Genomic DNA, 56,021 nt, shown 5'->3' on the forward strand with positions numbered 1-56,021 from the left:
GTGCAGGTCACGGTAGGCCCAGGCGCTGCGCACTTCCCGGTACAGCTCATCGGGTACGAAGCCGCTGCCCAAGGCCATGCTGACCAGATGTTGCACCAGCACATCCAAAGGCTTATGAGGCGACTCACGAGGTTCGATGCGCCGCTGGGTCACCGCATCCCGAGCGGCGACGGCTTCGATCAACTCCAGGCTGTGGGTCGGCACCAGGGTGATCCGCGAGGTTCGTCCCGGTGCGTGACCTGAGCGCCCGGCACGTTGCATCAGCCGCGCCACACCCTTGGCCGAGCCGATCTGCAATACCCGCTCGACGGGCAGGAAATCCACACCCAGGTCCAGGCTGGACGTACACACCACCGCCTTGAGTTGACCGTCCTTGAGCGCACGCTCGACCCAGTCCCGGGTATCGCGGGACAGCGAGCTGTGGTGCAGCGCGATCAGTCCGGCCCAGTCAGGGCGCGCTTCAAGGAGCGCCTGATACCAGATTTCGGCTTGCGCCCGGGTGTTGGTAAAGACCAGGCAACTGTTGCTGGCGTCGATTTGCGCGATGACCTGGGGCAGCATTTTCAGGCCGATGTGGCCGGCCCACGGAAAACGTTCGAGGGCAGGGGGCAGCAGCGTATCGACCCGCAGCGTTTTGTCATTGGCCCCTTGGATGCTGATACCGTTGCCTCGGGGGATCAACACCTGCTCGGCGTGGGCCTGATTACCCAGGGTGGCGGACACGCCCCAGACGATGAGTTCGGGGTACCAGTGCCGCAGCCGCGCCAACGCCAGTTGCAACTGCACGCCTCGCTTGTTGCCCAGCAGTTCATGCCATTCGTCCACTACGACCATGCGCAACGTTGCCGTTGCTGTTTGCGCATCGCTGCGGGCAAGCATCAGGGTCAGGCTCTCGGGGGTGGTGATCAGTGCCGTGGGCAGGCGCCGGCCTTGGCGGGCCCGTTCGCTGGCACTGGTATCGCCGGTGCGCAGGCCTACGCTCCAGGGAATCTGCAGATCCGCCAGCGGCGCTTCGAGGGCTTTGCCAGTGTCGGCGGCCAATGCACGCATTGGCGTGATCCACAGGACGGTCAGCGGTTCGACCGCAGGTTTGCGTTTGCGCGGCTTATCCGGGGGCGGGGCGGTACGGGCGAAACGGTTGAGGGCGGCAAACCACAGCGCGTAGGTTTTGCCCGCTCCGGTGTTGGCGTGCAGCAACCCCGATTCCCCACGCTTGACTGCCGCCCAGACCTGTTTCTGGAAGGCAAACGGCTTCCAGCCGCGGGCGCTGAACCATTGGTTTGCGAAGTTGTTGGATGTCGCCATGCCTGCCGCGTGCGCCCTGGAAGTCTTCTTTCAAGGACCACGGCGGCAGGGGAAAGGTTTAAATAGGCGGATGGAGTTACCGCAGATTGCTCTGCAAAACCCTGTGGCGAGGGGATAAATCCCCTCGCCACACGTTTTTCACGCTGTTCTGGTATAGGGTTCTATTTCAGGTTGCCGCTGAGGAACTGCTTCAGCCGCTCGCTGTTCGGATTGCCCAGCACATCTTCCGGCGCGCCTTCTTCTTCGACCAGGCCTTTGTGCAGGAACAGCACCTGGTTCGACACCTTGCGGGCGAAGCTCATTTCGTGGGTCACCATGATCATGGTCCGGCCTTCTTCAGCCAGCCCCTGGATGACCTTCAACACTTCCCCCACCAATTCGGGGTCCAGGGCCGAGGTCGGTTCGTCGAACAGCATCACCTCCGGTTCCATCGCCAGGGCGCGGGCGATGGCCACGCGTTGTTGCTGGCCGCCGGACAGGAACGCAGGATACTGCTCGGCCACGCGCGCCGGTAGTCCGACCTTGTCCAGGTAGCGATGGGCTCGCTCGTCGGCTTCCTGCTTGCTGATGCCCAACACCCGGCGTGGCGCCATGGTGATATTTTCCAGCACGGTCATGTGGCTCCACAGGTTGAAGTGCTGGAACACCATGGCCAAGCGTGTACGGATGCGTTGCAATTCGTCGGCGTCGGCCACATGCATGCCATGGTGGTCCTTGATCATCTGGACCGGTTTGCCGTCCAGGCTCATGGCGCCGTCGTTGGGTTGTTCCAGGAAGTTGATGCAGCGCAGGAAGGTACTCTTGCCCGAGCCGCTGGCGCCGATCAGGCTGATGACGTCGCCGGTCTTGGCCTTGAGCGAAACGCCCTTGAGCACCTCATGTTCGCCGTAGCTTTTATGCAGGCCTTCGATGGTCAGTTTGTACATGGAACAGGCATCCTCAAGGCGAAAGTAGGTAGCCGCTGCGGTAGGCTTCGGCGCCGGCGACATGGGCGATGACCATGCCAGCGGTGGCCATGCGACGCAGCGAGCGGGCGTACATCAGCCCGGCATTGCAGCAATGAATGGGGGTGACGGTGTCGTTGACCGGGTCGATGATTTCCGCCACCAATTGACCGGCCTCCAGATACTCGCCAGGCAAGGCGGCATAGACCAGTAACCCGCCCACGGGGGTCGCCACCGGCTCGACGCCTGCCAGCGGCGTGGCTGGATAAGGCAATTCGGGCAGAGGCATCGGTTCGCCTTCGATGGCGCCGTAGCGGATCAGGTATTCGATCAGGGCCTGGCAGTCGAGGCTCGCCAGCCCATGGTTGACGTCGCCCTGGCCGCGCAATTCGACGGTGACCGAAAAACTGCCCAGGGGAATCTCGAAGCGTTCGCCGAAGCGCTCCTTGAGCTGCCACCAGAGCAGGGTGAAGCATTCATCGAACGACTGGCCGCCCGAGTCGGTTGCCAGCAGGCTGGCCTCGGCGCCTATGTAGCGGGCCAGCGGTTCGACCTGGGGCCAGGCTTCCGGCGTGGTATAGAGGTGCGCCACGGCTTCGAAATCGCAGTGCAGGTCCAGCACCATGTCGGCGTCGCAGGCCAGCCGTTGCAGGGTCAGGCGTTGGGATTGCAGTTGTGTGGCAGCGGTCTGCCGGGCAAGGGCATCGCGCAGGCTGGTGCGGATCAGCATCAGGTTGTGCTGGGGGTCATGGGTGAGCAGGTCTTCGATCTCGTTGCCGACTTCCTCGCTCAGGTCGACGAAGCGACGATTGAAGTTTTGCCCGCTCTCCAATTCGTAGCGACCCAATGGCACATCCATCAGCACTTGTTCGAGGCCGATGGGGTTGGCCACGGGCACCAGTACGATTTCGTGTCGCAGGTGGCCAGACGCCTCGAGCGCCGCCAGGCGTTGTTTGAGATGCCAGGCCACCAGCATGCCGGGTAGCTCATCGGCATGCAGGGAGGACTGGATGTAGATCTTACCGACGGCTTTTTCCGGGCCGAAGTGAAAACTGTGGATCTTGCGTGCGGTCCCCGGCAGCGGGGCCAGCAGGTCATGGATCTGGTGGCGCATTTGCTTGTGTGTCCTGGACTAATGAGTCGGCCCGAGAAAGGCCAGCCAGCGGCGCTCGGCGAGGCGGAAGAGGCCTACCAGTGCGAAGGTGACGGTCAGGTAGATCAACGCGGCGATCCCGAACGATTGGAACGTCAGGAAGGTGGCCGAGTTGGCATCCCGGGCCACTTTCAGCACGTCTGGAACGGTAGCGGTGAATGCCACGGTCGTCGAGTGCAGCATCAGGATCACTTCGTTGCTGTAGTAAGGCAGCGAGCGCCGCAGTGCCGACGGCATGATCACATAGGCATACAACTTCCAGCCGGTCAGGCCGTAGGCCTTCGCTGCTTCGACTTCGCCGTGGTTCATGCTGCGGATCGCCCCGGCAAAGATTTCCGTGGTATAGGCGCAGGTGTTCAGGGCGAAGGCCAGGATCGTGCAGTTCATCGCATCGCGAAAGAAACTGTCGAGCAGGGGTTGGGCGCGCACCGCCGCGATGCTGTAGATACCGGTGTAGCAGATCAACAGCTGGATATAGAGTGGTGTGCCGCGGAACAGGTAGGTATAGAACTGCACAGGCCAGCGCACGGAGCGCTTGGGCGAAACCCGGGCGATGGACAGCGGGATCGAGACCAGGAAGCCAATCAGCAACGAAGCGCTGAGCAGCCACAGGGTCATCGCCAGGCCCGTGACGTTGACGCCGTCGCTGTAGAGAAACGGCCGCCAGTACTCTTGCAGGAGTTCTATCATCGCACTGCCTCCCGTGTTCCGGCGGCGTAGCGGCGTTCAAGCCTGCGCAGAATGAAGTTGGACGCGCTGGTAATCAGCAGGTAGATCAGCGCCGCCAGCACCAGGAAGTAGAACAGTTGATAGGTGCTCTTGCCCGCATCCTGGGCCGCCTTGACCAGATCGGCCAGGCCGATGATCGATACCAGCGCGGTGGCCTTGAGCATCACCATCCAGTTGTTGCCGATCCCCGGCAGGGCAAAGCGCATCATTTGCGGAAACACCACGAAGCGGAAGCGCTGGCCGCGCTTGAGGCCATAAGCGGTGGCGGCTTCGATCTGGCCCCTCGGCACCGCGAGGATCGCGCCGCGAAAGGTCTCGGTGAAGTACGCGCCATAGATGAAGCCCAGGGTAATCACTCCGGCGCCGAACGGGTCGATCTCGATGTAATCCCATTCCAGGAAGTCGGTAAGAGAGGTCAGCCAGGTTTGCAGGCTGTAGAAAATCAACAGCATCAGCACCAGGTCCGGCACGCCGCGAATCAGCGTGGTGTAGAGCTGGGCCGGGATTCGCAGCAGTTTGACCGGGGACAGCTTGGCGCTGGCGCCCAGCAGGCCGAGCAAGACGCTCAATAATAGCGACAGGGCCGCCAGTTTGATGGTCATCCAGGTGCCTTGCATCAGCAGCGGGCCAAAGCCCTTCAGGCTGAAGGCGGAGAGCCCCAGATTTTGTAAGAGTTGTTCGAGCATGAAAGAGGCCTTTGGCAGTCGAAAAGCGCCCATCCGTGATCGGATGGGCGCTGCGCATTATTTGCCGCTGTACAGATTCAGATCGCCAAAGTGTTTCTTCTGGATTTCGGCGTATTTGCCGTCGTCGTGTAACGCTTTGATACCTTTATCCAAAAGTGCCTTCAGGTCTTTGTTACCTTTCTTGATACCGACGGCGGTCTTGGAAGGCAGCAGTTCGCTGTCCACCGGCTTGCTGACTTCATAGTCGGCGCCCTGAGGGGACTTCAGGAAACCCAGCTCGGCTTGCAGCATGTCCTGGATCGACGCGTCGAGACGGCCGGAAACCAGGTCGGCATAGACCTGATCCTGGTTGGCATAGGCCTGGGTCTTGACGCCGGCCTTGTCCAGTACTGCCTTGGCGTAGGCTTCCTGGATGGTGCCCTGTTCGTAACCGACGGTTTTGCCTTTGAGCGAGGCGAGGTCGGTGCTCAGGCCAGAGCCTTTCTTGAATACGAGGGAGGTCGGGCCGGAGAACAGTTCGTTGGAGAAGTCGATGACTTTCTCGCGGGCCGGAGTCACGGTCATGGACGAGATGACACCGTCGAACTTGTTGGCCTTGAGGCCTGGGATCATGCCGTCGAAATCACTTTCGACCCACTTGCATTTGACCTTCAGTTCTTCGCAGATCGCATTGCCCAAGTCGATATCGAAACCTACCAGGCTGCCATCGGCTGCCTTGGATTCGAATGGAGCATAGGACGGGTCGACACCAAAACGCAGTTCCTTGTATTCCTTGGCCGTGGCGGCGCCGGCGGCCATGCACAATGCCAGTGCAGAAAGGGTCAGCAGTGCTTTTTTCATTATCGAGTCCCTAAAACCATGATGAGCGCTTGTGGCGCATGAAGTTTTGTTACCGGTGCAGGTAAGAACGGTAAGACGGCATAAAGGTAGCAATTTCCGAACCACAGTGCCGAACAAGTGTTTTAAAAAGCTTCGGCGACAGGCAGTGGAACGTGTTGGTGCGCGAAGCGAAGCGTACATCAAAAGGCGCACCGCAGTGGTGCTCCGCAGGGTCGGCAAGAAGCATGTTCTGTGGCGAGGGGATTTATCCCCGCTGGGCTGCGCAGCAGCCCCTTGGCTCTGTCTGACACACCACAGTGGCTGAAGTTTTTTGGGGCCGCTTCGCAGCCCAACGGGGATAAATCCCCTCGCCACAATTGATAGTGCAGCCACAGAGAGGTTATTTCAGCAGGTCCTGGAGCGTTGCCAGGGTATCGGCGTCTTCGACGGTCTTGTCCTGGCGCCAGCGCAGCATCCTTGGAAATCGCACCGCAATCCCGCTCTTGTGGCGCCTGGACAAGGCAATGCCTTCGAAGCCCAACTCGAAAACCAGGGTGGGCGTGACACTGCTTACCGGACCGAACTTCTCCACGGTGGTCTTGCGCACGATGCTGTCGACCTGGCGCATTTGCTCATCGGTCAGCCCCGAATAGGCCTTGGCGAACGGCACCAGGTTGCGCTCGCGGCTGCCCGGCGGGTTGTCCCATACGGCGAAGGTGTAGTCGCTGTACAGACTGGCCCGGCGACCGTGACCGCGTTGAGCGTAGATCAACACAGCGTCGACGCTGAACGGGTCGATTTTCCATTTCCACCACACTCCCATGTCCTTGGTCCGACCGACGCCATACAGGGCGTTGCACGCTTTGAGCATCATGCCCTCGACGCCGAGGCTACGGGACGCTTCACGCTGGCGGGCGAGGTCGAGCCAGTCCTGGCCGGTGACGATCGGCGACGGCAGCAGAACCGGGCTCTGGGAATCTGCAATCAGCGCCTCCAACTGCTCACGGCGCTCGGCCTGGGTATGGCTGCGCCAATCCTCTCCTTGCCATTCCAGCAAATCGTAGGCCATCACCACCACGGGGGCCTCTTCGAGGATTTTCTTGCTCAGGGTCTTGCGACCAATGCGCTGTTGCAACAGGGCGAACGGTTGTACGGCCGGTTGCAGCGGCGCATCCGCATCGAAGGCATCCCCGGTCACCGGTCGCGAGGTTTTCCAGACCACGATTTCGCCGTCGATCACCGTACCGTCGGGCAGCAGCGATGTCAGGGTGTGCAATTCAGGGAAGCGTTCGGTTACCAGCTCTTCGCCTCGGGACCAGACCCACAACTGGCCGTCGCGCTTGATCACCTGGGAGCGGATGCCATCCCATTTCCATTCCACTTGCCAATTGCTGGGCGGCCCCAGTAGCGCGTCGAACTGCTCTGCGGGGGCGGACAAGGCATGGGCCAGGAAAAACGGATACGGCTGGCCGCCACGTTGGGCATGTTCATCCTCGGATTCGGCGGCGATCAATTTGAGGTAACTGTCAGCCGTCGGGCGATGGGACAGGTCGGTGTAACCCACCAGGCGCTGGGCGACCCGTTTGCTGTCCAGCCTGGCCATTCCGGCCAGGGCCCGGGTCACCAGCAGCTTGGAGACTCCGACACGGAAGCTGCCGGTGATGAGCTTGATGCAGAGCATCAGGCTCGAGCGGTCGAGTTGTGCCCACAAGGTGGGTAGTCGCAGTGCCAATACCTCAGGCGTTTCACCGCGCAACGGCAGCAGTTTCTCCTCTACCCACAACGCCAGGCCTTCGGCAGAAGTGTGAGGGGACTCCGGCAACACCAGGGAAATGGTTTCGGCCAGGTCTCCCACGGCCTGGTAACTTTCTTCGAACAGCCAGGGCGACAATCCGGATACCTGTACGGCCAGGTCTCGGAGGATTTTCACCGGTACCAGTTGCCGGGGGCGGCCCCCGGACAGGAAATACACGGCCCACGCTGCATCTTGGGGCGGAGCCTGAGTGAAGTAGCGTTGCATGGCCGCCAGCTTGGCGTTGCTGGAGGTGGTGGCGTCCAGGTCGGCGTAGAGTTCGGCGAAGGCTTTCACGATGCGTCCTCGCCAGTGGCGGCGATGACGTCTTCTTCATCGTCGCCGTATTCGGTGTTGAAACCCTGGGCGTCGAGGCCGAGCTCGCATAAATGCCGCACCAGCACGCTCACCGCCCCGTGCGTGACCATGACCCGCTCGGCGCCGGTCTGTTCGATGGCCCAGAGCAGGCCGGGCCAGTCGGCGTGATCGGAAAGCACGAAGCCCCGATCCACGCCACGCCGCCGTCGGGTACCCCGCAGGCGCATCCAGCCGCTGGCGAAGGCATCGCTGTAGTCGCCGAAACGGCGCATCCAGCTGCTGCCACCGGCCGACGGCGGGGCGATGACCAGGGCCTGGCCCATGATCGGGTCGTTCTTCTGGATGTCACCGGCGTAAATCGTCGGCGGCAAATGAACCCCGGCCTCGCGGTAGACCCGGTTCAACGGCTCCACCGCCCCGTGGGCAAGGATGGGGCCCAGGCTGGCGTCGATGCCATGGAGAATCCGCTGGGCTTTACCGAAGGAATAGCAGAACAGCACGCTGGCCCGGTTGGCGGCAATGTTTGCGCGCCACCATTGATTGATCTCGTCGAATATCTGCGCCTGGGGCTGCCAGCGATAGATGGGCAGGCCGAACGTGGATTCGGTGATGAACGTATGACACTTCACTGGCTCGAACGGCGTGCAGGTGCCGTCGGGTTCGACTTTGTAGTCTCCGGATGCCACCCAGACCTCGCCTTCATGCTCCAACCGCACCTGGGCCGACCCCAGCACGTGGCCGGCAGGGTGAAAGCTCAAGGTCACGCCGTGATGTCGCAGGCGTTCGCCGTAGGGCAGGGGCTGCAGATGGATGTCCTGGCCCAGTCGCGAACGCAGGATGCCTTCACCGGGGGCAGCTGCCAGGTAGTGCTGATTGCCACTGCGGGCATGGTCACCGTGGGCATGGGTGATGACCGAGCGCTCAACCGGACGCCAGGGGTCGATGTAGAAATCCCCGGGCGGACAGTACAGGCCTTCGGGGCGGGCAATGACAAGATCCATGCAATCACCGGGGCGATGGGCTTGTCAGGTAGAGGCGATGGCGGGATCAGAAGTTCTATCGGGTTTGGGTGGAGAGGCGCCTGCCCCCTGTAGGAGCTGTCGAGCAACGCGAGACTGCGATCTTTCCTATGACACTTGAATCTCAAGCGAAAGATCAAAAGATCGCGGCCTCTCGTTGCTCGACAGCTCCTACGACCGCGGTCTGACGGGAGCAAGCCTGGGACGCCTTATTTACCGGGAACGAGGGTCAACCGAGTCTTGCCATACCCCCGATCGAAGTTCTGCGGTTGCAGCGGCAGGCTTTGGTACTGCCCCTTGATCCACGAATCGACGCCATTGACGTAGTAGGGGCTGGCCGCGTTACCCGACTGGCCGCTGCCGCCCTGGACCATCAACGGCTCGGGCTGGCCGAAGTCGACGATAAAGCGCATATCCGGCGCCTGGGTGGTGTTGAAGTCCAGGCCCCAGGCGAACGCCGCAGTGTTGAGCGTGGTGGCATCGCCGCCGGCCGATAGCGGACCGCGTACGACCTGGCCGCGGCCGTTTTTCCACGCGTAGCTGTGCAATTTGCCCCACTGCCAGGCCTTGTGGTCACCGCCCAATTGGCTATCGCCGGCACTGATGGTCGCCGCCAGGCTGCGGGCGAGGATAACCGCCTTGTCTTCCTTCTGCGGGGTTCGCACGTCATCCCAGAACGGGCTGTCTTCGCGTCCCAGCAGGTGATCGGCCTGGGCCGAATAGGACAGCTGTCCGTTGGCAACCAGCGCTTTCCACGCCGGGCTGCTTTCCGGGCCCAGTTCGTCGAGGAAAATCTGCTTCATGCTCTCCTGCAGGAACAGTTCGTAGATGGCCGCATCGGCGGAGATCGGGCTGAGTCGGCCATCAAATGCCATCAGGCGGGTATAGGCTTCGCGGGCTTTGGCCCGGTCAGCGGCTGGCAGGGCTTCGATTGCCTGTTTGAGGGGCTGGGCCATGCCAGGGGCTTCGAAGACTTTCTTGAGTTTGGCCGCGAACGTCGTGGTCTGGTCGCACTGCATGGCGGTCAGGCTGCGGATGTCGTGCTTGCTGGTGCCGGCCAGTTCGGCCAGGCGTTCACCCCGTTCCGGCGCAGCCCAGGAGTTGGACAGCTGCATGCCGTAGCCATGGGGTATGACCCGCTGGTTGGCGTTGCCCAGCCAGCCCTGGTTCGGATCCTGATCGTAGGGATGCGCCATCGGATCGGCGTAGCCTTCCCAGTCGTAGCGACCATCCCAGCCCGGCGATGGCAACAGGCCTTCGCCTTCCCGGCGGTTCGGATAGCGACCGGTGACTTGCCAGCCGATGTGGTTGGCGTCGGCAAACACCAGGTTCACTGTCATGGCCCGGATTTCACGGCTGGCGTCGGAGGCTTTCTCGGCGTTCTGTGCCCGGGACAGGTCGAAGAATGCGTCCAGGGTCTTGTCGTCGGTCAAGCCCGGTGTCTGCAAGGCCAGACCGAAGCCATTGGCCGTGGCCGGACCCTGGACGCTGTTGAGCAATGGGCCATGGCGGGTTTCGTACACGGCTTCGCGAATCGACCGCTGACCTTTTATGAAGTAGGTTTCGTTGCGCACCGTCGCCGGCTGCCATTTGCCGTTGACCTCGTAGGACAAGCCATTGCCCTGACGCCGGATTTTTTCCAGGAACAGATCCTGGTTGTCCCCCTGCACGCTGCTCATGCCCCAGGCCACGTCACCGTTGTAGCCCGCCAGAATCAGGGGGATGCCAGCCACGGAGACCCCGGCCGCCTGATACTTGGGCGCGCGGATCTGCACCACACTCCATAACGACGGCACGTTCAGCGGTCCGTGGCTGTCGCTCGCCAGCAGGCTCTTGCCGTTGCGGCTGCGTTGCGGGGCCATGGCCCAGCTGTTCGAAGACGTAGTCCCCAACAGGTTCAGCTCAGCCAACTGGCGGGTGGCGTTGTTGATTTCGTTCAGACCCGGGATCTGGCCGTTGAGCCGTACACCCTGGAGCTTGTCGGCTTCGCCCTGGGGCAGGGGTTCGTCCGGGTAGGACGGGTTCAGCCAGGCCAGCTTGTCCTGGCTGACGGTCTGGGCCATTACCAGGGCGGCAATTTCTTCCGGCAGGTTGGCCGACTGGCTGAAGTTCAACAGGCAGAACATCAGCGCCGAATCTTCCGGTTTCCAGTATTCGGGTTTGTAGCCGGTGGCGGCCAGGTCGGCCGGCAGTTTATCGCGGTAGCGGAACAGGTAGGCGTTGACGCCGCGGGCGTAGACTTCGAAGAAGCGCTTGAGTCGCGGCGAAGAAGCCTTGTACAGCTCATCGGCACTTTTCTTCAGGTTGACCGCACGCATGTAGCGGTCGACGTCCAGCCGTTCGGCCCCGGACATTTCCGCCAGCCTACCCTGGGCCAGCAGGCGCATGGTCACCATCTGGGTGATTCGGTCGCTGGCGTGGACGTAGCCGAGGGCGAACAGCGCGTCATGGAAGCTGTTGCTCTCGATCAGTGGCATGCCCATGGCATTGCGCCGAACCGAGACGTTTTGCGCCAGCCCCTTGAGTGGTTGCACGCCGGAAGTCGGTGGGAGACTGTCCTGGGTATTCCAGGCCTGGCAACCGCTCAAACCGAGCACACTGGCCACGGCGGCAGCAATGCCGAGCCGGGGGAAGAAGAAATTAGAGGCTGGCGAGGCCATGACAAAGCTCCTGCGGGAGGGGGGCGGCAAATAAAGGCGCTACGTTAGTGAGCAGGAGGGGGCCGCGCAAGCGGGGGCGGGGGTTATTTGTGAGTTTGGCGATGAAACTCCGTGCGACGGTACGCCTGGTTATCTGTGGCGAGGGGATAAATCCCCTCGCCACAGGTTGCTCAGGGCTTCGGTGGATTGATCTTATCCACCAGCGCATAGGCCCTCACCGTGGCCGGGCGCTCCTTGATGCGATTGAACCAGCGCTGCAGGTTCGGGAAGTCCTCCAGGCGCTGGCTTTGCCATTGATGGGACACCGTCCAGGGGTAGATCGCCATGTCGGCAATGCTGTATTCGCTGCCCGCCACAAAATCACGGTCCGCCAGGCGTCGATCCAGCACGCCATACAGGCGAGCGGTTTCGTCGACGTAGCGCTTGATCGCGTAGGGGATCTTTTCCGGCGCGAACCGGCTGAAGTGATGGTTCTGCCCGGCCATCGGCCCCAGGCCGCCCATCTGCCAGAACAGCCATTGCAGGACTTCCCGTCGCCCGCGCAGGTCCTGTGGAATGAAATGGCCAGTCTTTTCCGCCAGATACAGCAGGATCGCGCCCGACTCGAACAGCGAGATCGGCTCGCCACCGTCGGCGGGTTCATGATCGACAATGGCCGGAATGCGGTTGTTGGGGGCGATCTTCAGGAAATCCGGTTTGAACTGCTCGCCCTGGCCGATGTTGACCGGATGTACCTTGTAGGGCAGGCCGGCTTCCTCCAGGAATAACGAGATTTTATGGCCGTTGGGGGTGGTCCAGTAATACAGGTCGATCATGGAGGGCTCCAGATGAGACAGCGTAATGGATGGACAACAAACGACGACGGGTGTCGTTTTCTTTTGTCCGAAGGCTTGCCTGTAGTAAGAGGTGATGCTCCAGTGTGGAAAATTCAATGACCGGGTAAGCGAAAGCCGGAACGGAGTGATAGACATGGAACTAGAGAAAAATGCAGCGTTGATCCTCATCGATCAACAGAAAGGCATCCTGCATCCCAGGCTCGGTTCTCGCAACAACCCCGAGGCTGAGCAGCGCATGCTCGAACTGTTGGCCTTCTGGCGAGATTCGGCGCGGACGGTGATTCATGTCCATCATCTGTCCCGTTCGCCGGATTCGGTGTTCTGGCCAGGGCAACAAGGGGTGGAAGTCCAGGAGCGGTTCGAACCGCAGGAAGGGGAATGGTTGATCCACAAGGACGTACCGGATGCGTTCTGCGCCACTCACCTGGAGGCTGACTTGCGCCGGGCGGGGATCGGACAATTGGTCATCGTCGGTGTGGCGACGAACAACTCGGTGGAATCCACGGCGCGTACGGCAGGTAACCTGGGCTTCGATACCTGGGTGGCCGAGGACGCCTGTTTCACTTTCGACAAGGCCGATTATTTCGGGCGGGCCCGTTCGGCCGATGAGGTGCACGCCATGTCCCTGGGCAACTTGCATGGCGAGTATGCGACGGTGGTCAGTGCGAAGCGGATTCTGGCGGCGGGCTGATCGCGTGGGAGCGGGCTTGCTCGCGAAAGCGGTTTGCCGGCCAACATATGTGCCGAATGTGATGGCTCTTCGCGAGCAAGCCCGCTCCCACGCTGAATATCGCAGGTCACCCTGTGGGAGCGAGCCTGCTGATGACTCAACCGGCGAAGCCAGGCTCCGCCCCGGTCATCAAGCCCCGTGGCACTTCTTGAACTTCTTGCCATTGCCGCATGGGCAAGGGTCGTTGCGGCCGACATCCTTCAAGGCATTGCGCACTGGCTCCTGATGGGCATGGCCGCAATTCGGACCATGGACGTGGCCGTGGTCATGATCGTGGTGATGGTCGTGATCGTGGTTGCAATCAGGACCGTGAACGTGGGGTTGCTGGGTCATCGGGGTTACTCCGCAGTAAAATCGGCGGCGATTATCACGCCATTGCGCTTCAGGTGCACGTAGTGGGCGATGAATAATCCGGTTTCCAACTCACCTTCCAGACGATAGGGGATCTGCTGGCGGGGTTTCTCGAGCAGTTTCACAACGTCTCGCACCTGCGGCCACAGGTTGGTGCGGATCGGTATCTTGAAGAAGCCACTTTGCCCGGGAGGGACGGTGAACCAGTGCTCATGCTCACCTTCGGTCAGCAGCAGGTCGCCCAGATGGATCCGGTAGGTCAGGCCGCGCACGGTCAGGTCGCTGTCGCCAGGGTTGTCGACTCGCAGATGCAGCATGAACCGCTGCTCCAGCAGCCGGGCCCGCACCACTTCGACCCTGACCAGATGCACCTGGGGCTCAGAGGCCTCGTCGGTTTGCCAGGACGCACAGCCGTCAAGCCCAATGAACAGCAGCAGGCAGGTGATGCGTAGCATATGTAATGAAAGGGTCATGTCCGCGCCTCTGCTTTCAGTCTAGCCCGCTGACAAAGGGGCAAGCGTCGGACGTTTCCGAAATCAGCGAGCGAAGTAACCCGCACAGCACTTCTTGAATTTGTGCCCGCTGCCGCATGGACAACTGTCGTTGCGCCCGGCCCTGACCGGCACGGTCGGGTCGATGAAGTACCAGCGCCCATCGTTTTGCACGAACGACGACTGTTCACGGTGGCTGTGTTCTCCCTGGCCGTCATGCCAACGCGCGGTGAAGGTGACAAAGGCATGTTCCGGTTGTCCACCGAACACCTCGCTGCTTTCCACATCCAGTCCCAGCCAGGTGCTTTTGCTGCTCCACTCACTGATGGACAGGCGATCGAGCCCCTCCTGCTGGGCGGGCAGGGTGGTGCTCACCAGGTAATCCACCAGCCCCAGTACATAGGCACTGTAGCGCGAACGCATCAGGGCTTCGGCGCAGGGGGCCGGGTGGCCGTCATGGTAATGGCCGCAGCAGGCATTCAACAGGTTGCCACTGCCGCAGGGACAAATGGTTGCGTGCAGGCTTGTGTTCACAGCTACCACCAATATTTTCCGAAGTTTTCGGGGTTGGCCCAAAAACGTGAATTGAGCCAATCGGGGACTTGTTTGTATTCAAGCAGATCGTAGGTAAACAAGGTCAGCACCTGTTCCTCGCGCTGGAACCGTTCGCTGGCTTGCAGGGCCAGGGAAAAGAAGTCCGTTTCCTGCCAGCCGCAGGCAGCGAGGTCCGCCAGCACGACGATGCGGCTGGCGTTGAGATTACGGATGCCACCCAGCAGGTTCAGACCGTCGCGCTTGGGCACATGTTCCAGGCAATCGAGTGCCAGGGCCAGGTCGAAGCGCTGTCCGGCGACGTCCACCGGCAGCGGGCCGGGAGCGACCTGGACCACTTCGGTATCGGGATGCGCCTGCCGGAACGCCTCGAGGGCAGGAAAGCTGCTGGCGCCGATCAGCAGCAGTTTTCGCGGAGCGTAACGGTCAAGCACGGCAGCCAGTGCTTGCTGGGGGGTGCGCGATGAAATGGCAACGGTCATTGAAATTCCTCGATCAGAACCGCCACGATAGCCTGCCTGGACAACGTGGCCTAGAGCGGTTTGCACTAAAACGTGCCGAACAGTCGCAAACACTGGGCAAAATCCGCGATAGCGCGGTGCTGGCGCAGATCCTCACTCGGGTCTTTACTCCCCTGAATCGGTGCAAAGCCGATCCCTCAAGGAGAAACCCAATGAGCATAGTTCGGACAGCGTTACCCCTGGTTCTGCTAACCGGTGTGTTGACTGGTTGCGCAGGTTTGCAAAAAACCGACTGGCCGACCTGTGCGGCCGCCGGTGGCGTGGTCGGCGCGGGATTGGGCGCCACTGAAAGCACCTCCTGGGCCGGCGGCGGCGCGCTGTTTCTCGGCACCATGGCGGCCGCCTATTGCTGGGTGCACGGAGACGGTGACGAAGACGGCGATGGTGTGCCGGACAGCCGCGACAAGTGCCCGGGCACACCGAAGGGTGTGCAAGTCGACGCAGATGGCTGCCCGCCGCCGGCCCCGGCGCCAATGGCAGAGGAGCCGGTTGTCGTCAAAGAGGAAACCATCGTGGTTCGCGATGTGCATTTCGAATTCAACAAGTCCACGTTGACGCCGGCCGACAAAGAGGTACTGAGTGGTGTCGCGACCCGTCTGAAACAGGAATCGTCCACGGCCCAGCTTCGGGTGACCGGTCATACCGACAGTGTTGGCAGCAATGCCTACAACCAGCGACTGTCGGAAAAACGGGCCAATTCAGTGGTGCAGTACCTGGTTGAAAGCGGCGTGCCTCGTGCCAGTTTCGTCTCGGTGGCTGGTGCCGGTGAGAGTCAGCCGGTGGCCGACAACAAAACCGCCGATGGACGCGCCATGAACCGTCGCACTGAAATCAAGATAAACCGCTGACCCCTGTGGCGGGGAGCTTGTTGTGGTGGGGGCTCCCTCGCCACGACAAGCTTTCCAGCCAATATCTGCAGGCTTTGTCACATGGATTAAATTTGCTCCGCCCTCTGGCTTAACCAGCGCGCAAGCCGTTACTGTGCGTGCAAAGAATAATGTTCACTGGGGGGCGTATGAAGGTGTTGTGGGGGCTGGGGCGCTTGTTGACCCTGTTGTTCTGGCTGGTGGTGCTGGTCAATCTGGTCGTGCCGTTCGTCCATCCGCTGCATGTGCTGGTCAACCTGGCCGGGGCGTTGCTGTTGGCGGTCCATCTGCTTGAGCTGCTGCTGTTCAGGGCCCGTTTTCGCGGCTTGCCCTCTCCCGGTCGTGAACGCCTCAGAGTGCTGCTGTTCGGCATCTTTCATCTGCAAACCCTCCCGACTGCCGCAGAGGCCTCTCATGCGTAAATTGTGTCTGCTCGCTGCATTCGTGTGCCCATGGGCGAGTGCTCAAGTGCTCCAGGTGGAAACCCACTCGTTGATGCGCCTGCCCAATACAGCCACTACCTTGACCCTGGAGCGGCTGGACGTCGCCGATTACGGCACGTTGCTGGTGCCGTCGAACGTCACTCAATTGTCCATTGGTCAATTGCACCTGGGGCGCGAGGCGCGGATCGCTATCGTGCCTGCGCAACAGCCGCTGGCGATGAGCGTTACCCAGGCGGAACTGGCTGATGGCAGCCAGATCACTTCCCGCGGCGCGCCGGGCACCTATACGAAGGCTGCGCGGCCGGGACGCGATCTCAACCTGCGTTTCAATGCGTTGAATGCCCCGGCGCTGTCGGTGGATGCCCGTGGCGGTACGGGTGCGCCAGGCTACGTGGGCCTCGACGGTGCCAACGGGCAGGCTCCGGGTTGTACCTGGGGGGCTGCCGGGCGCGGTGCCGACGGCAGCAATGGCAGCGATGGCCAGCCAGGCGCGGCCGGTGCACTGGTGCGCCTCGAACTGCCTCGTGATTACCCCGCCGAGCGGATCAAGGTTGTGGTCGATGGCGGCGTCGGTGGCGCGGCGGGGCCCGGCGGCAAGCCTGGCGCCGGCGGCAAGGCCAAGGGATGTTTCGTCTACACCGCCGACGGCGGTAAAAGTGGCCGCCCCGGAGCCGCTGGCCAGCCTGGACCTGCCGGAGCGGCGGGCACAGTGACCGTGCAACGATTCTAAGTCCAGGAAATAAACCCTGTGGGAGCGAGCCTGCTCGCGATAGCAATCCATCAGTCACATCAGGGCTAACTGACCGGACACAATCGCAAGCAGGCTCGCTCCCACAGGGGCTGTACGCAGTCTTCAGAACATCGGCCGGGCCGCGCCAATCGCCACCACCAGCAATCCGATCAGCAAGTTGACCCCCACCAGCTTGCGGATTTTTCCCAGCACCGACGCAGCCGTCGGCCAGTCCTGCGCCGTCACGGCGTTGCGCAATGCCGGCAATTGCAAGCTCTGGATACGGATGAACAGGGCTGCCATCACCACATACAGCCCCATCATCACCTGTACGTAACGTGGTGCCGTTTCGAAACCGGCGAAGCGCACATGAATCAGTCCTACGCCGCTGATCGGCAAAAGCACCACCGCCACCCAGACCCAGATGAAAAAACGTTGAAACACTTCTACCCACAGTTTCAGCCGGGCAGGGCCCTCAAGCGCCGTCATTGCGGCGGGGCGCAGGATCATCCAGGCGAAAAACATGCCGCCAACCCAGACCAGGGCCGCCAGCAAATGCAGGGTGTAGATGAAGGCAAAGGGTGTCATTGAGTTACTCCGTTCTGCGCAGGATTCATTAGCGGGGTATGATAGCCGCCGAACCGAACCACTGAAAATTTATCCAGCGTTTCCAGCGCCCGACCATTCATGATCAGCACCGAACTCAAAACCACGATCCAGGGCGCCTATTCGCGTTTTCTCGAAGCCAAGAGCCTCAAGCCCCGTTACGGCCAGCGCCTGATGATCGCCGAGGTGGCGAAAGTCCTGGGTGACATCGCCACCGACGACGAGGGCCGACGCGGTGGTGATCCCGCCGTCGTGGCGGTGGAGGCCGGTACCGGTACCGGCAAGACCGTTGCCTACAGCCTGGCGGCGATTCCCACGGCCAAGGCCGCCGGCAAGCGCCTGGTCATCGCCACGGCCACCATCGCGCTGCAGGAGCAGATCGTTTTCAAGGACCTGCCGGACCTGATGCGCAACAGCGGATTGAATTTCAGCTTTGCACTGGCCAAGGGGCGGGGGCGCTACATGTGCCTGTCCAAGCTCGACATGCTGCTGCAGGAAGGCCAGGCGCAGACCGCCACGGCCCAGTTGTTCGAGGAAGAAGGCTTCAAGATCGAAGTCGATGAAGCCAGTCAGAAGCTGTTTACCAGCATGATCGAAAAACTGGCCGGCAATAAGTGGGACGGCGACCGCGACAGCTGGCCCACCACCCTGGAAGATGCCGATTGGGCTCGCCTGACCACCGACCACAGCCAGTGCACCAACCGCCATTGCCCGAACTTCGGCCAGTGTGCGTTCTACAAGGCCCGCGAAGGCATGGGTAAGGTCGACGTCATCGTCACCAACCACGACATGGTGTTGGCCGACCTAGCCTTGGGCGGTGGCGCGGTGCTGCCGGACCCGCGCGATACGATCTACGTATTCGACGAAGGCCACCACCTGCCGGACAAGGCCATCGGGCACTTTGCCCATTACACCCGGTTGCGTTCTACCGCCGACTGGCTGGAAACCACCGCCAAGAACCTCACCAAGCTGCTGGCCCAGCATCCGCTGCCTGGTGACCTGGGCAAGTTCATCGAGCAAGTGCCGGAGCTGGCCCGCGAGATCAAGACCAACCAGCAGTTCATGTTCACCGCCTGTGAGCAGGTGGCCGACTTCAAGCCGGGTGAAGACGTCGAGGGCCGCGAGCGGCCACGCCATCGTTTTGTCGGGGGCGTCATCCCCGAGCACATGCGTGAAATGGGCATCGAGTTGAAGAAGGGTTTTGCCCGCCTGACTGATCTGTTCACCCGTCTGACCGACCTGCTCAAGGAAGGGATGGACGGCGAGGTCAATATCGGCATCGCCAGCAACCAGGCCGAGGAATGGTACCCGCTGTTCGGCAGCCTGTTGTCCCGCTCCCAGGGTAACTGGGAGCTGTGGACGGCCTTCACTACTGAAGACCCGGAGGACAACCCGCCGATGGCGCGCTGGCTGACCCTGGCCGAAAGCGGTTCACTGTTCGATATCGAGGTCAACGCCAGCCCGATCCTGGCGGCGGACATGTTGCGTCGCAATCTGTGGAACGTGGCCTATGGGGCCCTGGTGACGTCCGCAACGCTGACCGCCCTGGGCACGTTCGATCGCTTCCGCATGCGTGCCGGCCTACCGAAAGCCGCCGTGACCGCCGTGGTCCCGAGCCCGTTCCATCACGCCGACGCCGGTGTGTTGCGGGTACCGGACCTGAAGGCCGATCCACGGGATGCCGCCGCGCACACCTCCGCGATCATCCGTGACCTGCCGGAACTGGTAGAGGGTTCGCGGGGCACCCTGGTGCTGTTTTCCTCGCGCAAGCAAATGCAGGACGTATTCGACGGTCTCGACCGTGACTGGCGCAAGCAAGTGTTCATTCAGGGCAACCTGTCGAAGCAGGAGACCCTGAACAAGCACAAGGCGCGGGTCGATGGCGGAGATTCCAGCGTGCTGTTCGGCCTGGCGAGCTTTGCCGAAGGGGTTGACCTGCCCGGTGCGTATTGCGAGCACGTGGTGATCGCCAAGATCCCGTTCTCGGTCCCGGATGACCCGGTGGAAGCGGCATTGGCCGAGTGGATCGAAGCCCGGGGCGGTAACCCGTTCATGGAGATCTCCGTGCCGGATGCCTCGCTGAAGCTGGTCCAGGCCTGCGGTCGTTTGCTGCGTACCGAAGAAGACCGCGGCACCATCACCTTACTTGACCGTAGACTGGTGACCCAACGCTACGGCAAGGCGATCCTCAATGCGTTGCCGCCGTTTCGGCGGGAGATTTCCTGATATCGACGGCACGGTCCCATGGCGAGGGGATTCATGCCAGGCTCTGTAGGAGCTGGCGGAGCCTGCGATCTTTTGATCTTTCGCTTGGGACTCAAGTGTCAGGGGAAAGATCGCAGCCTCGCTGCGCTCGACAGCTCCTACGAACGTAATTCAGCAGGGATAAATCAGGCAGCGTCAACCAGCCAGCTGTCCCATTGGTAGTTTCCAAAACCACCAATGGCTGAAACAATGCGGACACTTGAGAAAGTCTTTGTTTCAAAGGAGTTGCGGGTGCAGATTCAAGGCCATTATGAGCTTCAGTTCGAGGCGGTACGCGAAGCGTTCGCAGCACTGTTCGATGATCCCCAGGAGCGCGGCGCGGCGCTGTGCATCCAGGTCGGCGGCCGGACGGTGATCGATCTGTGGGCCGGTACGGCTGACAAGGACGGTCATGAAGCCTGGCACAGCGATACCATCGCCAATCTGTTTTCCTGCACCAAGACCTTCACCGCCGTCACTGCCCTGCAGCTGGTTGCCGAAGGCAAGTTGCAACTGGACGCCCCGGTCGCCCGGTACTGGCCCGAATTTGCTGCGGCAGGCAAGCAATCCATTACCCTGCGCCAATTACTCTGCCATCAGGCCGGATTACCGGCGTTGCGTGAATTGCTGGCGCCCGAAGCCCTGTATGACTGGGGCACGATGGTCAACGCCCTGGCTGCCGAAACGCCTTGGTGGACGCCGGGGGATGGCCATGGTTATGCCGCGATCACCTACGGCTGGCTGGTCGGCGAACTGTTGCGCAGGGCTGACGGTCGAGGACCGGGAGAGTCCATCGTGGCACGGGTGGCCAAACCGCTGGGCCTGGATTTCCACGTCGGCCTTGCGGACCAGGAGTTCCACCGCGTGGCTCATATCGCCCGCGGCAAAGGCAACGTCGGCGATGCAGCGGCGCAACGCCTGCTTCAGGTGACAATGCGCGAACCCACCGCCATGACCACCCGGGCCTTCACCAATCCGCCGTCTGTCCTGACCAGCACCAACAAGCCCGAGTGGCGACGCATGCAGCAACCGGCCGCAAACGGTCACGGCAATGCCCGCAGCATTGCCGGGTTCTACGCCGCTCTGCTGGATGGCAGCCTGCTGGAAGGTGAAATGCTCGATGAACTGACCCGCCAGCACAGCTTTGGCGAAGACAAGACGTTGCTGACCCAGACCCGTTTCGGCCTGGGTTGCATGCTGGACCAGCCGGATGTACCGAACGCCACCTACGGCTTGGGCCCGAGGGCATTCGGCCATCCGGGGGCAGGCGGTTCCATAGGGTTTGCCGATCCGGAACATGACGTGGCGTTCGGCTTCGTGACGAACACGCTTGGACCTTACGTATTGATGGATCCGCGCGCGCAGAATCTGGCAAGGGTACTTGCCACTTGTCTGTAAAACGTTCTTGAAAGGGGGCGCGCCGGAACCTGGTGTCCTTTTTGGTTTCAAAGCGTCTGTTTATGTGTCCAGGACAGGGTCCTGTATTTTTCATTTACATCATTTTGTGGATATCCAATGTTATCGAATAAATCCATCGCCCTGGCGCTATGCTTCGCTATTACCGGTTGCGCGCAAACCCCACAAAATGATGCCAAGGGCGGCAGCGGCTGGTGGCCGTTCGACTCTTCCGACCAGGCAGCGGTCAAAGAAGTGGCGCCAGTGGCTCCCTTGAAACCGACGTCCGTCGCGCCACAGGCCAAGGCCGAGAGCGCCAGCCACTGGTGGTGGCCGTTCTCCTCCGATGATGTCGCCAGCGAAGCTGCAGAAAAAGCCCCGGTCAAGGTTGAAACCAAGCCTGAAACGAAGGTACCGGCGCCTGTGGCCCAGGCCGAAACGCAGAGTGGTGGGAAATGGTGGTGGCCGTTCGGCGGCAAGGATCAGCAAGCCGTCAAGGCGGCGCCGTTGCCCGATCCGAAAGTCACCCAGGCCTGGCTCGATGACTATGAACCAAAGCTGCGCACTGCCATCGAGGGCAGCAAGCTCCAGCTGGAACGTCGCGACAACGTCCTGGTGGTCACGGCCCCGGTGGACGGGTCTTTCAACCCGGATCGCCCGGCCATGCTGCTGCCGGTGACCCTTGGCCCGTTCACTCGCGTGGCGAAGGTCCTGGAAGCCGACCCGAAGTCCGCCGTACTGATTCTTGGCCACGCCGACACCTCGGGCGCTGCGCCGGCGAACCTGAAGCTCAGCCAGGAGCGTGCCCAGTCCGTGGCGGCTATTTTCCGTCTCAGTGGTCTGCAACGTGATCGCCTGATGCTGCGGGGCATGGGTTCGGTAGAGCCGCGTGCAGCCAACGACAGCGTTGAAGGTCGCGCCTTGAACCGTCGCGTGGAATTGCTGGTGACGCCACAGAACACCTTGGTCGCGCTGCTCGGCAAATACAACATGCCGGCCCCGGCACCGCTCACGCTGGTGGCTGCCCAGGATGTGAAACCCGCTGTCCCGGCGCCTGCGACCCGTAAAGCCGCAGTCCCGGCCACTAAAAAAACGCCGGCCAAGAAAGCAGTCGCCAAGGCTCCAGCGAAGAAAGCACCGGCCAAGAAGGCCACCCCGGCGAAGAAGCCTGAGCCGGCCAAGGCCGCCACCGATGCCAAGAAAGTCGCGGCAGCCGATACCCCCAAGCAGTGATAGGCGAACCACAAGGAGTGCGCCATGACCCAAACGCTGGCTGATATGCGCCGCGACTACACCCGCGATGGCCTGACCGAGGCACAAGCTCCGACCGAGCCATTTGCGCTGTTCCATCAATGGTTCGCCGAAGCGGTGAAAACCGAACAGGCCCCGGTGGAGGCCAATGCCATGACTCTGGCCACGGTGGACGCCGATGGCCGTCCTCACTGCCGGATCCTGTTGCTCAAGGGCCTGGATAGCCAAGGCTTTACATTCTTCACCAACTACGACAGCGACAAGGGCCAGCAACTGGCCGCGAATCCGTTCGCGGCCATGACATTTTTCTGGCCGACCCTGGAGCGTCAGGTGCGCATCGAGGGCAAGGTGGTCAAGGTCTCGGCACAGGAGTCGGACGCCTATTACCAGGTTCGGCCCCTGGGCAGTCGCCTCGGCGCCTGGGCTTCACCCCAGAGCCGAGTGATTGACGGTCGTGGTGAGCTGGAAAACTTGCTCAAGGCCACCGAACAACGCTTCAGTGATAGCCAGCCCCACTGTCCGGAGCATTGGGGGGGGTATCGTTTACTGCCCGTGCGCATCGAATTCTGGCAGGGCCGCCCGAGTCGCCTGCATGATCGCCTCAATTACCGTCTGCAAGGGGCGGACTGGACTCGCGAGCGTCTGGCGCCTTAGCATCGGCATAGCCTGTCGCAGCGGCTTGAAGCCATTGCGGCAGGTCCCGACGCTTGATCCCTTGTTCTCGGGAGCGGGCCAGCTGTTGCAGCATGTAGGTTTTCTTCTGCTCATCCTGCCCCGCCAATGACAGCGCCAGATCGCGGTCCACCCAGTGTTTGATCCGCACGTATAACCACCAGTGAAAATACAGGCCGGCAACGGTGGTCGCGACGATGATGAAATAATCCATGCAAAATCCTTGGGCTGATGACGCAGGTTTCGGAAATTGACGCTACTGTTGGGTTAATTTTTCGGGTGCGCCTGTATCCCGCCTGAATGAAAACAATTTTATCCCGGCCGGGCCGTGACAGGCGTCAAGCTGCGGAGTTTAATAGTTCCCTGTCTTTTGGAGTTTGATCCTATGCGTAAGTCTGTTTTGCTGGTTGCTTCCTTTTCCACGATGGCGATGTTGCTCACTGGCTGTCAGTCGAGCCTGACCGGTGACTCTTACTCCCGTGACGAAGCGCGTCGCGTGCAGACCATTCGCATGGGGACTATCGAATCCCTGCGTCCGGTCAAGATCGAAGGCACCAAGACCCCGATCGGCGGTGCCGCCGGTGCGGTGGTGGGTGGTGTAGGCGGCAGCGCCATCGGTGGCGGCCGTGGCAGTATCGTCGCAGCCGTTATCGGTGCCGTGGCTGGCGGCCTGATCGGCTCCGCGACCGAAGAAGGCCTGACCCGTACCCAGGGTGTGGAAATCACCGTTCGCGAAGACGACGGCAGCATGCGCGCATACGTGCAACAGGTTCAGGAAAACGAAGTCTTCCGCGTGGGTGAGCGGGTTCGTATTTCCACTGTGGGTGGGACGAGTCGCGTATCGCACTAAGCTGATTGGGTAAGCGTTTCTCTGGTTTTTATGTTTGCTCAAGAAAAACGGCGCTTCTTCCATTGGGAAGGGCGCCGTTTTTTTGTGCAAAGCCAAAGCAAGGCGGTCTTACAGCGGACCGGAAGTTTGAGTGTACGTGTTCCCCTGTGGGAGCGAGCCTGCTCGCGATAGCGGTGGGACAGTTTGAATAGATGCTGGATGTGCCGACGCTATCGTGAGCAGGCTCGCTCCCACAGAGGGATAGCGTTTGCTTCGAGAAGAAGGGATCGCTATACAGCGATCCCTTCTTGCGCGGGCGTATCAGGAGGACAGTGCGGAAGGCTTGCGGCTGGCCGCCGCGGCCACTGCGTAGCCCAGCAGTGCCGCGAGGATCGACCCCGTGAGGATGCCCATCCGGTCCATGCCGGCATACTCGCTGACGCCGGGCTCGAAGGCCAGGGAACCGACGAACAGGCTCATGGTGAAACCGATCCCGCACAGGATCGCCACCCCCAGTATCTGACCCCAATTGGCGCCGAGGGGCAGGTTGGCGATGCCGATTTTCACGGCTAGCCAGGTCAGGCCGAACACGCCGACGGTCTTGCCCAGCAACAGGCCGACCGCGATGCCCATCGGCACGTGGTGGGTGAAGCTCTCGATGGTGACACCGCTCAAGGACAGGCCAGCATTGGCGAAAGCGAACAGAGGCAGGATGCCGTAGGCCACCCATGGATGCAGGGCATGCTCCAGGGTCAACAGCGGCGAGGTTTCGGCGTTCTTCGTGCGCAACGGAATGCAGAACGCCAACGTGACGCCGGCCAGGGTGGCATGAACCCCGCTCTTGAGCACGCAGACCCAGAGAATCAGGCCAACGATCATGTAGGGGCCTAGCCTGACCACGCCCATCCGGTTCATCGCCACCAATATGGCAATGCATGCCGCCGCCAGCATCAGGGACAAGGTCGACAGGGAGCCGGAGTAGAAAATGGCGATGATGATAATGGCGCCCAGGTCGTCGATGATCGCCAGGGTCATCAGGAACAGCTTGAGTGAAACCGGCACTCGTTTGCCCAGCAAGGCCAGCACCCCGAGGGCGAAGGCGATGTCGGTGGCCGTCGGGATTGCCCAGCCCGAAAGGGCCGCTGGATTGTCACGATTGAGGAACCAGTAGATCAGCGCGGGCACCACCATGCCGCCAATCGCCGCTGCCCCCGGCAGGACGATTTGCGAAGGCTTCGACAATTGTCCATCGAGCACTTCACGTTTGACTTCCAGGCCGATAAGCAGGAAGAACATTGCCATCAGGCCATCGTTGATCCACAGCAGCAAGGGCTTGGCGATTTTCAACGCGCCGACCTGGACCACCACGGGAGTATCCAGCAGGCCGCCGTACAACCAGGAAAGAGGTGAGTTGTTGATGACCAGGGCCAGCACTGCGGCGGCAATCAGTAGCAGGCCACTGGCAGCCTCCAGCTGGAAAAAACGCGTCAGGGAATTACGTAGAGGCAAGATCGCTCTCCATTCGTCAATCAAAAAAGTGGATACACCCTAACCTGTGCTGTTAGTTGTTAAAACAAAAGTTATATTCTTTTTTGTTATATGACGTTACAAAGCCGTCGAGGCGGTCGGGCAGTTGCCGGGCATATTGGACCTTAGCTGTACCTGTGCGCGATGTCGGTTTTTTCCTAAGCTTGTGACTGGTTTTTCCCATATCCGGTCCAGACCGCCAGACTTTCCCTGCGTTGGACCTATTCCTGCGAGAAAACATATGAACGACCACCGTCAGTGGGCACGCGAAGCGATTCGCATCATTGAGGCTGATTTCCAGCGCAGCGCCGATACGCATCTGATTCCGCTGCCACTGCCGGGTTTTCCGGGCATCGAGTTGTACTTCAAGGATGAGTCCAGTCATCCCACCGGCAGTCTCAAGCACCGACTGGCGCGTTCGCTGTTTCTCTATGCACTGTGTAATGGCTGGCTCAAGCCCGGCGCCCCGGTGATCGAGGCTTCCAGTGGCTCGACGGCCATTTCCGAGGCCTATTTCGCCAGGTTGCTGGACCTGCCGTTCATTGCGGTCATGCCGGCAACGACGTCCCGGGAAAAAATCGCACAGATCGCTTTCTATGGTGGCCAGAGCCATCTGGTGGACGATCCTACGCAGATCTATGCCGAGTCCGAGCGTCTTGCCCGTGAGCATGACGGGCACTTCATCGACCAGTTCACCTACGCCGAACGCGCCACGGACTGGCGGGCCAATAACAACATTGCCGAGTCGATCTTCCAGCAGATGCGCTTCGAGCAGCACCCGGAGCCGAGCTGGCTGATTTCCAGCCCAGGTACCGGGGGGACCACCGCGACCCTGGGCCGTTATGTACGCTATCGGCAACACGGTACCCGCGTATTGTGTGCCGACGCAGAGCGTTCGGTGTTCTTCGACTACTACCGCAGCGGCGATGCCAGCCTGCGCCTGGAGTGCGGCTCGCGGATCGAAGGTATCGGCCGGCCACGGGTCGAGGCGTCGTTCCTGCCCAAAGTCATTGATGCGATGGTCAAGGTACCGGACGCCTTGTCACTGGCGGCGATGCATTACCTGGCCCAGCGATTGGGACGACGGGTCGGCGGGTCCAGCGGCACCAACCTGATCGGTGCGCTGATCGCCGCGAAGCGGATGGTGGAGGCTGGTGAGTCGGGGTCGATCGTGGCGATCCTGTGCGACGGCGGCGAGCGTTATGCCACGACGTATTACGACCCGGCGTGGCTCAAGGCCCAGGGGTATGAATTGGATGGGCTGATGGACGCCGTGGCGGCGAGCGCGGAGCGCGGCGAGGCGTTGCCGGAGACGGTGCTGCGGGCCAATATCTGAGACCTTCCGGACACTGGAAATCCCTGTGTGAGCGAGCCCTGTGGGAGTAAGGCTTGCCCGCGATGCATACGCCTCGGTAGCAAGATAAACCGAGGCGTATGCATCGCGGGCAAGCCTTGCTCCCACAAATGCTCGTTCCCACAGGGGATGGCGGAGCGCTCGTGAAAGGGGATCAGGCTTCGAGGCCGAGGATATCCCGCGCCACCGCTTCGGCAATGCGGATCCCGTCCACGCCCGCCGACAGAATCCCGCCGGCATAGCCGGCGCCTTCACCTGCCGGGTACAAGCCCTTCACATTCAAGCTCTGCAGCGATTCGTTGCGGGTGATGCGCAGCGGCGATGAGGTGCGGGTTTCGATCCCGGTCAACACGGCGTCGTGCAGCGAATAGCCGCGAATCTGTTTCTCGAAGGCCGGCAGGGCTTCGCGGATGGCTTCGATGGCGAAGTCTGGCAGCGCAAGGGCCAGGTCACCCAGCGAAACCCCGGGCTTGTAGGAAGGTTCGACGCTGCCCAAAGCCGTGGACGGTTTGCCGGCGATGAAATCGCCCACCAGTTGAGCCGGAGCTTCGTAATTGCTGCCGCCGAGTACGAAAGCGTGGGATTCCAGGCGTTCCTGTAGCTCGATCCCCGCCAGTGGACCGCCCGGATAATCGACTTCCGGGGTGATCCCTACGACGATGCCGGAGTTGGCGTTGCGTTCGTTACGCGAATACTGGCTCATGCCGTTGGTCACGACGCGGTTCGGCTCGGACGTCGCCGCCACCACGGTGCCGCCTGGACACATGCAGAAGCTGTACACCGAACGACCATTCTTGGCGTGGTGCACCAGTTTGTAGTCGGCGGCGCCGAGTTTCGGGTGACCGGCGTATTTGCCCAGGCGCGCGCTGTCGATCAGCGATTGCGGGTGTTCGATACGGAAACCCACCGAGAATGGCTTGGCTTCCATGTACACCCCCCGGCTGTGGAGCATGCGGAAGGTGTCCCGGGCACTGTGGCCCAGGGCCAGGATCACATGCCTGGAATGAATGCGTTCACCGCCGGCCAGTTCGACACCGACCAGTTGGCCGTTCTCGATCAACACGTCCGTGACCCGCTGCTGGAAGCGCACTTCACCGCCGAGTGCACGAATCTGTTCGCGCATGGTTTCCACCACGCCTGTCAGGCGAAACGTCCCGATGTGCGGTTTGCTGACATAGAGGATTTCTTCCGGCGCCCCGGCGTTGACGAACTCGTGCAGTACCTTGCGACCGAGGAACTTCGGGTCCTTGATCTGGCTGTAGAGCTTGCCATCGGAAAACGTCCCCGCGCCGCCTTCGCCGAATTGCACGTTGGATTCGGGGTTGAGCACACTTTTGCGCCACAAACCCCAGGTGTCCTTGGTGCGCTGGCGCACTTCCGGGCCGCGTTCGAGGACGATCGGCTTGAAGCCCATCTGCGCCAACAACAGGGCGGCGAAGATGCCGCACGGGCCGAAACCGACCACTATCGGCCGCTCGTCCAGGCCTGCCGGTGCCTGGCCGACCATCTTGTAGCTGACATCCGGCGCTTCGTTGACGTTACGGTCGTCGGCGAACTTGCGCAGCAGGCCGGCTTCATCGCGTACCGTCAGGTCGAGGGTGTAGATGAAGCACAGTTCGGAAGATTTTTTCCGCGCGTCGTAGCTGCGCTTGAACAAGGTGAAGTCGAGCAGGTCATCGCTGGCGATGCCCAGGCGCTGCAGGATGGCAGGGCGCAGGTCTTCTTCGGGATGGTCGATCGGCAGCTTGAGTTCGGTGATTCGTAACATGACGGGATCCGGTTCGCGGGGCGCACAACTGCGCCAGGGCGTTCTTCAAACCGGCGATTATAAGCTGCAATCCCCTGTCACAGTGAATCAGTCGTTACGCGCACCACCAAAGTAGGCGCAGCCACGCTGGACCGCGCCATTGACCCGCAGCTCGGCACTCATGTGCTGGATACTGCCGCTGACACTGTCGACGCAGCGCTGGGGCGCGACCCACAGCTCGACTTTCTGGCCATTCGCTTCGGTGCTCAGGTCGAAACGACCGTCCCCCAGTTGCTCTTCAAGGTAAGGTACCGCCAGCGCAGGCTGGTCGTCACGTTCCAGCACAAGGCCCTTGCCACTGGCCTTGAGGCTCCACTCCGGGCCGTGGCCGGCGGCGTGCAGGACCAGCCGTTTGAAGTCGCCATCATCGCAGGCCGTGCCCGAGCGTTCCAGGCGATACAACTGCTCCAGGTCCAGTTGGCTGTCGGCCCCCGCCGTGGCGCTGGAGACGATATGGCCGCGCACGTCGGCGAACAGCTTGCCGCGCTCATCGGCCAGGGCGGCGGCCTGTTGCAGCACGCTGGTACCGCCGCTGTCGTTGACGATGTAGCGACGTTGTTCCTGGCACGGCTGGAACACCAGCTTCCCGTCGGCCGCCGTGAGTTCGCCTTGCATGCGTGTCTGGCCGGCGTGGGACGCGCTCTGGCGCGGGGCGTCGAGCAGTTGACAGCCAGCGAACAGGGGAAGGAGGGCAACACACAACAGGGAACGGGCGGCACGCATCATCGGGTCTCCAGACAGGTGCCGCCACGTTACTCAGACTGCTCCCGCATCACAAGCGGGAGCGTAGGCAAAGTGCTATTCAACCTACGTGAAAGGTCTGGCCGGTTTGTAGGCCTTCGACACTTTTTGCGTAGGCCAGTGCCACATCGGCGGCCGGCACCGGTTTGTAGCCGCGGAAGTAAGGGGCGTATTTGTCCATGGACTCCAGCAGCACGTTCGGGCTCACCGAGTTGACTCGCAGGCCCCGTGGCAATTCGATGGCTGCCGCCCGCACGAAACTGTCCAGGGCCCCGTTGACCAGCGCCGCCGAAGCACCGCTCTTGATCGGGTCGTGGCTCAGCACACCGGTAGTGAAGGTGAAGGATGCGCCGTCGTTGGCGAACTCCCGACCGATCAGCAGCAGGTTGACTTGGCCCATCAGTTTGTCCTTCAAGCCGAGGGCGAAACTTTCTTCGGTCATATCGCCCAACGGTGCGAACGTGACGCTGCCGGCGGCGCAGATCAGCGCATCGAAACGCCCGGTTTTTTCGAACAGGGCGCGGATCGAGGCGCTGTCGCTGATGTCGACGTGCAGTTCACCGCTGTTGCGGCCGATTCGAATGATGTCGTGGCGTGGTGCCAGTTCGCTGGCAATGGCCGAACCAATGGTGCCGTTGGCGCCGATCAACAGGATTTTCATGGACTGTTCCTCAGTGGGTTAAACGAGACTGCAGTCTAGAGTGGTTTTTTTCATTGATAAGCGTGCTAATAGGCAACCTTTGGTTTTCTATTGGAAACAATCCAGTGAGCGAGATGGATGACCTGGCGGCGTTTGCCGTTTTGATCGAGGCCGGCAGTTTTACTCTGGCGGCCCAGCAGTTGGGGTGCAGCAAGGGCCAGCTGTCCAAGCGTATCAGCCTGTTGGAAAGCCGTTTCTCGGTGATGTTGCTGCAGCGCACCACTCGGCGCTTGAGCCTCACGGCGGCCGGGGCGGCCTTGCTGCCCCAGGCCCAAGCGCTATTGGTTCAGGTGCAAAGGGCGCGTCAGGCACTGGCTCGATTGAAGGACGATATTTCCGGACCGGTGCGTATGACGGTTCCGGTGTCGTTGGGCGAAACCTTTTTTGAAGGACTGCTGTTGGAGTTCGCCCACACGTACCCCAACGTGCAGATCGAACTGGAGCTCAGTAACGGTTATCGCGACCTGACCCGGGACGGTTTCGACCTGGCGATCCGCTCCGACGCTGCCATCGATGAGCGATTGGTCGCCCGGCCGTTGCTGGCGTGGCACGAGATGACCTGCGCCAGCCCGGCTTATCTCGATCAGTACGGCGAACCACAAACCCCCCAGGCCCTGGCTGAACATCGCTGCCTGCTCAACAGCCACTACAGTGGTCGGGAAGAGTGGCTGTACCACCAGCAACACGAGCTGCTGCGGGTCCGGGTGTCGGGTCCGTTCGCCAGCAATCACTACAGCTTGCTGAAAAAAGCCGCCCTGGCGGGTGCCGGAATCGCTCGGCTACCGTCCTACCTGCTGAATGAAGAATTGGCGGATGGACGCCTGTGTTGGCTCCTGCGGGATTTTCAGACCCGTCGCATGCCGATGTATCTGGTACATCCCTATCAGGGCGGCCTGCCCAAACGCACCCAGGTGCTGGCCGATTATTTGATTGACTGGTTCAAGCGCAGTGGTGAGGCGCTTGACCGACTCCAGCAATAGCGAGGCATCACCCCAGCCCTTGTGGGAGCGAGCCTGCTCGCGATAGCAATCTCAGCCTCAGCACAGTTGTTGACGGACCCACCGCTATCGCGAGCGGGCTCGCTCCCACACGGCAATCCGGTGGTCGATGGACAGCACGCCGGGGCCCCGGGCCATCAGGTAAAGCAATACCGCCGCCCAGGTGCCGTGGGTCGGGTAGGCGTCGGGATAGACGAACAGCTGAATGGTCAGGGTCATGCCCAGCAGCGCCAGCGCCGAAAACCGTGTGGCAAACCCCAGCAGGATCAGTACCGGAAAGAAATGCTCGGCGAACGCGGCGAGGTGTGCGGCGATTTCCGGTGACAGCAGCGGGATGGCGTATTCGCTCTTGAATAACGGGATGGTTGAGTCGGCCAGGTGTGGCCAGCCGATCTGGAAGGTGCCATCGATCAAGTCGATGGCCAAACCTTCGATCTTGGTCTGCCCGGATTTCCAGAACACTGCCGCAATGGAAAACCGCGCAATGAACGCGATCAGGCTGTGGGGGATTTTCTCCAGCAGGGTAATGGCGCGAATGACCGGGCTATTCATGGCGATACCTTGTCGTGATGCAGGCGGGTAATGGCGCCGTGACTGATCAGCAGTGCCAGGGTTTGTGTAATGTCGAACGTGGGTGCGCAGGCCAGCGCCTGCCCGAGCGGTTGGCCACTTTGCAAGTTGCGCAGAAAAGTGAAGGCACCGCGGTCCAGGGCAAAGACTTCAACCTCGTGCCCGTTGCGCAGTACCAACGCGTATTGCCCTTGGTTCGGGTCGATCTCGGCGAGCCCGATGTCCGTTTGATGGGCAGCCCAGATCGCTACGACCGCGAACGCTGAATCGAACAGGCGCACGGATGGATGAAGGGTTACGCACAGCCCGTCCAGGGATTGTGGATCGGCGAGTGCTGCGGCGATCTGCTCATGGCCCAGAGGGTGAGCGTCAGCAGCGTGATAGGCGAGGGTGCGCAATCTTTCCAACCTGGCGACATCCGCCAGATACGGTACGGAGGACGCCGGTTCGAAGCCTTCGATAAAGTCGGCCAGATCCGCGCCATAGCCACTCATCAACGGACTATGGGGGGCTGAAACTTGCACGTAAGCGGCCGCCATGGCCCGGAAGAACTCATCCCCGACCAACTGCCGAACCACCGGGTAGGCCTCCGCCAATGCATTGATCAGTGAACCCTGGACGTTGTTGCGGTACACGGCGAAACGGCTGGCCGGGTCTGCACCGTTGGAGCTGTACAAGCCTTCCGGGCATGGTTGCCGGATGTCGAGCAGGGCGGCGGTGAACGCGGCTTGGCTGCTCATGTCGGCTTCCTCGCAGACAGCAACAGTTCGTCGGCCTGATAGGCTTCGGCCAACAGGACGCTGAAAGCCGGTACCTGATTGTCACGCTCGATCAGGGTGGCTACCGGGCCGACACGTTCCAGCGCCTGTCGGTACAACGCCCAGACCGCCAGGTCGATGGGCGCGCCATGATCATCGATCAACAAGCGGTCGCCGAGACTGTCGGAGTCTTCGGCAAAACCGGCCAGATGAATCTCGCCCACTGCCTGCAACGGCAACGCATCGAGATAGGCCAGTGGATCGCGTTGATGATTGATGCAGGAAACGTAGAGGTTGTTGACATCCAGCAGCAGCCCGCAGCCAGTGCGGCGAATCACTTCGCTGATGAAGTCCGCCTCGTCGAGGGTCGAGCGCTGGAATGCCAGGTAGGTGGCGGGGTTTTCCAACAGCATCGGGCGCTTGAGGGTATCCTGCACTTGTCCTATATGGGCGCAGACGCGGTTCAGCGTCGGCGCGTCGTAAGCCAGGGGCAGCAGATCATTAAGGAACACCGGGCCATGGCTGGACCAGGCCAGGTGTTCGGAAAAGGCTTGGGGCTGATAGCGTTCGATCAGTTCGGCGAGGCGCTGCAGGTGTGTCGCATCCAGCTTGCCCTCGGTACCGATGGACAGGCCTACGCCGTGCAGCGACAGCGGATACTGCTCGCGGATCAATCCCAGGAAATGGTGGAACGGACCACCGTCCACCATGTAGTTTTCGGCGTGGACTTCAAAGAAACCGATGTCCGGCCTGGAACCGAGCACTTGCTGGAAGTGCCCGGTCTTGAGCCCCAGCCCGGCACGGGGCGGGAGCTCGACGCTGGCTGCCTGAATGCCGGTGAAAGCAGGTTTGCAAGACGTGGTCATGGTCGACACTCAGGCAGGCAGTGAATCAGGACTTGGCTTTGTAGGCTTCGAGCTGACCGAAACCGGTTGGCGAGGTCTTGCTCATGGTGGTCATGCAAGTGCCTTTCGGAACGAGCTTCCAGGCGTTGCTCTGGTAGTCCATCTTGGCGGTACCGGCGCAGGTGGTGCCGGCACCGGCGGCGCAGTTGTTTTGTCCTTTCATGGCCACGCCAAAGCATTTTTCCATGTTGTCGTCAGCGGCGTGGACGGTCGATACGGCGGCGATGCTCAACGCGGAACCGAGGGCCAGGACCAGGGCGGAGGCGGACAGGGTACGGGTGGTAGCGGACATGATGGTTCTCCAGTTCTTCTTGGGAAATGAACCGGCTTCAGCGCCGGTCTGCTGAACTAGAGAGGGGAGGTGGGGAAGTGTTACAGCGAGTTTCGAATTATTTTTGATCACCGCGAAATTTGTGTACAGAAAGGGATTAAAAGAAGCATCTCCATCTTTTGTGGCGAGGGGATTTATCCCCGCTGGGCTGCAACGCAGCCCCAAACCAGGCAACTCGGTGAGTCAGGCAGATTGAGGCTGCTGTGATGGGGGCTGCTTCGCAGCCCAGCGGGGATGAATCCCCTCGCCACAAAGGTGTTCACATCTAGCTGGTGCAAAAAAAACGGCCCGAAGGCCGCTTTTGTTTACTGCAACTTCTTACCCGCCCAGGTACGCCTCGCGCACCTTCGGATCGACCAGCAGCGCTTCGCCGGTGCCCTGCATCACCACGCGACCATTTTCCAACACATACGCCCGGTCGGCGATTTTCAGGGCCTGGTTGGCGTTCTGCTCCACCAGGAACACCGTCACGCCATCCTTGCGCAGTTGTTCGATGATGTCGAAGATCTGCTGGATGATGATCGGCGCCAGGCCCAGGGAGGGCTCGTCGAGCAGCAGCAGCTTGGGCTTGCTCATCAGCGCACGGCCAATGGCGAGCATTTGCTGTTCACCGCCGGACATGGTGCCTCCGCGCTGGGTAAAGCGTTCCTTCAGGCGTGGGAAAAGGTGCAGGACCTTGTCCATCTGTTCCTGAAAATCGCCCTTGTCGGTGAAGAATCCGCCCATGGCGAGGTTCTCTTCCACGGTCAGCCGGGCAAACACCCGACGACCTTCCGGCACCACGGCGATACTCTTGCGCATGATCTGCGATGAGTCCTGGCCCACCAGCTCCTCACCCATGTAGCGGATGCTGCCACTTTGGGCCTGGGGCGAACCGCAGAGCGTCATCAGCAGCGTGGACTTGCCGGCGCCGTTGGCCCCGATCAGCGTCACGATTTCGCCCTGGCGGACCTCCACGTTGACGCTGTGCAGGGCCTGGATCTTGCCGTAGAAGGTGGAAACGTTTTCGAACTGCAGCATTTACGCTTCCCCCAGGTAGGCTTTGATCACTTCAGGATTGTCCCGGATCTGTTCCGGCGTGCCGTTGGCCAGGGGCGTGCCCTGGTTGATCACCACGATATGGTCGGAAATGCTCATGACCAGTTTCATGTCGTGCTCGATCAGCAGCACGGTGACGTTGTGCTCCTCACGCAACACGCCGATCAGGGCTTTCAGGTCTTCGGTTTCCCTCGGGTTCAGGCCGGCGGCCGGTTCGTCGAGCATGAGGATCCGCGGACGGGTCATCATGCAACGGGCGATTTCCAGGCGCCGCTGCTGACCATAGGCCAGGGTGCCGGCGGTACGGTTGGCAAACTCCTTGAGATTGACCTTTTCCAGCCAGTACTCGGCGTACTCCATCGCTTCGCGCTCGCTCTTGCGGAACGACGGGGTCTTGAACAGGCCGGCCAGGAAGTTGGTGTTCAGGTGACGATGCTGGGCGATCAAGAGATTCTCGATGGCCGTCATGTCCTTGAACAATCGCACGTTCTGGAAGGTGCGCACCACGCCCTTGAGGGCGATCTTGTGCCCCGGCAGGCCCTGGATCGGCTCGCCGTCCAGCAGGATGCTACCGCCGGTTGGCTGATAGAAACCGGTCAGGCAGTTGAACACTGTGGTCTTGCCTGCGCCGTTTGGTCCGATCAGGGCAACCACTTGTTTCTCTTTCACGGTCAGGGCCACGCCATTGACGGCCAGCAGGCCGCCGAAGCGCATGCTTAGGTTTTCAACCTTGAGGATCTCGCGGCTCATTTGCGCAGCTCCATGTGTGGGCGTTGCATAGGCAGCAGACCTTGAGGACGCCAGATCATCATCAGCACCATCAAGGCGCCGAACATCAACATGCGGTATTCGCTGAATTCACGCATCATTTCGGGCAGCAGGATCATCACGATGGCGGCCAGGATCACACCCAGCTGCGACCCCATCCCGCCCAGCACCACGATGGCGAGGATGATTGCCGACTCGATGAAGGTGAACGATTCCGGCGTGACCAGACCCTGACGGGCGGCGAAGAAGCTGCCGGCGAAACCGGCGAATGTGGCACCGAGGGTAAAGGCCGACAGCTTGATCACGGTCGGGTTGAGACCCAGGGCACGGCAGGCGATTTCGTCTTCGCGCAGCGCTTCCCACGCACGTCCGATGGGCATGCGCAGCAGGCGGTTGATGACGAACAATGCGGCCAGGGCCAGCAACAGCGCAACCAGATAGAGGAACACCACTTTGCTCACCGGGTTGTAGGTCAACCCGAAGAACTCGTGGAAGGTTTGCATGCCCTCGGCTGCATTGCGGTCGAAACTCAATCCGAAGAAGGTCGGCTTGGGAATGCTGCTGATGCCATTGGGGCCGCCGGTGAGGTCCGTGAGGTTACGCAGGAACAGGCGGATGATCTCACCGAAGCCCAGGGTCACGATGGCCAGGTAGTCGCCCCGCAGACGCAGCACCGGGAAGCCGAGCAGGAAGCCGAACGTGGCCGCCATCATCCCGGCGATCGGCAGGCAGATCCAGAAGCTCAGGCCGAAGTAGTGGGACAGCAGCGCGTAGGTGTAGGCGCCCACGGCATAGAACCCCACGTAACCCAGGTCGAGCAGCCCGGCCAGGCCGACCACGATATTCAGGCCCAGACCCAGTAACACATAGATCAGGATCAGGGTGGCGATATCCACCGCCCCGCGGGAGCCGAAGAACGGCCAGACCAGCGCAACCACGATCAGGCCGATGATGATCCGGCGCTGGGTACGCGGCAGGGTCAGGAACTGGCTGAGCTTGGGCGAAACCAGCGGGCCACGGCTGGAGCGCAGCGCGGCGCCGACCTGTTGGCTGAACAGCACCCGCAGGAACATCAGCACCGAGCACAAGGCAATGACACTCAGGGTCAGCGGGCCGGTGCCGTGCACTTCAAGGTTGACGCCGACAATGCTCAGCTTGAGGCCGAGCACCGGAAAGGCCACGGCCCAGACCAGCAGGGCGCTGAACAGCGCCTGTTTAAGATATTTGCTCATACTTTCTCAACCTCCGGACGGCCCAGGATGCCGGTCGGCCGGAACAACAGAACCAGGACCAGGAGACCGAACGCAACCACGTCCTTGTACTGGTCACCGAAGATATCGGCGCCGAATGCTTCGGCCACCCCCAGCACCAGCCCGCCGAGCATCGCTCCCGGAATACTGCCGATGCCACCCAGTACCGCTGCGGTGAAGGCCTTCAGGCCCACCAGGAAACCGGCGTTCGGGTTGATCACGCCATACTGCATGCTCAACAGCACGGCAGCGACGGCCGCCAGTGCGGCACCGATGACGAAGGTCAGGGCGATGATGTTGTTGGTATTGATGCCCAGCAGGTTGGCCATCTTGATGTCCTCGGCACAGGCGCGACAGGCGCGGCCCAGGCGGGAACGGGAGATGAACAGGGTCAGGCCGAGCATGGCGATCAGGGTCACGACAAAGACCAGGATCTGCATGTAGGAAATCAGGACTTCTTCAGCACCGCCCGGGCCGAAGGAGAAACTCCCCGGGATCAGGTTGGGAATGGACTTGTCCTTGGAGTCCTGGGACAGCAATACAGTGTTTTGCAGGAACAGCGACATGCCGATGGCGGAAATCAGCGGGATCAGACGGTTGCTGCCACGCAAGGGCTGGTAGGCAACACGCTCGATACTGTAGCCATAGGCACTGGTCACGACGATCGATGCGACGAACGCAGCGGTCATCAACAGCGGCAGTGAGTGGATACCCAGCATGGCCAGCCCGGCAAGGGCAATGAAAGCCACGTAGGAACCGATCATGTAGACCTCGCCATGGGCGAAGTTAATCATTCCAATGATGCCGTAAACCATTGTGTAGCCAATGGCTATCAAGGCATAGGTGCTGCCAATGGTCAGGCCATTAACCAGCTGTTGGAAAAAGTGATAGATCTCAGGCATTACAGCGCTCCTAAAAACCCGATACGCATTTCACTGGTGGAGTCATGTTCCGGCCCGGTGCTGTGTTCTGTGATCACATTTGCACGGAGCGTTTGCCAGCGAACCGCTGGTGACGGTTTTAAGATTTTCAGGTGAACCAGCGCCCGGATCGCGGGTGCCTGGCCCATAAACCTCGTAAAACAAAGCCCACTGCTTGCACAGTGGGCTCGTTGACCGTGAGTGTCCCGTATCACAAAAAAAGAACGTATTTGTGAAACAGGACACTAGGCCTGGCTTACTGAGGGGAAACTTCAGTTTTCGGTTTGCCGAAGTGCCACTGGTAGACCACGAATTTGAAGTCCTTCAGGTCGCCCTTTTCATTGAACGACAGTTCGCCGGTCGGGGTCTTGAAGGTGCCTTTGTGGAGGGCTTCAGCGACCTTGGTGGTGTCGTCGCTCTTGGCGGCCTTGATGCCTTCGGCGATCAGCTCGACGGCGGAGTAGGCCGGGAACACGAACGGACCACTTGGATCCTTGCCGTCGGCCTTGATGGCCGCAACGATCTTCTGGTTCTCAGGATCGGCGTCGAAGGATTTCGGCAGGGTCACCAGCAGGCCTTCGGAAGCGTCCTGGGCAATTTGCGAGATGGAGTCGTTGCCGACACCTTCAGGCCCCATGAACTTGGCGTTCAGGCCTTTTTCCTTGGATTGACGCAGGATCAGGCCCAGCTCAGGGTGGTAGCCGCCGTAGTAGACGAAGTCGACGTTGTTCTGCTTGAGCTTCTGGATGATCGAGGAGAAGTCCTTGTCACCAGCGTTCAGGCCTTCGAATACGGCGACTTTCACGCCTTTGCTCTCGAGGGTCTGCTTGACGGCGCTGGCGATGCCTTCACCGTACTGCTGCTTGTCGTGCAGGACCGCAACGACTTTCGGCTTGACGTAGTCGGCAATGTAATTACCGGCGGCAGGGCCCTGGGCGCTGTCCAGGCCGATGGTGCGGAAGACCAGCTTGTAGCCACGGGCGGTGATTTCCGGGCTGGTGGCCGCTGGGGTGATCATGATCACGCCTTCGTCTTCGTAGATGTCCGAAGCCGGTTGGGTGGAGCTGGAGCACAGGTGACCGACGACGAACTTGACGCCATCGTTGACCACTTTGTTCGCCACGGCTACGGCCTGTTTAGGGTCGCAGGCATCATCGTATTCCTTGGCTTCGAGCATTTTGCCGTCGACGCCGCCCTTTGCGTTGATGTCCTTGATGGCTTGTTTCGCGCCGACGAATTGCATGTCGCCGTACTGGGTCACCGGACCGGTCTTCGGACCGGCGATGCCGATCTTGATGGTGTCGGCGGCTAACGAATGGCTGGCAACCCCGGCCAGAACCATAGCGGCAAACAGTTTGGAAATCTGCTTAGTAGCCTTAGTCATAGTGCTCCACTCATGCTGTTGTAGTTTTTATAGTCCTGGCGCCGTAGCGGCAGAACCGGGTCAGATATTCTGGATATCCCCCCGGAAAATGCCCCCGGCAACTGTACCGGTACAGTGTAGAGCGCCGGTTGTTGGCAAGGGAAGCTGGCGCTTGGGGGCAAAATCAGAGGGTGTCGCTTTATCGAAAGAAAAAGACAGAATAGCGGCGGGCAATGTCCGGTCAAATCGGCAGTCCCTGGCTTTGCTGTGCTTTTCAATCGTACTCCAATTGCTACCGGGTTTTTCTGCCAGACCACCGACGTTATCATTCGCGTCGATTTCTTTTCCGGACAGTCCCATGAATCAAGAACCTAGCACCCTCTATGCCAAACTGCTTGGAGAAACTGCATCCATCACCTGGAAGGAGCTGGAGCCGTTCTTTGCCAAGGGTGCCCTGTTATGGGTCGAGCCGGCACTGGATTTGATCGCCGCCGCCGAGGCAGTCGCTCAGGATGAAGGCGATAAAGTCGCCGCCTGGCTGGCCGCCGGGCAACTCGCCAAGCTGTCTGAAACGCGGGCGCTGGATTTTCTGGAGCGCGATCCATTGCTGTGGGCGGTGGTGGTTTCGCCGTGGATAATGATCCAGGAAAGGGCGTCGAATTGATCGATGCACCAAATTGGGTCGTATCTTGATCGAATAAAAGTGTGTAGCTGAGTAGCGTGATGGCACCCTGCCGTGGTGAAACGCCACAGGGCAGGGTGACGTATACGTAACGGGAACAGTTCATGGGGCAGCCTTCGGGCTGCCTAATTGTTTCTGGATGTTGTTCCGGGGTGTTGTCCAGGCCGCCATCGCGAGCAGGCTCGCTCCCACGGAGGACCGATTTCTTCCAGGAAGATCGCGATTCAATGTGGGAGCGAGCCTGCTCGCGATAGATGCGCGGCGGTCTCGCGACAGCTTCAGTAAGTCTTGCCGGTATGGTTATTGAGCGAAATGACCTTGGTCTTGCCGATGCGATGGCGGTAGATCTCGCGCAGATATTTGATGGCCTTCTTCACACAATCACGGGACAGGCGGATATCGTTGATCGAGACGAACTTGTCCTTGTCGTTGATGAGTTCGCGGTACTTCTTCTCGTACATCGGCTTGATCGCGTACCAGTTGGTATCGAGGATCTTCGCCGGGTTCTCGAATTCGTTGAGCAGGTCGTCGATCCGTTCCTCGTCGAAGTCTTCATTGATGATGAAGTCCAGGATCGAGTTGTCCAGGGTGTCGTCGAAGCGATACGGGTTGCGGGCGAAGCAGCGCTTGATGAAGGCCACGATCAGGGTCAGGAAGTCATCCGACAGGCACGGGCTCTTGGCGATCAGGGTGGTCAGCGACAGGTTGGCCGATGCGCCGATCACCAGGGCATAACGCTTTAGGGTGGTGTTGGGAAACAGGCTGTTGAGATGGGTCTTGAGCCGGTTCAGGTCCATGTAGGACAGCTTGTAGTCCTTGGGCAGCGAAACGATGGACACCACCGAGGAGCAGTTCTTGAAGAAGTGCAGGTCATGCAGGGCGGCGGCGTCGTAGCCGGAATTCTTGTATTGCTCCAGCGAAGCCCGGTAGCGCTTGGATTCGATCGGCAACAGGCTGATCCCCTCGATGGCCTGGGTCACTTTATTGAAGTGCGGCAGGTCGATGGAGCGGAAGAACAGGTCGTCGATGTTCAGGCGCGGCGGTTCTTTGTCGAACACCTTGAACTTGTCGCTGCTTGGCGCCGGGGTTTCCGGGACGACGGATTCGGCGTAGGCAATCGCCACGGGGCCGGCCAGACTCATGAACAAGTCGTTGGCGTCCAGGCGAATGGTTTCACCGATGTCGATGCCGGCACGACGGAAGTAGTTCTGGTCGTAATCGGTGGTGACCGCCTGGGCCGTCAGGATGTTGAAGATCTGCTGGGAGATGTACTGGTTGGCGTGCTTCTCCATGGCGTTGACGTCGATGTTCTGGATGTTGCCGTCATCGTTCTCTTCGGCGTAGCGCATGATGTCGTTGGAGATCAGCATCATTGCGTTCCACGGGCGGATACGGCCCATGACGCTGGCTTCGCTGCTGTCTTCATTAGCGAAGTTGTACGAGAAATCCCATTCTTCCGACAGGTACTTGCACAGTAGACGCCCGGCGTTAATGTGCAGGGCTTCGGACATTTCGCTGCGGTGATCGGAAATGTTCGGCAGTACGCAGATGCCGCTGGTGAAAATTGGTTCGAAGACGAAAGAGTGACCACTTTTGCCGTCGTGCTCATCCATCGGCTTGGTGTCGAACGTCTTGTTCATGTACGAGTGCTGTTGGGCCAGGCCGAACTCCGAGGCCATGCCCGAACCGGTACCGCCGCCGGCGCTGAAGATCGAGAAGTACAGGCGCGACTGGTTGGCCTTGATGCCGCAGCTGTCGATCAGGTACGAGTGGATCATCTTCCAGTCGGGGCTGGAGAAGCGCTGGGTGTCCTTGTTCAGGATGATCTTGGCCAGGTACTGGCCCAGGATCGGCGCGTTACCGGCGCCACCGGCATGGACTTCCGACAGGTCCATGATTTTCATCTTGCTGTAGTCGCGCAGGAAGCCGGTTTTTTCGCCCTTGCGTGAGAATCGGATGCGTCCGGCAATGTCCTTGTCCAGATCGCCGAGCATCACCAGCGGCTCCACCAGGAACACCGGTTTGGTCGCCTTGCCGGTGCCCAGGCGCAGGTTGTTGCGGATCCACTGCGCAGGACGGTAGCCCTTGTCGCTGTAGGCCTTGTCTTCGTTGTTGAATTCGTTGAGGTAGAACTTGCGGGCGTTGTAGACCAGTTCCGCCACGTCCAGGGCGATGTTGGAGCCGCAGCGCCCCAGGCCGATCAGGCACACCGAAGGGAATTCCTGCTGGTCACGTTCGCTCTCGTCGTCCACCAGATGAGGTGGGCGCGGGAACACGGTATCGCGCAGGCCGTCGAGGTTATCGAGGATGCGGTCGGTGTTGGTCTCGGTGAAATACAGATACTGCTGCGTCGCCAGGGGACGCGAGCTGTTCGATGACTTCGGGGTCTCAGGGCCGTTGGCGGCCGGGCCCAGGGTCAGATCGGATACCGCAGTGGCTGTTTTTTTTGAGGTCATTATGCGCCGTAGCCTGAACTGGTGGGTTGGACGACCGCTGTCATCGAACCATCGCGGATGAAAGAAGCTTCATGATGGATCGGCCACCGGGACATGATCTTTAATCAAGAACGGGCAAAATGATGGCAATTGTTACGGTTTGTTGATCGGCATCAATAAACGGGTCGTGCCCCATGGTCGGGTATCAGCGCTACGAATGATTGGAGACAGTCTCCGCACTGCTGTCTAGATTGCAGGTTCCGGGCTCGGATGCCTCGCCCATAACAATAAAAGAGACGGAACCATGCAGAACTCGACCCAAGCGGCGAATGCCTGGCGCATTCTGTTCCTGTTGTTTCTGGCCAACCTGTTCAATTTCTTCGACCGCACCATCCCGGCGATCATCATCGAGCCGATCCGCATGGAATGGAGCCTCAGCGATTTCCAGATCGGCATCATCGGCACCGCCTTCACCATCGTGTATGCCATTGCCGGCCTGCCCCTGGGGCGCATGGCCGATACCGGGTCGCGCAGCAAGCTGATGGGCTGGGGACTGGCGGCCTGGAGCGGGCTGACGGCAATCAATGGCCTGGTGGGCAGTTTCTGGGCGTTCCTGTTGGTGCGCATGGGTATCGGTATTGGCGAAGCCAGTTACGCGCCGGCTGCGAACTCGCTGATCGGCGATCTGTTCCCGGCCCATCGCCGGGCTCGAGCCATGGGAATATTCATGCTGGGCCTGCCGATTGGACTGTTGCTGGCGTTCTTTAGCATCGGGGCGATGGTCAAGGCTTTCGACAGCTGGCGCGCGCCGTTCTTCATCGCCGCGGTGCCGGGGCTGGTGCTGGCGGTCTTCATGTTCTTTATCAAGGAACCCAAGCGCGGTGCGGCGGAAACCGTGCCGGTGTCCCAGGAAAAAATCGACCGGCCGATCCGTCGGGTGCTGGCGATTCCCACGTTCCTGTGGCTGGTGCTGGCGGGGCTGTGTTTCAACTTCGCCACTTATGCCTGCAACTCGTTCCTGGTGCCGATGTTGCAGCGTTACTTCCTGATGCCTCTGCATGAAGCCGCCGTGGCCACCGGGATCATGGTGGGCGTGACCGGACTGTTCGGGCTGACTCTGGGAGGCTGGATCGCCGACAAGATTCATCAGCGGGTGCCCAATGGCCGGTTGCTGTTCGCTGCGTTCAGCCTGGTCGTTTCCACGCTGACGACGGCCTGGGCGCTACATGCCGGGCGCATTGAGATTGGTGTGTTCGTTGCGGTGTTCAGCGTCGGTTGGCTGTTTGCCTATACTTTTTACACCTGCGTGTACACGGCGATCCAGGACGTAGTGGAGCCGCGTCTGCGGGCGACGGCGATGGCGCTGTTCTTCGCCGGGCTGTACCTGCTCGGTGGCGGCCTGGGACCGGTGGTGGTTGGTGGCCTGTCGGATTACTTCGCTCGCACCGCCATGGCCGCTACTGGCGCTCCGCAGATGACAGAGGCGTTCAAGGCCATCGGTTTGCACGATGCGATGTACCTGATCCCGGTGGCGCTGTTCTTGACCATGGTGTTCCTGTTCCTGGCGTCGCGCTGTTTCGCCCGCGATGCCAAGCGGATGAAGGATGGGATGAGTGCGCAGGTGGAACCGGGGATTGTTGCGGCGACGGCTTGAGGTGATAGGACATTATGAGGCTTTTGTGGCGAGGGGGATTTTGTTTACCGAACCTGTTCCTCCCGCCCCCGCAACAGTCGGTTCGGCATCGCCACTGCCGCCGCCAATCCCAGCAGCGACACCGCTGCGCTGATCATCAGCAGATGGCGGAACGTCGTCTGCAACTCCAGGCGCAGGGCGTCCCGTGCTTCGCCCGGGGCGGCGTTCAAGCCGTCCAGCAGGGCGTTGCCGGAATGGCCTTCGCTGATCAGCGACGAACCGGCGAACTGAGCAAAACCTGAATCCTGCAGCAAGGCCAGCAGCAATGCTGACATCAGCGCCACACCCACCGCGCCGCCGAGGGAACGGAACAGGTTGGTGGTGCTGGTGGCGACGCCGATATCCCGTTGTTGCACCGAGTTCTGCGAACCCACCAGTGAGGTGGGGAACTGCATGCCGGAGGCGATGCCGCCGAGCAGCATGAACAGGCTGCTGAGCCAGAACGCGTCGGGCGCCGTGCAGGCCATGCCGAGGATTGCGAAGGGAAAGAGCAGGGCGCCGCTGAGGATCATCGGTTTGTAGCGGCCCGTGACCGAGGTGCGGCGTCCGGCGAAATACGCGCCGATGGGCAAACCCATCGCCAGTGGCAGCAGATGCAACGCCGCGCTGTCGGCGCCGGCACCGGTCACGCTCTGAAAGCGCAGTGGTACCAGCACTGTCAGGGAAATCGCTTGGAAGCTGGTGAAAAATACCGTGCACCAACACAACACCGCGCTGCGGTTGACGAACAGGTGCATCGGCAGCAAGGGCTCCCGGGTACGGCGTTCGTGCCAGACGAACATGCCCAGCGTCGCCACGGCGCAACCCAGCAGTCCCAGTACGCTCCGGCTGTGCCAGGCCTGCCCCTGACCGACTTGGGTAATACCCAGCAGCAACGCGCTCAGGCCGATGATCAGCAGGATGGTGCCCAGGTAGTCGATGATTGGCGTGCGGTGCGGCACCGACAGCCCGACCAGGGTGCGGCGCGCCACCAGCCAGGCGCCCAGGCCCAGTGGCAGGTTGATCCAGAATACCCAGCGCCACGACAGGTACTCGGTCATGTAGCCGCCCAGCACCGGTCCGGCCACACTGGCCACCGCATACATGCTGCTGAAGTAACCCTGATAGCGGCCACGCTCGCGGGGCGGCACGATGTCACCGATGATCGCCTGGCTCACGGAGATCATCCCGCCAGCACCGATGCCCTGGAGAATCCGCGCCAGCACCAGCTGTTCCATGTTTTGCGCCAGGCCACAGAACAGCGAGGCCAGGGTGAACAGCCCCATGCCGAACAGCATCAGCGGTCGGCGACCGTAGAGATCGCCCAGCTTGCCGTAGATCGGCACCGCCACGGTCATGGCGACCATGTAGCCGGAAATGACCCAGGCCAACAGGCTGAGGTCCTTGAATTGGGCGGAGATGGCCGGCATCGAGACGGCGACAATGGTCTGGTCCAGCGCGCCCAGGAAAATCGCCAGCATCAGGGCCACCAGTACGCTGTGGATAGCGGGCTGCTGGACGTTGAGGGTGTTGAGCTGAGTCACGATAGAGCCTGCGGGCATCACGCCAAAGAGGCGAGTGAAGAAGGAGCCCGCAGTGTAAGTCGGTAGCCGGCTATTCGATAGCCTCGTAAGGAAGTCCGACGTAATTTTCTGCAATGGTTTTTCGCCCGGCTTCAGAGTCGACGAAATATTCCAGCTCGGCTTCGCTGATGCGCTGGTTGAAGGCGTCGTCGTCGAAGCGGTGCAGCATCGACGTCATCCACCAGGAGAAGCGCTCGGCTTTCCAGACGCGCCGCAGGCAGATGGCCGAATACCGCTGCAGCAGGTCCACTCGGCCTCCGCGATAGACCTTGAGCAGGATGTCGAACAGTGTGCTGACGTCGCTGGCCGCCAGGTTCAGGCCCTTGGCCCCGGTGGGCGGGACGATGTGGGCGGCATCGCCCACCAGGAACATGCGCCCGTACTGCATGGGCTCGACCACGAAGCTGCGCAGCGGCGCGATGCTCTTCTCGATGGACGGGCCGGTGACCAGGGCCTCGGCCAGATCGGCGGGCAGGCGGGTCTTGAGTTCGGTCCAGAAGCGCTCGTCCGGCCAGTCAGTCACCTGTTCTTCGGCGGGTACTTGCAGGTAGTACCGGGTGCGGGTCTTGGAGCGCATGCTGCACAAGGCAAATCCGCGCTCGTGGCGGGCGTAGACCAGTTCCTCGTTGACCGGCGGAGTGTCGGCCAGGATGCCAAGCCAGCCGAAAGGGTAGACCCGCTCGAAAACTTTCAGTTTTTCCGCCGGGATGGATTGCCGTGCCACGCCATGGAAGCCATCGCACCCGGCGATGTAGTCGCAATCCACGCGCCAGGTTTCACCCTGATGCTCGAACGTCACGAAAGGCTGGTCGGTCTGCATGTCCTGGGGGCGGGCGTTGTCGACCTGGTAAAGCGTCCGGGCACCGGCCTTTTCGCGGGCGGCCATCAGGTCGCGTGTCACTTCGGTCTGACCATAGACCATCACGTTCTTGCCGCCGGTCAACCCTTTGAGATCGATGTGTACCCTTCGGCCATTGAGGACCAGTTCGAAACCGTCATGCTCCAATCCCTCGGCATCCATGCGTTGGCCGACGCCGGCCCGACGCAGCAGTTCGGCCATGCCTTGCTCCAGCACACCGGCGCGGATGCGACTCAGGACATAGTCCGGGGTCTGGCGTTCAAGGATAAGGGTGTCAATTCCGGCATTGTGCAATAACTGGCCGAGCAGTAGTCCAGAGGGGCCTGCACCGATAATGGCGACTTGGGTCTTGAGGGTTTTCATTGTTGTTATGACTCGCACGAAGCACGCGACCAGGGCCGGTGTGGATTGTTATGAACCGAGTCCTTGCATTTTTTCCTTGCGGGCCTGTCAATTGAAGGGGAAAACTGAGCCGATACCTGTACTTTCTGCCAATCGGTGCGATTATCGCCCGTTACCCGAGGCCGATCCTCGTTATGAAGAAAACAGACCTGCCTTCGATCCCGGTGTTCAAGCTCTACGGCGAAAGCCTGGATTGGCCGACGCCGGACTTGCTGCACTGCGAAACCATTTCCAAGCGCAGTCGCGAGCATCAATGGGAAATCAAACCCCATCGGCATGCCGACCTTTGCCAGTTGCTGTTCGTCTTCAAGGGCCAGGCTGAGCTGGAAATCGAAGGCCAGCGCACCCGACTAGACGAGCCGGCGGTGCAGATCCTGCCGCCGCTGTCGGTCCATGGCTTTCGCTTCTCGGAAGATGTGGAAGGTTACGTGGTGACCCTGGCGGCGCCGCTGGTGACACACTTGCAAGGGCAGTTGGGCCATTCGGTGAACATTCTGGCCCAGGCCGAGAGCTACCCGGCCGGTGAAAACGCCGAATACCTCAACAGCCTGTTCAGCGCCTTGCAGAATGAGTACATGGGGCATCAACCGGCCCGGGAAATGCTCATGCATGCGCTGGTCAACGTGATCATGGTCTGGGTCAGCCGCCAGGTCATGCAGCGACGTACCCAGACCCAGCGCCCGCAGCGGGCCCGGGAATACCTCAACGGGTTCATGCAACTGGTGGAGGAAACCTATCGCGAGCACGTCAAGGTGGAAGACCTGGCCCATCGCCTGGGCATTTCCGTGTCGCACCTCAACGGCACCTGCCGCGAGTTGGCGGGGCAGCCGGCTTTGCAGATCATGCATGAGCGTCAATTGCTGGAGGCCAAGCGGATGCTGACCTACACCGGCATGACCATCTATGAGATCTCCGAGATGCTCGGGTTCTCCGACCCGACCAATTTCACTCGCCTGTTCCGCCGCCGCGTCGGCATTTCGCCCAAGGCCTTCCGAGACCGGCTCAAGACCGATCAGCAGGACGACTGAGCGCGCGTCAGCGCAGGGCGTTCAAGGTCGCGTTGTGCGGAATGCAGCGTTCGAAGTTGCAGCTGGCGTAGTCCCGGGGCAGTTGTCTGGCCTGCTCGACCCGATAGGCCGCCGTACCATACAGCGCGAGCGTAGCGGCGCAGGTCACGAAAATGGCGAGGCGTCTTTTTGTTCTGATGTTCATGGCGATGACCTCTGAACGAATACCCTGGGGTACTGCTTTCAGCATAGGTCAGCCGGGGGGAGTTGCCAGTGGGGTGGAGGGTGCAATTACCCTGGCATTCAGAGCACTGATGTCCCCCTGTAGGGCTGCCAGGTGGATTAGGTCAGGTGCTCGGGCTTCACCGGATCGCCCGGTTTTACATCCAGTTGCTTGCGCACGTCCTCGAACATTTCGTCGTAATACGTGTGCATCGAGCCAATGCTGGCGCTCTTCGGCATGCCGTATTTTTGCGCGATGTTTGTGGCGTGCCGGGCAAAGTCGAAGGCGAGGTCCTTTGGCAGGAAAAAACGCTCGTCCACGCTTTTGTCCTCGACCGTGCCGTGCAACCGGAATGACATGCCTGTGCCTTCCTTGGGGTCCTGGGCCACTTCGTAGTCGATGCACAGGTTGTAGCTGAAGTCATCCTTGTTCAGCGCATGGCGCTCCATGTGCAGGTGACCGGGTTGGAACATGGCCATGAGAGACTCTCCTTGAAAGGCATAGAAGTAGGGCAGACCCTGGATCTGGCCCTGGAGTTTCCGGTTATCGATAAGCGATACCCGTTGTTTCCATGCTGATGCGGGTGCCGGCGGTGCCGTGGACGATAGCATCGATATCCGAGAGGGACCCGATCACCGCGACCTTGCCGGTATTGCGCGCAAATTCGCAGGCGGCCTGCACCTTGGGGCCCATGGAGCCGGCGGCGAAGTCGAGTTTTTCCATGTCGTCGGGGTGGGCCCGGGCAATGGCTTTGCAGGTCGGCTTACCAAAATCGATGAAGACCGCGTTGACATCGGTGGCGATCACCAGCAGATCGCTTTCCAGTTGTTCGGCCAGCAGCGCCGAGCACAGGTCCTTGTCGATGACCGCTTCGACGCCTTGCAGCTTGCCGTCGACACCGTACACCGTCGGGATGCCTCCACCCCCGGCACAGATCACGATGCTGCCCTTTTCCAGCAGCCACTTGATCGGACGGATTTCAAAGATGCGCTTGGGCCTGGGGCTGGCGACCACACGGCGAAACCTGTCGCCGTCCGGGGCGATGGTCCAGCTTTTTTCGGCGGCCAGTTTCTGCGCCTCCTGCTGGCTGTAGACCGGGCCGATGGGCTTGGTAGGGTGTTGGAAGGCCGGGTCGTTGGGGTCTACTTCCACCTGGGTCAGCAGCGTGGCGAGGGGCACGTCGACGTCCAGCAGATTGCCCAGTTCCTGCTCGATGATGTAGCCGATCATGCCATCGGTCTCGGCGCCCAGCACGTCCAGCGGATACGGGGTCACCGAGGTATAGGCCGCCGCTTGCAGCGATAGCAGGCCGACTTGCGGGCCGTTGCCGTGGGCGATCACCAACTGGTTGCCGGGATGGATCCGGGCGATCTGTTCGGTTGCGGTGCGAATGTTGCTGCGTTGGTTGTCGGCGGTCATGGGTTCATCCCGACGCAGGAGGGCGTTACCGCCCAGGGCAACGACGATGCGCATAGTGCTCTCCTTGAAAATGGAACATGGTTCCTGTGGGAGCGAGCCTGCTCGCGAATGCGGTGTATCAACCCATGAATGAGCTGGCTGATCGTCCGCCATCGCGAGCAGGCTCGCTCCCACAAGGGACGGCCTTACAAGTCCGCCAGCGTCGACACCAGCACCGCCTTGATGGTGTGCATGCGGTTTTCCGCCTGCTCGAAGGCGATGCACGCGGGTGACTCGAACACGTCGTCCGTGACTTCAATGCCGTTGGCCAGATGCGGATACTGCTCGGCGATCTGTTTGCCGACCTTGGTGTCGCTGTTATGGAATGCCGGCAGGCAGTGCATGAAGCGAGTACGCGGGTTGCCGGAGGCTTTCATCAAGTCGGCATTGACCTGGTAAGGCAACAGTTGCTCGATACGCTCGGCCCAGGCTTCGACCGGTTCGCCCATGGAGACCCAGACGTCAGTGTGAATGAAGTCCACTCCCTTGACGGCCGCTTTCGGATCCTCGGTGAGGGTGATACGTGCGCCGCTTTCTGCGCCGTAGTGATGACAGCGCTGCACCAGATCGTCGTGGGGCCAGAGGGCCTTGGGCGCGCAGATACGCACATCCATGCCCAGTTTCGCGCCGATCAGCAGCAACGAGTTGCCCATGTTGTTACGGGCGTCCCCCAGGTACGCATAGCTGATCTCATGGATCGGTTTGTCGGCGTGCTCGCGCATGGTCAGCACATCGGCAATCATTTGCGTGGGGTGGTATTCATCGGTCAGGCCGTTGAACACCGGTACTCCGGCGAACTTCGCCAGTTCCTCGACGATCTCCTGCTTGAAACCCCGGTATTCGATGGCGTCGTACATGCGCCCGAGTACGCGGGCGGTGTCCTTCATGCTTTCCTTGTGGCCGATCTGCGACGAGTTGGGGTCGATGTAGGTGACATTGGCGCCCTGGTCGTAGGCGGCCACTTCGAAGGCGCAACGGGTGCGTGTCGAGGTTTTCTCGAAGATCAGCGCGATGTTGTTGCCCTTGAGATGCTGCTGTTCGGTACCGGTGTACTTGGCCCGCTTGAGGTCGCGGGACAGGTCCAGCAAGTAGTGCAGTTCACGGGGAGTGTGGTGCTCAAGGCTGAGCAGGTTACGGTTATGGATGTTGAACGCCATGATGCATCTCCTTGGGTTTCGGCGGGCCCCGGAAGGTGTCCGGTCAACCGGGGCCCAGGCTCGAAGGTCAGTAGTCGATCGGGTCGCGAATGATCGGGCAGGTCATGCAATGTCCGCCGCCGCGGCCCCGGCCCAGCTCGCTGGCGCTGATGGTGATGACCTCCACCCCGGCCTTGCGCAGCAGAGTGTTGGTGTAGGTGTTGCGGTCGTAGCCAATCACCACGCCCGGTTCCAGGGCCACCACGTTGTTGCCGTCGTCCCATTGTTCGCGTTCGGCGGCGAAGCTGTTGCCGCCGGTTTCCACTACCCGTAGCGCCGGGAGCTTGAGGGCGGCGGCAACGGTGTCGATGAAGCTGCCTTCTTCGCGGCGCACGTCGATACCGCCGGGTTTGCTTTCGTCGGGACGCAGGGAGAAGGCGACGATCTGGCCCACCACCTCCGGGAACACAGTCACCAGGTCGCGGTCGCAGAAACTGAACACGGTATCCAGGTGCATGGCAGCCCGGGACTTCGGCAGGCCGGCGACGATGACCCGCTCCACGGCCTGGTGCTTGAACAGGTTCAGCGCCAGTTGGCCGATGGCCTGGCGGGATGAGCGCTCGCCCATGCCGATCAGCACGACACCGTTACCGATGGGCATCACGTCACCGCCTTCGAGGGTGGCACTGCCATGGTCCAGATCCGGGTTGCCGTACCAGATCTGGAAATCGGCATGGGTGAACTCGGGGTGGAATTTGTACAGGGCGGTGGCCAGCAGGGTTTCCTGGCGGCGCGCCGGCCAATACATCGGATTCAGGGTGACGCCGCCATAGATCCAGCAAGTGGTGTCGCGGGTGAATTGGGTATTGGGCAGCGGCGGCAGGATGAAGCTGGAATGTCCGAGGAAGTCGCGAAACATCTGGATGGTCTTGCCACCGAAGCTGTCGGGCAGGTCATCGGCCGAGACGCCACCGATGAGGAATTCGGCGATACGGCGGGGTTCCAGGCTGCGCAGCCACGAACCGACCTCACTCACCAGGCCCAGGCCCACCGAGTTGGGGATCACCTTGCGTTGCAGGATCCAGTCCAGGGCTTCGGGGATGGCGACGATGTCGGTCAGCAGATTGTGCATCTCCAGCACGTCGATGCCCCGCTCGCGCATCTTGGTGACAAAATCAAAATGGTCGCGCTTGGCCTGGGCGACCCACAGCACGTCATCGAACAGCAGTTCATCGCAGTTGTTCGGGGTCAGCCGCTGATGGGCCAGGCCTGGGGAACACACCAAGACTTTACGCAATCTACCGGCTTCCGAATGAACGCCGTACTGCATTTTTTCCGTGGTCATCACACATCCTCCCGTTAAGCGTTTAGCGATCACAAAGTCAGGAAGCCGCTGTAGAGCCCATGGGCGGCAATCAGGACGGAGAGCAGCGGAGCCGCGAAATGATCAGGCCGACGTTGCCCGGCCTGGCGCTGATCCAATACCCCCAGGCCGATTGAAAACCCATGTAGTCGCAGGCATCGCATGAATCCGAGGCAGCAGAGAAGAGTCACAGCGTATGTTGATTTACCACTTCAATAGCTGATCCAGGTCAGAAGGCGGAGCCGATCACCATTGCGCTCGATGGGCGCCGAGTGTCGTTGCCGCACGGGCCCACTGCCAGGGCGTGCCGGTGATTTTCAGTGGCACCTGCAACCGCCGCGCCGGCCCCCAGGGCGTCTGCTCGACCAGCATGCCCTGATCGTTGGCGTCCTCGGCCCGTAGCGTGGTCGGATCCCCCGCGCCGTGCTCGATCAGCAGTTTGGCCGTGCGTGCCAGGGAAAGGCGTGCCGAGCCGCCCTGGCCGTTTGCCAGGCGTTGGGCCAGCAGCACCACGGTGCTCGCGGCCATCAGGTATCCCGTGGCATGGTCCAGTGCCTGGACGGGCAGCGGGGTCGGTGTGTCAGTCTGTTTCCAGGTCATGCCTGCGTCGGCAATGCCGCTGCTCATCTGCACCAGGCTGTCGAAGCCGCGCCGGTTCTGCCAGGGGCCGCTCCAGCCATAGGCGTTGAGGCTGACATCGATCAGGCCCGGGGCGATCTTGTGCCGTTGTTCGGCGCCGTAGCCGAGGCGTTCGAGGGCGTCGGCCCGGTAGCCGTGCAGGAGAAGGTCGGTGTCCTTGAGCAATGCTTCGAACGCCGCGCGGTCGTCAGGCTGATGCAGGTCGAGGCGCGCGCAGCGTTTGCCCAGGGTGACCTCCGGCACCACGCCGGGCTCGTCCCAGGTCGGTGGATCGATGCGCAGGACGTCGGCGCCCAGGCCAGCGAGGAAGCGGCTGGCGACGGGGCCGGCCAGCACGCGGGTCAGGTCCAGTACCTTGAGACCGGCCAGTGGCTGGGCCACGGAACCGAACCAGGGCTTTCGGTGTGCGTCGACAGTTGCAGCGAAGTGCACCAGTGGCTCGGCGTTCACTGCCATGCCTTGGGAATGCGCTTGCCAGGCCTGCCACGAACGCATCTCGGCGGCGCAGCCACCAGCATCCACGACGGCTTGTTCCAGTTCGGTCTTGTTCCAGCCGGCAACCCGGGTCGCCATGTCGAGGCGATCAACGCAGGTGCCGAGGACTTTTTCCGCGGCCCGACGATGATGCGGTGCATTGGTGTGCAGGCGAATCCAGCCGTCGGCCGTGGCATAGTCGCCGGCCACCGGGTCCCACATCGGCGGCACGCTCCAGCCAATGGGGCGCAGTGATGTGGAAAACCAGAACGAGGCCAGGCGCCGGTCGACCTCAAGGGACGGCAAGCGCCCGGTTTGTTGGCAAATGAGTTCTGCAATTGCCTGGCCGGCTACGGCGATACTGGCGCAGGCCAGCTCGGTGACGGCGAACGCCGAAGGCAGGGCGCCGTCACTCGCGAAGTGGATCGGAGTCGTGGGCAAGCCAAGGGCGGCTTGCATGGACGCGAGTAGGTCTGTCATCGAAGGCCCTCCGGATTTGAGAGGCCGAGCATAGATCAAAACGGTTTATTCGGGCGTTCGTGCTGTTGCCAGTTCCCTCGCCTCGGGGCGGGACCAGATCCAGAGATTGCCCGCGCCCATGCCCGCAAGGGCCAGATAGACCGGCCAGCCATGATTGAGCGTCACCAGCATCAGTGCGGCGCAGAACAGCATGCTCAGGGTAGCGCCAACCTTGGCCCGACGCGGGATTACCTTGCCGTTGCGCCAGTTGTACAGCATTGGCCCGAACAGCCGGTGGCTCTCCAGCCAGGCACTCAGGCGCGGCGAACTGCGAGTCGCGGCCCAGGCGGCCAGCAGGATGAACTCGGTCGTCGGCAGGCCGGGCACGACGATGGCGACCAGACCGATGGTCAGGCTGGTGTAGGCGAGCAAGCCGAAGAGCAATCGGGCGGTTTTGGAGGGTGGATTCATCGTCACCTTTCAAACATGCACATATCTCCGTGGGAGCGAGCCTGTGGGAGCAAAGCTTGCTCGCGATGAACGAAACACGGTCAATGGATTGAGGCGTCTTCATCGCGAGCAAGCTTTGCTCCCACACAGTGCTCGCTCCCACAAGGGAAGGGGTGATCCAGATGTCAGTGTTCAGGCTAGCTCAGCGGCGTAGGCCTGTTCCAGCAACACCGTAAATCGGTTGAAGGCGTCCAGTGCGCCTTTGTCCGCCTCGGCTTCCTGCTGCTCGGTGAGCGCCATCTCATCGAGGATACGGGTGAAGGTCTTCCAGCCTTCGGCGCGCCCGCCCGCCGGTTCGGCAAGGTGGCGGGCACCGAAGGTTTCGCTCAGCCCCAGGCCCGCTGCGCGCTTGATCAGGAATGCCGCGCCCAGTTTCGAACCTTCGGAGACGAACAACCAGCCCAGGGCCTCGGCCATGGTTGGGTTGTCCAGTGCACCGGCCACCGGGGCCGGGACATCGGTATCCAGGTCCGCCAGGTCGGCCTTGGCCGCTTCGGCCCGGCAGCGGACCGGCAGGTCGGGGATCAGGGCGGACAACTGCGCGTCGTTGTACAGCGCCACCAGTTCCGACTGGAACAGGTACTGGGCGATGACGAAACGGGCAAAGCTGGCCGGACTGTCGAACGGGGCGTGGGCCTTGACCAGGGCGTCGAGCTTGCCGTGGGGCTCGTGGGTGATCTGGTTGAGGCGTTGGGAGCGTGAGGTGGGGTGTTGGGGGGTCATGAAAATTCCTTGAGTGAAAGTAGGTCGCTGTTGTGGCGAGGGGCAGCACTGTGGGAGCAAGGCTTGCCCGCGATGCAGACGATGCGGTCCTTCAGAAATCGAGGCACCTGTATCGCGAGCAAGCTTTGCTCCCACCTATGAACTGTTTGCTGTGGTCAGCGGATCAGATATCCCAGATCAGGTTGATCGCGAAGTTGCGCCCCGGCGCTGTCAGGCGATCGAGGTTGGCGGGGCTCAGCACGGCCGCTTCGCCGACGCTGTCGTAGCCGCGCACGTCATCCCACAGCCAATACCTCTTGTCAGTGAGGTTGTAGAGGCCGCCGCTGACGGTGACCTCCTGGGTCACCTTGTAGAACCCGGTCAGATCGAGAATCCCGAAACCGGGCGTCTTGAACTGGCTGCTGACGCCATCGGGCGAGTTGAAGTTGCTGTCGTCGACGCGGTTTTTCTTCCTGACCAGGGTCCAGGTAAGCAAGCTGCCGTAGTCGTTCTGGTCGTAACCCAGGCCGAACACACCGGTCAGTGGGTTGACGCTATTGAGCGGCTGGCCGGAATCGTCGTTGCGACCGTAGGCGTAGGCCACCGAACCCTGGGTATATAGCCCCTGGGGCGCCCCCAGGACGGAGAGGTCCAGACGACCCTTGACCTCGGCGCCCTTGATGGTGGCGTGCTTGATGTTGTTGCTCTGGAAGGTCAATTGATCGGCGCCGGGGGTGATGGCGTCTTCGTTGATGAAATCGCGGTACTTGTTGTAGAACACCGCCACGTCGAACGAACCGGAGTCGAAACGGCCGCGCAAGCCGGTCTCGTAGCTTTTGCTTTTTTCCGGTTCCAGGTTGGGGTTGGGTTTCACGCTGTAGCCGACGTCGGGGTTATCGAAACGACCGTACAGGGCCTTGGCGGTCGGGGTGCGGAAACCTTCGGCGTACTGGCCGTACCCGGTGTACTGGTCGGTAAAGGCGTAGGTCAGGCCGAACTTGGGTGAGACGCGATGCCAGGTCTTGTTGCTGTCGCTGACCTGGCCACCGCCGGTCGGGTCGACGGTGTCGAGAAACGCCTGGGTGAGGTGCGGCTTGAGCTGGGTATAGTCGTAGCGCAGACCCGGAGTGAAGGTCCACTTGTCCCAACTGATCTGGTCCTGGGCGAACAGGCTGTAGGTGTTGATGGTCGGGTCCGGGAAGTCGCTGGCTTTTGCCAGTACGTCCCGGGTGCTGATGGCGCCGACGGCGGAACAACCCACGCCGACCGCCAGGCACACGCCATTGCCGCTGCGCGAGCCGGTGACTTTCTGTTGCTTGATCGTGGTGCCGTAGGTCAGCGCGTGATCGGTGTCAGCGAGGCTGAAGGCCTTGTCCAGTTGTGCGTCGAAGACCCATTGCTTGTCTTCGTAGAGGGTTTTCCGGGTGCGTAGGACCTGGCGGGTA

Annotated in this window: 56 protein-coding genes (2 of these 56 cut by a window edge); 14 read left to right on the top strand and 42 right to left on the bottom strand. The window is 61.3% G+C overall.

The features are described from left to right. The 10 genes from QZH45_RS07475 to QZH45_RS07520 all read right to left on the bottom strand — a co-directional run. Positions 1-1,305, bottom strand: the 5' portion of a protein-coding gene (locus tag QZH45_RS07475) for a ligase-associated DNA damage response DEXH box helicase (RefSeq protein ID WP_069018481.1). The gene continues 1,182 nt to the left of window position 1, outside the view; only the first 1,305 of its 2,487 coding nucleotides appear in the window; its start codon is at positions 1,303-1,305; its stop codon lies beyond the left edge, outside the window. Between the two features lie 161 nt (positions 1,306-1,466). Then, positions 1,467-2,231: an ABC transporter ATP-binding protein gene (locus QZH45_RS07480; protein ID WP_024780120.1), complete on the bottom strand. Its 765-nt coding sequence runs from the start codon at positions 2,229-2,231 to the stop codon at positions 1,467-1,469. 13 nt (positions 2,232-2,244) lie between these two features. Then, entirely contained in the window at positions 2,245-3,363 is a 1,119-nt protein-coding gene (locus QZH45_RS07485; protein WP_024780119.1) for a succinylglutamate desuccinylase/aspartoacylase family protein, read from the bottom strand. Positions 3,364-3,381: 18 nt separating this feature from the next. Next, a complete protein-coding gene (locus QZH45_RS07490) occupies positions 3,382-4,092 on the bottom strand; it encodes an ABC transporter permease (RefSeq protein ID WP_024780118.1) in 711 nt (236 codons plus the stop codon). After that, positions 4,089-4,817: an ABC transporter permease gene (locus tag QZH45_RS07495; RefSeq protein WP_024780117.1), complete on the bottom strand. Its 729-nt coding sequence runs from the start codon at positions 4,815-4,817 to the stop codon at positions 4,089-4,091. The genes QZH45_RS07490 and QZH45_RS07495 overlap by 4 nt, the downstream gene beginning before the upstream one ends. 57 nt (positions 4,818-4,874) lie before the next feature. Beyond that, positions 4,875-5,657, bottom strand: a complete 783-nt coding sequence (locus QZH45_RS07500) for a transporter substrate-binding domain-containing protein (protein ID WP_024780116.1) — start codon at positions 5,655-5,657, stop codon at positions 4,875-4,877. A gap of 379 nt (positions 5,658-6,036) precedes the next feature. Then, complete coding sequence (locus QZH45_RS07505; protein WP_053192779.1) at positions 6,037-7,725, bottom strand: ATP-dependent DNA ligase; 1,689 nt, start codon at positions 7,723-7,725, stop codon at positions 6,037-6,039. Continuing rightward, positions 7,722-8,747, bottom strand: a complete 1,026-nt coding sequence (locus QZH45_RS07510; protein ID WP_024780114.1) for a ligase-associated DNA damage response exonuclease — start codon at positions 8,745-8,747, stop codon at positions 7,722-7,724. Before QZH45_RS07510 ends, QZH45_RS07505 begins: the two co-directional genes overlap by 4 nt. Before the next feature lie 227 nt (positions 8,748-8,974). After that, on the bottom strand, positions 8,975-11,425 hold the full coding sequence (locus tag QZH45_RS07515) for a penicillin acylase family protein (protein ID WP_055135989.1): 2,451 nt from the start codon (positions 11,423-11,425) through the stop codon (positions 8,975-8,977). 170 nt (positions 11,426-11,595) lie between these two features. Next, positions 11,596-12,240 carry a glutathione binding-like protein gene (locus QZH45_RS07520; protein ID WP_055135990.1) on the bottom strand — a complete coding sequence of 215 codons (645 nt, stop codon included), beginning with the start codon at positions 12,238-12,240 and terminating at the stop codon, positions 11,596-11,598. Positions 12,241-12,394: 154 nt separating this feature from the next. Between QZH45_RS07520 and QZH45_RS07525 the strand changes: the two genes are divergently transcribed. After that, positions 12,395-12,952 (top strand): cysteine hydrolase family protein, encoded by a 558-nt coding sequence (locus tag QZH45_RS07525; RefSeq protein WP_053192788.1) that lies wholly within the window; start codon positions 12,395-12,397, stop codon positions 12,950-12,952. 168 nt (positions 12,953-13,120) lie between these two features. On the opposite strand, the gene QZH45_RS07530 is transcribed toward QZH45_RS07525, so the two are convergent. From QZH45_RS07530 to QZH45_RS07545, 4 genes are all read right to left on the bottom strand, one after another. After that, positions 13,121-13,324 carry an SEC-C metal-binding domain-containing protein gene (locus QZH45_RS07530; RefSeq protein ID WP_003198420.1) on the bottom strand — a complete coding sequence of 68 codons (204 nt, stop codon included), beginning with the start codon at positions 13,322-13,324 and terminating at the stop codon, positions 13,121-13,123. A gap of 5 nt (positions 13,325-13,329) precedes the next feature. Next, positions 13,330-13,797, bottom strand: coding sequence for an LEA type 2 family protein (locus tag QZH45_RS07535; RefSeq protein WP_392397210.1), 468 nt, complete (start codon positions 13,795-13,797; stop codon positions 13,330-13,332). Between the two features lie 81 nt (positions 13,798-13,878). After that, on the bottom strand, positions 13,879-14,355 hold the full coding sequence (locus QZH45_RS07540; RefSeq protein ID WP_024776343.1) for a YchJ family protein: 477 nt from the start codon (positions 14,353-14,355) through the stop codon (positions 13,879-13,881). Positions 14,356-14,369: 14 nt separating this feature from the next. Then, positions 14,370-14,867, bottom strand: a complete 498-nt coding sequence (locus QZH45_RS07545) for a DUF6231 family protein (protein ID WP_024776344.1) — start codon at positions 14,865-14,867, stop codon at positions 14,370-14,372. A 191-nt stretch (positions 14,868-15,058) separates the two neighbouring features. Here QZH45_RS07545 and QZH45_RS07550 point away from each other — a divergent pair, with 191 nt between their 5' ends. From QZH45_RS07550 to QZH45_RS07560, 3 genes are all read left to right on the top strand, one after another. Continuing rightward, positions 15,059-15,754: an OmpA family protein gene (locus QZH45_RS07550; RefSeq protein ID WP_024776345.1), complete on the top strand. Its 696-nt coding sequence runs from the start codon at positions 15,059-15,061 to the stop codon at positions 15,752-15,754. Between the two features lie 167 nt (positions 15,755-15,921). Then, positions 15,922-16,194: a DUF1145 domain-containing protein gene (locus QZH45_RS07555; RefSeq protein ID WP_024776346.1), complete on the top strand. Its 273-nt coding sequence runs from the start codon at positions 15,922-15,924 to the stop codon at positions 16,192-16,194. Further along, positions 16,187-16,945 (top strand): hypothetical protein, encoded by a 759-nt coding sequence (locus tag QZH45_RS07560; RefSeq protein ID WP_024776347.1) that lies wholly within the window; start codon positions 16,187-16,189, stop codon positions 16,943-16,945. Before QZH45_RS07555 ends, QZH45_RS07560 begins: the two co-directional genes overlap by 8 nt. A gap of 123 nt (positions 16,946-17,068) precedes the next feature. On the opposite strand, the gene QZH45_RS07565 is transcribed toward QZH45_RS07560, so the two are convergent. After that, the gene (locus QZH45_RS07565; protein WP_024776348.1) at positions 17,069-17,533 is read right to left on the bottom strand and encodes a CopD family protein; all 465 of its coding nucleotides are present in this window, start codon (positions 17,531-17,533) and stop codon (positions 17,069-17,071) included. Between the two features lie 99 nt (positions 17,534-17,632). Between QZH45_RS07565 and dinG the strand changes: the two genes are divergently transcribed. The 4 genes from dinG to pdxH all read left to right on the top strand — a co-directional run bounded on the left by dinG (position 17,633) and on the right by pdxH (position 23,095). Continuing rightward, a complete protein-coding gene (gene dinG / locus QZH45_RS07570; RefSeq protein WP_024776349.1) occupies positions 17,633-19,777 on the top strand; it encodes an ATP-dependent DNA helicase DinG in 2,145 nt (714 codons plus the stop codon). A 270-nt stretch (positions 19,778-20,047) separates the two neighbouring features. Further along, positions 20,048-21,193, top strand: a complete 1,146-nt coding sequence (locus QZH45_RS07575) for an EstA family serine hydrolase (protein ID WP_024776350.1) — start codon at positions 20,048-20,050, stop codon at positions 21,191-21,193. Between the two features lie 117 nt (positions 21,194-21,310). Then, complete coding sequence (locus QZH45_RS07580; RefSeq protein WP_024776351.1) at positions 21,311-22,423, top strand: OmpA family protein; 1,113 nt, start codon at positions 21,311-21,313, stop codon at positions 22,421-22,423. Positions 22,424-22,447: 24 nt separating this feature from the next. Continuing rightward, entirely contained in the window at positions 22,448-23,095 is a 648-nt protein-coding gene (gene pdxH / locus QZH45_RS07585) for a pyridoxamine 5'-phosphate oxidase (protein ID WP_024776352.1), read from the top strand. On the opposite strand, the gene QZH45_RS07590 is transcribed toward pdxH, so the two are convergent. Continuing rightward, positions 23,043-23,327 carry a hypothetical protein gene (locus QZH45_RS07590; RefSeq protein WP_024776353.1) on the bottom strand — a complete coding sequence of 95 codons (285 nt, stop codon included), beginning with the start codon at positions 23,325-23,327 and terminating at the stop codon, positions 23,043-23,045. The two genes, pdxH and QZH45_RS07590, sit on opposite strands and share 53 nt — an antisense overlap. A gap of 171 nt (positions 23,328-23,498) precedes the next feature. On the opposite strand from QZH45_RS07590, the gene QZH45_RS07595 reads away from it, so the two are divergent. Next, positions 23,499-23,963: a glycine zipper 2TM domain-containing protein gene (locus QZH45_RS07595; protein WP_024776354.1), complete on the top strand. Its 465-nt coding sequence runs from the start codon at positions 23,499-23,501 to the stop codon at positions 23,961-23,963. Positions 23,964-24,263: 300 nt separating this feature from the next. Here the strand turns inward: QZH45_RS07595 and nhaA are convergent, their stop codons facing one another. After that, positions 24,264-25,451, bottom strand: coding sequence for a Na+/H+ antiporter NhaA (gene nhaA, locus QZH45_RS07600; RefSeq protein WP_024776355.1), 1,188 nt, complete (start codon positions 25,449-25,451; stop codon positions 24,264-24,266). A 259-nt stretch (positions 25,452-25,710) separates the two neighbouring features. On the opposite strand from nhaA, the gene QZH45_RS07605 reads away from it, so the two are divergent. Further along, on the top strand, positions 25,711-26,805 hold the full coding sequence (locus QZH45_RS07605) for a PLP-dependent cysteine synthase family protein (RefSeq protein ID WP_024776356.1): 1,095 nt from the start codon (positions 25,711-25,713) through the stop codon (positions 26,803-26,805). Positions 26,806-26,977: 172 nt separating this feature from the next. On the opposite strand, the gene QZH45_RS07610 is transcribed toward QZH45_RS07605, so the two are convergent. The 3 genes from QZH45_RS07610 to QZH45_RS07620 all read right to left on the bottom strand — a co-directional run bounded on the left by QZH45_RS07610 (position 26,978) and on the right by QZH45_RS07620 (position 30,032). Then, positions 26,978-28,591 carry an NAD(P)/FAD-dependent oxidoreductase gene (locus tag QZH45_RS07610; protein ID WP_024776357.1) on the bottom strand — a complete coding sequence of 538 codons (1,614 nt, stop codon included), beginning with the start codon at positions 28,589-28,591 and terminating at the stop codon, positions 26,978-26,980. An 87-nt stretch (positions 28,592-28,678) separates the two neighbouring features. Further along, positions 28,679-29,353: a COG3650 family protein gene (locus QZH45_RS07615; protein ID WP_024776358.1), complete on the bottom strand. Its 675-nt coding sequence runs from the start codon at positions 29,351-29,353 to the stop codon at positions 28,679-28,681. A gap of 79 nt (positions 29,354-29,432) precedes the next feature. Continuing rightward, positions 29,433-30,032: a short chain dehydrogenase gene (locus QZH45_RS07620; protein WP_024776359.1), complete on the bottom strand. Its 600-nt coding sequence runs from the start codon at positions 30,030-30,032 to the stop codon at positions 29,433-29,435. 104 nt (positions 30,033-30,136) lie between these two features. Here QZH45_RS07620 and QZH45_RS07625 point away from each other — a divergent pair, with 104 nt between their 5' ends. Then, positions 30,137-31,051 (top strand): LysR family transcriptional regulator, encoded by a 915-nt coding sequence (locus QZH45_RS07625; RefSeq protein WP_024776360.1) that lies wholly within the window; start codon positions 30,137-30,139, stop codon positions 31,049-31,051. Positions 31,052-31,135: 84 nt separating this feature from the next. Here the strand turns inward: QZH45_RS07625 and QZH45_RS07630 are convergent, their stop codons facing one another. The 10 genes from QZH45_RS07630 to QZH45_RS07675 all read right to left on the bottom strand — a co-directional run bounded on the left by QZH45_RS07630 (position 31,136) and on the right by QZH45_RS07675 (position 39,332). Beyond that, positions 31,136-31,621 carry a DoxX family protein gene (locus tag QZH45_RS07630; protein ID WP_053192798.1) on the bottom strand — a complete coding sequence of 162 codons (486 nt, stop codon included), beginning with the start codon at positions 31,619-31,621 and terminating at the stop codon, positions 31,136-31,138. After that, on the bottom strand, positions 31,618-32,379 hold the full coding sequence (locus tag QZH45_RS07635; RefSeq protein ID WP_053192800.1) for an HvfC/BufC N-terminal domain-containing protein: 762 nt from the start codon (positions 32,377-32,379) through the stop codon (positions 31,618-31,620). Before QZH45_RS07635 ends, QZH45_RS07630 begins: the two co-directional genes overlap by 4 nt. Continuing rightward, the gene (gene bufB, locus QZH45_RS07640) at positions 32,376-33,263 is read right to left on the bottom strand and encodes an MNIO family bufferin maturase (RefSeq protein ID WP_053192802.1); all 888 of its coding nucleotides are present in this window, start codon (positions 33,261-33,263) and stop codon (positions 32,376-32,378) included. The genes QZH45_RS07635 and bufB overlap by 4 nt, the downstream gene beginning before the upstream one ends. A gap of 25 nt (positions 33,264-33,288) precedes the next feature. Further along, a complete protein-coding gene (locus QZH45_RS07645; RefSeq protein ID WP_024776364.1) occupies positions 33,289-33,594 on the bottom strand; it encodes a BufA1 family periplasmic bufferin-type metallophore in 306 nt (101 codons plus the stop codon). Between the two features lie 357 nt (positions 33,595-33,951). Continuing rightward, positions 33,952-34,653, bottom strand: coding sequence for an ABC transporter ATP-binding protein (locus QZH45_RS07650; protein WP_024776365.1), 702 nt, complete (start codon positions 34,651-34,653; stop codon positions 33,952-33,954). Further along, positions 34,654-35,421 carry a high-affinity branched-chain amino acid ABC transporter ATP-binding protein LivG gene (gene livG / locus QZH45_RS07655; protein WP_024776366.1) on the bottom strand — a complete coding sequence of 256 codons (768 nt, stop codon included), beginning with the start codon at positions 35,419-35,421 and terminating at the stop codon, positions 34,654-34,656. It abuts the gene before it with no gap. Further along, a complete protein-coding gene (locus QZH45_RS07660) occupies positions 35,418-36,671 on the bottom strand; it encodes a high-affinity branched-chain amino acid ABC transporter permease LivM (protein ID WP_024776367.1) in 1,254 nt (417 codons plus the stop codon). Before QZH45_RS07660 ends, livG begins: the two co-directional genes overlap by 4 nt. Further along, positions 36,668-37,591, bottom strand: coding sequence for a high-affinity branched-chain amino acid ABC transporter permease LivH (gene livH / locus QZH45_RS07665; protein WP_024776368.1), 924 nt, complete (start codon positions 37,589-37,591; stop codon positions 36,668-36,670). Before livH ends, QZH45_RS07660 begins: the two co-directional genes overlap by 4 nt. A gap of 274 nt (positions 37,592-37,865) precedes the next feature. Continuing rightward, on the bottom strand, positions 37,866-38,993 hold the full coding sequence (locus tag QZH45_RS07670; protein WP_055135109.1) for a branched-chain amino acid ABC transporter substrate-binding protein: 1,128 nt from the start codon (positions 38,991-38,993) through the stop codon (positions 37,866-37,868). 60 nt (positions 38,994-39,053) lie between these two features. Further along, positions 39,054-39,332 carry a hypothetical protein gene (locus QZH45_RS07675; RefSeq protein WP_057430961.1) on the bottom strand — a complete coding sequence of 93 codons (279 nt, stop codon included), beginning with the start codon at positions 39,330-39,332 and terminating at the stop codon, positions 39,054-39,056. Between QZH45_RS07675 and QZH45_RS07680 the strand changes: the two genes are divergently transcribed. After that, entirely contained in the window at positions 39,331-39,636 is a 306-nt protein-coding gene (locus tag QZH45_RS07680) for a DUF2288 domain-containing protein (RefSeq protein ID WP_024776370.1), read from the top strand. The genes QZH45_RS07675 and QZH45_RS07680 overlap by 2 nt on opposite strands. A 296-nt stretch (positions 39,637-39,932) precedes the next feature. On the opposite strand, the gene QZH45_RS07685 is transcribed toward QZH45_RS07680, so the two are convergent. Continuing rightward, positions 39,933-42,110 (bottom strand): hypothetical protein, encoded by a 2,178-nt coding sequence (locus QZH45_RS07685; protein ID WP_053192804.1) that lies wholly within the window; start codon positions 42,108-42,110, stop codon positions 39,933-39,935. Between the two features lie 283 nt (positions 42,111-42,393). Here QZH45_RS07685 and QZH45_RS07690 point away from each other — a divergent pair, with 283 nt between their 5' ends. Beyond that, on the top strand, positions 42,394-43,743 hold the full coding sequence (locus QZH45_RS07690) for a spinster family MFS transporter (protein ID WP_053192806.1): 1,350 nt from the start codon (positions 42,394-42,396) through the stop codon (positions 43,741-43,743). A 44-nt stretch (positions 43,744-43,787) separates the two neighbouring features. On the opposite strand, the gene QZH45_RS07695 is transcribed toward QZH45_RS07690, so the two are convergent. Together QZH45_RS07695 and pobA are read right to left on the bottom strand one after the other, a co-directional pair. Continuing rightward, entirely contained in the window at positions 43,788-45,323 is a 1,536-nt protein-coding gene (locus QZH45_RS07695) for an MDR family MFS transporter (protein WP_155766206.1), read from the bottom strand. Between the two features lie 52 nt (positions 45,324-45,375). Beyond that, on the bottom strand, positions 45,376-46,566 hold the full coding sequence (pobA, locus tag QZH45_RS07700; protein WP_053192810.1) for a 4-hydroxybenzoate 3-monooxygenase: 1,191 nt from the start codon (positions 46,564-46,566) through the stop codon (positions 45,376-45,378). A 173-nt stretch (positions 46,567-46,739) separates the two neighbouring features. Here pobA and QZH45_RS07705 point away from each other — a divergent pair, with 173 nt between their 5' ends. Continuing rightward, positions 46,740-47,633 carry a helix-turn-helix domain-containing protein gene (locus QZH45_RS07705; RefSeq protein ID WP_024776375.1) on the top strand — a complete coding sequence of 298 codons (894 nt, stop codon included), beginning with the start codon at positions 46,740-46,742 and terminating at the stop codon, positions 47,631-47,633. 7 nt (positions 47,634-47,640) lie between these two features. Here QZH45_RS07705 and QZH45_RS07710 read toward each other — a convergent pair whose 3' ends face one another. From QZH45_RS07710 to QZH45_RS07750, 9 genes are all read right to left on the bottom strand, one after another. Further along, complete coding sequence (locus QZH45_RS07710; RefSeq protein ID WP_167355727.1) at positions 47,641-47,817, bottom strand: hypothetical protein; 177 nt, start codon at positions 47,815-47,817, stop codon at positions 47,641-47,643. A gap of 137 nt (positions 47,818-47,954) precedes the next feature. Further along, a complete protein-coding gene (locus QZH45_RS07715) occupies positions 47,955-48,314 on the bottom strand; it encodes a DUF5064 family protein (RefSeq protein WP_024776376.1) in 360 nt (119 codons plus the stop codon). A gap of 64 nt (positions 48,315-48,378) precedes the next feature. Next, positions 48,379-49,308 (bottom strand): carbamate kinase, encoded by a 930-nt coding sequence (gene arcC / locus QZH45_RS07720; protein ID WP_024776377.1) that lies wholly within the window; start codon positions 49,306-49,308, stop codon positions 48,379-48,381. A 131-nt stretch (positions 49,309-49,439) separates the two neighbouring features. Further along, positions 49,440-50,450: an ornithine carbamoyltransferase gene (locus tag QZH45_RS07725; RefSeq protein WP_055135111.1), complete on the bottom strand. Its 1,011-nt coding sequence runs from the start codon at positions 50,448-50,450 to the stop codon at positions 49,440-49,442. 67 nt (positions 50,451-50,517) lie between these two features. Next, positions 50,518-51,774 carry an arginine deiminase gene (gene arcA, locus QZH45_RS07730; protein ID WP_024776379.1) on the bottom strand — a complete coding sequence of 419 codons (1,257 nt, stop codon included), beginning with the start codon at positions 51,772-51,774 and terminating at the stop codon, positions 50,518-50,520. A 264-nt stretch (positions 51,775-52,038) separates the two neighbouring features. Continuing rightward, positions 52,039-53,385, bottom strand: coding sequence for a CoA transferase (locus QZH45_RS07735; protein WP_055135112.1), 1,347 nt, complete (start codon positions 53,383-53,385; stop codon positions 52,039-52,041). 45 nt (positions 53,386-53,430) lie between these two features. Further along, the gene (locus QZH45_RS07740; protein WP_055135113.1) at positions 53,431-53,835 is read right to left on the bottom strand and encodes a YbaN family protein; all 405 of its coding nucleotides are present in this window, start codon (positions 53,833-53,835) and stop codon (positions 53,431-53,433) included. A gap of 171 nt (positions 53,836-54,006) precedes the next feature. Beyond that, positions 54,007-54,597, bottom strand: coding sequence for a biliverdin-producing heme oxygenase (locus tag QZH45_RS07745; RefSeq protein WP_024776382.1), 591 nt, complete (start codon positions 54,595-54,597; stop codon positions 54,007-54,009). Positions 54,598-54,760: 163 nt separating this feature from the next. Then, a protein-coding gene (locus QZH45_RS07750) for a TonB-dependent receptor (RefSeq protein ID WP_024776383.1) crosses the window boundary here: on the bottom strand, positions 54,761-56,021 show its final stretch. The gene runs 1,331 nt beyond the window's last position; the window shows 1,261 of its 2,592 coding nt (coding positions 1,332-2,592); its start codon lies off the right edge, out of view; the stop codon is at positions 54,761-54,763.

The organism is Pseudomonas corrugata, assembly GCF_050920615.1.
Classification (GTDB): domain Bacteria; phylum Pseudomonadota; class Gammaproteobacteria; order Pseudomonadales; family Pseudomonadaceae; genus Aquipseudomonas; species Aquipseudomonas corrugata.

Bases quoted from the DNA above. Each gene is read 5' to 3' on its own strand.
- QZH45_RS07480 (WP_024780120.1), bottom strand. From the start codon at position 2,231: ATGTACAAACTGACCATCGAAGGCCTGCATAAAAGCTACGGCGAACAT.
- QZH45_RS07485 (WP_024780119.1), bottom strand. From the start codon at position 3,363: ATGCGCCACCAGATCCATGACCTGCTGGCCCCGCTGCCGGGGACCGCA.
- QZH45_RS07490 (WP_024780118.1), bottom strand. From the start codon at position 4,092: ATGATAGAACTCCTGCAAGAGTACTGGCGGCCGTTTCTCTACAGCGAC.
- QZH45_RS07495 (WP_024780117.1), bottom strand. From the start codon at position 4,817: ATGCTCGAACAACTCTTACAAAATCTGGGGCTCTCCGCCTTCAGCCTG.
- QZH45_RS07500 (WP_024780116.1), bottom strand. From the start codon at position 5,657: ATGAAAAAAGCACTGCTGACCCTTTCTGCACTGGCATTGTGCATGGCC.
- QZH45_RS07510 (WP_024780114.1), bottom strand. From the start codon at position 8,747: ATGGATCTTGTCATTGCCCGCCCCGAAGGCCTGTACTGTCCGCCCGGG.
- QZH45_RS07515 (WP_055135989.1), bottom strand. From the start codon at position 11,425: ATGGCCTCGCCAGCCTCTAATTTCTTCTTCCCCCGGCTCGGCATTGCT.
- QZH45_RS07520 (WP_055135990.1), bottom strand. From the start codon at position 12,240: ATGATCGACCTGTATTACTGGACCACCCCCAACGGCCATAAAATCTCG.
- QZH45_RS07525 (WP_053192788.1), top strand. From the start codon at position 12,395: ATGGAACTAGAGAAAAATGCAGCGTTGATCCTCATCGATCAACAGAAA.
- QZH45_RS07530 (WP_003198420.1), bottom strand. From the start codon at position 13,324: ATGACCCAGCAACCCCACGTTCACGGTCCTGATTGCAACCACGATCAC.
- QZH45_RS07535 (WP_392397210.1), bottom strand. From the start codon at position 13,797: ATGCTACGCATCACCTGCCTGCTGCTGTTCATTGGGCTTGACGGCTGT.
- QZH45_RS07545 (WP_024776344.1), bottom strand. From the start codon at position 14,867: ATGACCGTTGCCATTTCATCGCGCACCCCCCAGCAAGCACTGGCTGCC.
- QZH45_RS07550 (WP_024776345.1), top strand. From the start codon at position 15,059: ATGAGCATAGTTCGGACAGCGTTACCCCTGGTTCTGCTAACCGGTGTG.
- QZH45_RS07555 (WP_024776346.1), top strand. From the start codon at position 15,922: ATGAAGGTGTTGTGGGGGCTGGGGCGCTTGTTGACCCTGTTGTTCTGG.
- QZH45_RS07560 (WP_024776347.1), top strand. From the start codon at position 16,187: ATGCGTAAATTGTGTCTGCTCGCTGCATTCGTGTGCCCATGGGCGAGT.
- QZH45_RS07565 (WP_024776348.1), bottom strand. From the start codon at position 17,533: ATGACACCCTTTGCCTTCATCTACACCCTGCATTTGCTGGCGGCCCTG.
- dinG (WP_024776349.1), top strand. From the start codon at position 17,633: ATGATCAGCACCGAACTCAAAACCACGATCCAGGGCGCCTATTCGCGT.
- QZH45_RS07580 (WP_024776351.1), top strand. From the start codon at position 21,311: ATGTTATCGAATAAATCCATCGCCCTGGCGCTATGCTTCGCTATTACC.
- pdxH (WP_024776352.1), top strand. From the start codon at position 22,448: ATGACCCAAACGCTGGCTGATATGCGCCGCGACTACACCCGCGATGGC.
- QZH45_RS07590 (WP_024776353.1), bottom strand. From the start codon at position 23,327: ATGGATTATTTCATCATCGTCGCGACCACCGTTGCCGGCCTGTATTTT.
- QZH45_RS07595 (WP_024776354.1), top strand. From the start codon at position 23,499: ATGCGTAAGTCTGTTTTGCTGGTTGCTTCCTTTTCCACGATGGCGATG.
- QZH45_RS07605 (WP_024776356.1), top strand. From the start codon at position 25,711: ATGAACGACCACCGTCAGTGGGCACGCGAAGCGATTCGCATCATTGAG.
- QZH45_RS07610 (WP_024776357.1), bottom strand. From the start codon at position 28,591: ATGTTACGAATCACCGAACTCAAGCTGCCGATCGACCATCCCGAAGAA.
- QZH45_RS07615 (WP_024776358.1), bottom strand. From the start codon at position 29,353: ATGCGTGCCGCCCGTTCCCTGTTGTGTGTTGCCCTCCTTCCCCTGTTC.
- QZH45_RS07620 (WP_024776359.1), bottom strand. From the start codon at position 30,032: ATGAAAATCCTGTTGATCGGCGCCAACGGCACCATTGGTTCGGCCATT.
- QZH45_RS07630 (WP_053192798.1), bottom strand. From the start codon at position 31,621: ATGAATAGCCCGGTCATTCGCGCCATTACCCTGCTGGAGAAAATCCCC.
- QZH45_RS07635 (WP_053192800.1), bottom strand. From the start codon at position 32,379: ATGAGCAGCCAAGCCGCGTTCACCGCCGCCCTGCTCGACATCCGGCAA.
- bufB (WP_053192802.1), bottom strand. From the start codon at position 33,263: ATGACCACGTCTTGCAAACCTGCTTTCACCGGCATTCAGGCAGCCAGC.
- QZH45_RS07645 (WP_024776364.1), bottom strand. From the start codon at position 33,594: ATGTCCGCTACCACCCGTACCCTGTCCGCCTCCGCCCTGGTCCTGGCC.
- QZH45_RS07650 (WP_024776365.1), bottom strand. From the start codon at position 34,653: ATGCTGCAGTTCGAAAACGTTTCCACCTTCTACGGCAAGATCCAGGCC.
- livG (WP_024776366.1), bottom strand. From the start codon at position 35,421: ATGAGCCGCGAGATCCTCAAGGTTGAAAACCTAAGCATGCGCTTCGGC.
- QZH45_RS07660 (WP_024776367.1), bottom strand. From the start codon at position 36,671: ATGAGCAAATATCTTAAACAGGCGCTGTTCAGCGCCCTGCTGGTCTGG.
- livH (WP_024776368.1), bottom strand. From the start codon at position 37,591: ATGCCTGAGATCTATCACTTTTTCCAACAGCTGGTTAATGGCCTGACC.
- QZH45_RS07670 (WP_055135109.1), bottom strand. From the start codon at position 38,993: ATGACTAAGGCTACTAAGCAGATTTCCAAACTGTTTGCCGCTATGGTT.
- QZH45_RS07680 (WP_024776370.1), top strand. From the start codon at position 39,331: ATGAATCAAGAACCTAGCACCCTCTATGCCAAACTGCTTGGAGAAACT.
- QZH45_RS07675 (WP_057430961.1), bottom strand. From the start codon at position 39,332: ATGGGACTGTCCGGAAAAGAAATCGACGCGAATGATAACGTCGGTGGT.
- QZH45_RS07685 (WP_053192804.1), bottom strand. From the start codon at position 42,110: ATGACCTCAAAAAAAACAGCCACTGCGGTATCCGATCTGACCCTGGGC.
- QZH45_RS07690 (WP_053192806.1), top strand. From the start codon at position 42,394: ATGCAGAACTCGACCCAAGCGGCGAATGCCTGGCGCATTCTGTTCCTG.
- QZH45_RS07695 (WP_155766206.1), bottom strand. From the start codon at position 45,323: ATGCCCGCAGGCTCTATCGTGACTCAGCTCAACACCCTCAACGTCCAG.
- pobA (WP_053192810.1), bottom strand. From the start codon at position 46,566: ATGAAAACCCTCAAGACCCAAGTCGCCATTATCGGTGCAGGCCCCTCT.
- QZH45_RS07705 (WP_024776375.1), top strand. From the start codon at position 46,740: ATGAAGAAAACAGACCTGCCTTCGATCCCGGTGTTCAAGCTCTACGGC.
- QZH45_RS07710 (WP_167355727.1), bottom strand. From the start codon at position 47,817: ATGAACATCAGAACAAAAAGACGCCTCGCCATTTTCGTGACCTGCGCC.
- QZH45_RS07715 (WP_024776376.1), bottom strand. From the start codon at position 48,314: ATGGCCATGTTCCAACCCGGTCACCTGCACATGGAGCGCCATGCGCTG.
- arcC (WP_024776377.1), bottom strand. From the start codon at position 49,308: ATGCGCATCGTCGTTGCCCTGGGCGGTAACGCCCTCCTGCGTCGGGAT.
- QZH45_RS07725 (WP_055135111.1), bottom strand. From the start codon at position 50,450: ATGGCGTTCAACATCCATAACCGTAACCTGCTCAGCCTTGAGCACCAC.
- arcA (WP_024776379.1), bottom strand. From the start codon at position 51,774: ATGACCACGGAAAAAATGCAGTACGGCGTTCATTCGGAAGCCGGTAGA.
- QZH45_RS07735 (WP_055135112.1), bottom strand. From the start codon at position 53,385: ATGACAGACCTACTCGCGTCCATGCAAGCCGCCCTTGGCTTGCCCACG.
- QZH45_RS07740 (WP_055135113.1), bottom strand. From the start codon at position 53,835: ATGAATCCACCCTCCAAAACCGCCCGATTGCTCTTCGGCTTGCTCGCC.
- QZH45_RS07745 (WP_024776382.1), bottom strand. From the start codon at position 54,597: ATGACCCCCCAACACCCCACCTCACGCTCCCAACGCCTCAACCAGATC.